Source organism: Dyella sp. (assembly GCF_035685885.1).
GTDB lineage: Bacteria > Pseudomonadota > Gammaproteobacteria > Xanthomonadales > Rhodanobacteraceae > Dyella.
In genome coordinates this window covers 1-47,575 of sequence record NZ_DASRZX010000137.1, presented here as the reverse complement: position 1 = coordinate 47,575, position 47,575 = coordinate 1, and the positions used below count along the sequence as shown (strand labels likewise).

The 47,575-nt window shown below is 63.3% G+C and carries 39 protein-coding genes and 1 tRNA gene; 7 read left to right on the top strand and 33 right to left on the bottom strand.

Annotation, left to right across the window (positions count from 1 at the left end; all coding sequences use genetic code 11):
- The 4 genes from VFG49_RS15355 to VFG49_RS15340 all read right to left on the bottom strand — a co-directional run.
- Positions 1–365: hypothetical protein (locus tag VFG49_RS15355; RefSeq protein ID WP_324862054.1), on the bottom strand; the 365-nt coding region annotated here is incomplete at its 3' end.
- Between the two features lie 71 nt (positions 366–436).
- The gene (locus tag VFG49_RS15350; protein WP_324862051.1) at positions 437–1,660 is read right to left on the bottom strand and encodes a site-specific integrase; all 1,224 of its coding nucleotides are present in this window, start codon (positions 1,658–1,660) and stop codon (positions 437–439) included.
- A 329-nt stretch (positions 1,661–1,989) separates the two neighbouring features.
- A complete protein-coding gene (locus VFG49_RS15345; RefSeq protein WP_324862049.1) occupies positions 1,990–2,913 on the bottom strand; it encodes a bestrophin family protein in 924 nt (307 codons plus the stop codon).
- 129 nt (positions 2,914–3,042) lie between these two features.
- On the bottom strand, positions 3,043–3,972 hold the full coding sequence (locus VFG49_RS15340; protein WP_324862047.1) for a Dyp-type peroxidase: 930 nt from the start codon (positions 3,970–3,972) through the stop codon (positions 3,043–3,045).
- 272 nt (positions 3,973–4,244) lie between these two features.
- On the opposite strand from VFG49_RS15340, the gene selD reads away from it, so the two are divergent.
- Positions 4,245–5,285, top strand: a complete 1,041-nt coding sequence (gene selD / locus VFG49_RS15335; RefSeq protein ID WP_324862045.1) for a selenide, water dikinase SelD — start codon at positions 4,245–4,247, stop codon at positions 5,283–5,285.
- A gap of 14 nt (positions 5,286–5,299) precedes the next feature.
- Here the strand turns inward: selD and VFG49_RS15330 are convergent.
- The 3 genes from VFG49_RS15330 to selA form a co-directional block, all read right to left on the bottom strand.
- A tRNA-Sec gene (locus tag VFG49_RS15330) sits at positions 5,300–5,396 on the bottom strand.
- Positions 5,349–7,343: a selenocysteine-specific translation elongation factor gene (gene selB / locus VFG49_RS15325; RefSeq protein ID WP_324862043.1), complete on the bottom strand. Its 1,995-nt coding sequence runs from the start codon at positions 7,341–7,343 to the stop codon at positions 5,349–5,351. The genes VFG49_RS15330 and selB overlap by 48 nt, the downstream gene beginning before the upstream one ends.
- Positions 7,340–8,764 (bottom strand): L-seryl-tRNA(Sec) selenium transferase, encoded by a 1,425-nt coding sequence (selA, locus tag VFG49_RS15320; protein ID WP_324862041.1) that lies wholly within the window; start codon positions 8,762–8,764, stop codon positions 7,340–7,342. Before selA ends, selB begins: the two co-directional genes overlap by 4 nt.
- Positions 8,765–9,021: 257 nt before the next feature.
- Between selA and VFG49_RS15315 the strand changes: the two genes are divergently transcribed.
- Positions 9,022–10,071 carry a permease gene (locus VFG49_RS15315; RefSeq protein ID WP_324862039.1) on the top strand — a complete coding sequence of 350 codons (1,050 nt, stop codon included), beginning with the start codon at positions 9,022–9,024 and terminating at the stop codon, positions 10,069–10,071.
- A 10-nt stretch (positions 10,072–10,081) separates the two neighbouring features.
- Here the strand turns inward: VFG49_RS15315 and fdhE are convergent, their stop codons facing one another.
- The 12 genes from fdhE to VFG49_RS15255 form a co-directional block, all read right to left on the bottom strand.
- Complete coding sequence (fdhE, locus tag VFG49_RS15310; RefSeq protein WP_324862037.1) at positions 10,082–11,032, bottom strand: formate dehydrogenase accessory protein FdhE; 951 nt, start codon at positions 11,030–11,032, stop codon at positions 10,082–10,084.
- Positions 11,029–11,679: a formate dehydrogenase subunit gamma gene (locus VFG49_RS15305; RefSeq protein WP_324862035.1), complete on the bottom strand. Its 651-nt coding sequence runs from the start codon at positions 11,677–11,679 to the stop codon at positions 11,029–11,031. The genes fdhE and VFG49_RS15305 overlap by 4 nt, the downstream gene beginning before the upstream one ends.
- Positions 11,676–12,587, bottom strand: a complete 912-nt coding sequence (gene fdxH / locus VFG49_RS15300; RefSeq protein WP_324862033.1) for a formate dehydrogenase subunit beta — start codon at positions 12,585–12,587, stop codon at positions 11,676–11,678. The genes VFG49_RS15305 and fdxH overlap by 4 nt, the downstream gene beginning before the upstream one ends.
- 10 nt (positions 12,588–12,597) lie before the next feature.
- Positions 12,598–15,675 (bottom strand): formate dehydrogenase-N subunit alpha, encoded by a 3,078-nt coding sequence (gene fdnG / locus VFG49_RS15295; protein ID WP_324862030.1) that lies wholly within the window; start codon positions 15,673–15,675, stop codon positions 12,598–12,600.
- A 216-nt stretch (positions 15,676–15,891) separates the two neighbouring features.
- Positions 15,892–16,638 carry a VOC family protein gene (locus tag VFG49_RS15290; RefSeq protein WP_324862028.1) on the bottom strand — a complete coding sequence of 249 codons (747 nt, stop codon included), beginning with the start codon at positions 16,636–16,638 and terminating at the stop codon, positions 15,892–15,894.
- A gap of 80 nt (positions 16,639–16,718) precedes the next feature.
- Positions 16,719–17,528, bottom strand: a complete 810-nt coding sequence (locus VFG49_RS15285; RefSeq protein WP_324862026.1) for a ferritin-like domain-containing protein — start codon at positions 17,526–17,528, stop codon at positions 16,719–16,721.
- A gap of 110 nt (positions 17,529–17,638) precedes the next feature.
- Entirely contained in the window at positions 17,639–19,114 is a 1,476-nt protein-coding gene (gene purF, locus VFG49_RS15280) for an amidophosphoribosyltransferase (RefSeq protein ID WP_324862024.1), read from the bottom strand.
- Positions 19,115–19,130: 16 nt separating this feature from the next.
- Entirely contained in the window at positions 19,131–19,736 is a 606-nt protein-coding gene (locus VFG49_RS15275) for a CvpA family protein (RefSeq protein ID WP_324862022.1), read from the bottom strand.
- Between the two features lie 27 nt (positions 19,737–19,763).
- Positions 19,764–20,807 carry an SPOR domain-containing protein gene (locus VFG49_RS15270; RefSeq protein WP_324862021.1) on the bottom strand — a complete coding sequence of 348 codons (1,044 nt, stop codon included), beginning with the start codon at positions 20,805–20,807 and terminating at the stop codon, positions 19,764–19,766.
- A 61-nt stretch (positions 20,808–20,868) separates the two neighbouring features.
- On the bottom strand, positions 20,869–22,164 hold the full coding sequence (gene folC, locus VFG49_RS15265; RefSeq protein WP_324862018.1) for a bifunctional tetrahydrofolate synthase/dihydrofolate synthase: 1,296 nt from the start codon (positions 22,162–22,164) through the stop codon (positions 20,869–20,871).
- Positions 22,165–22,177: 13 nt separating this feature from the next.
- Positions 22,178–22,774, bottom strand: a complete 597-nt coding sequence (locus VFG49_RS15260; RefSeq protein WP_324862016.1) for a GNAT family N-acetyltransferase — start codon at positions 22,772–22,774, stop codon at positions 22,178–22,180.
- Positions 22,775–22,777: 3 nt separating this feature from the next.
- Positions 22,778–23,185 (bottom strand): ketosteroid isomerase-related protein, encoded by a 408-nt coding sequence (locus tag VFG49_RS15255; protein WP_324862014.1) that lies wholly within the window; start codon positions 23,183–23,185, stop codon positions 22,778–22,780.
- A gap of 197 nt (positions 23,186–23,382) precedes the next feature.
- Here VFG49_RS15255 and VFG49_RS15250 point away from each other — a divergent pair, with 197 nt between their 5' ends.
- Positions 23,383–24,291: a hypothetical protein gene (locus VFG49_RS15250; protein ID WP_324862012.1), complete on the top strand. Its 909-nt coding sequence runs from the start codon at positions 23,383–23,385 to the stop codon at positions 24,289–24,291.
- A gap of 9 nt (positions 24,292–24,300) precedes the next feature.
- On the opposite strand, the gene VFG49_RS15245 is transcribed toward VFG49_RS15250, so the two are convergent.
- From VFG49_RS15245 to VFG49_RS15190, 12 genes are all read right to left on the bottom strand, one after another.
- Positions 24,301–24,459, bottom strand: a complete 159-nt coding sequence (locus VFG49_RS15245; RefSeq protein ID WP_324862009.1) for a hypothetical protein — start codon at positions 24,457–24,459, stop codon at positions 24,301–24,303.
- Between the two features lie 98 nt (positions 24,460–24,557).
- Positions 24,558–26,843, bottom strand: coding sequence for a heavy metal translocating P-type ATPase (locus VFG49_RS15240; RefSeq protein ID WP_324862007.1), 2,286 nt, complete (start codon positions 26,841–26,843; stop codon positions 24,558–24,560).
- 182 nt (positions 26,844–27,025) lie between these two features.
- Positions 27,026–27,451 carry a MerR family DNA-binding protein gene (locus tag VFG49_RS15235; protein WP_324862005.1) on the bottom strand — a complete coding sequence of 142 codons (426 nt, stop codon included), beginning with the start codon at positions 27,449–27,451 and terminating at the stop codon, positions 27,026–27,028.
- Between the two features lie 394 nt (positions 27,452–27,845).
- Positions 27,846–28,451 (bottom strand): hypothetical protein, encoded by a 606-nt coding sequence (locus VFG49_RS15230; protein WP_324862003.1) that lies wholly within the window; start codon positions 28,449–28,451, stop codon positions 27,846–27,848.
- Between the two features lie 385 nt (positions 28,452–28,836).
- Positions 28,837–29,322, bottom strand: coding sequence for a DUF3299 domain-containing protein (locus tag VFG49_RS15225; RefSeq protein ID WP_324862001.1), 486 nt, complete (start codon positions 29,320–29,322; stop codon positions 28,837–28,839).
- Positions 29,323–29,564: 242 nt separating this feature from the next.
- The gene (locus VFG49_RS15220; RefSeq protein WP_324861999.1) at positions 29,565–30,821 is read right to left on the bottom strand and encodes an ABC transporter permease; all 1,257 of its coding nucleotides are present in this window, start codon (positions 30,819–30,821) and stop codon (positions 29,565–29,567) included.
- Between the two features lie 3 nt (positions 30,822–30,824).
- Positions 30,825–31,460, bottom strand: a complete 636-nt coding sequence (locus tag VFG49_RS15215) for an ATP-binding cassette domain-containing protein (RefSeq protein WP_324861997.1) — start codon at positions 31,458–31,460, stop codon at positions 30,825–30,827.
- 62 nt (positions 31,461–31,522) lie between these two features.
- Complete coding sequence (locus tag VFG49_RS15210; RefSeq protein WP_324861996.1) at positions 31,523–32,308, bottom strand: DUF2796 domain-containing protein; 786 nt, start codon at positions 32,306–32,308, stop codon at positions 31,523–31,525.
- A 36-nt stretch (positions 32,309–32,344) separates the two neighbouring features.
- Complete coding sequence (locus VFG49_RS15205) at positions 32,345–34,228, bottom strand: cation-translocating P-type ATPase (RefSeq protein ID WP_324861994.1); 1,884 nt, start codon at positions 34,226–34,228, stop codon at positions 32,345–32,347.
- Positions 34,225–35,265 carry an SPFH domain-containing protein gene (locus tag VFG49_RS15200; protein WP_324861992.1) on the bottom strand — a complete coding sequence of 347 codons (1,041 nt, stop codon included), beginning with the start codon at positions 35,263–35,265 and terminating at the stop codon, positions 34,225–34,227. The genes VFG49_RS15205 and VFG49_RS15200 overlap by 4 nt, the downstream gene beginning before the upstream one ends.
- Entirely contained in the window at positions 35,262–36,107 is an 846-nt protein-coding gene (locus VFG49_RS15195; RefSeq protein ID WP_324861990.1) for an SPFH domain-containing protein, read from the bottom strand. The genes VFG49_RS15200 and VFG49_RS15195 overlap by 4 nt, the downstream gene beginning before the upstream one ends.
- A 104-nt stretch (positions 36,108–36,211) precedes the next feature.
- A complete protein-coding gene (locus VFG49_RS15190) occupies positions 36,212–37,930 on the bottom strand; it encodes an SPFH domain-containing protein (RefSeq protein ID WP_324861988.1) in 1,719 nt (572 codons plus the stop codon).
- Positions 37,931–38,489: 559 nt separating this feature from the next.
- Between VFG49_RS15190 and VFG49_RS15185 the strand changes: the two genes are divergently transcribed.
- From VFG49_RS15185 to VFG49_RS15170, 4 genes are all read left to right on the top strand, one after another.
- The gene (locus VFG49_RS15185) at positions 38,490–39,344 is read left to right on the top strand and encodes a CDP-diacylglycerol diphosphatase (RefSeq protein ID WP_324861986.1); all 855 of its coding nucleotides are present in this window, start codon (positions 38,490–38,492) and stop codon (positions 39,342–39,344) included.
- Positions 39,345–39,416: 72 nt separating this feature from the next.
- Complete coding sequence (locus VFG49_RS15180; RefSeq protein WP_324861983.1) at positions 39,417–40,163, top strand: ZIP family metal transporter; 747 nt, start codon at positions 39,417–39,419, stop codon at positions 40,161–40,163.
- 144 nt (positions 40,164–40,307) lie between these two features.
- Complete coding sequence (locus VFG49_RS15175) at positions 40,308–42,380, top strand: S46 family peptidase (protein ID WP_324861981.1); 2,073 nt, start codon at positions 40,308–40,310, stop codon at positions 42,378–42,380.
- An 87-nt stretch (positions 42,381–42,467) separates the two neighbouring features.
- Entirely contained in the window at positions 42,468–43,802 is a 1,335-nt protein-coding gene (locus tag VFG49_RS15170) for a phospholipase D-like domain-containing protein (RefSeq protein ID WP_324861979.1), read from the top strand.
- A 460-nt stretch (positions 43,803–44,262) separates the two neighbouring features.
- On the opposite strand, the gene VFG49_RS15165 is transcribed toward VFG49_RS15170, so the two are convergent.
- The gene (locus tag VFG49_RS15165; RefSeq protein WP_324861977.1) at positions 44,263–45,945 is read right to left on the bottom strand and encodes an arylsulfatase; all 1,683 of its coding nucleotides are present in this window, start codon (positions 45,943–45,945) and stop codon (positions 44,263–44,265) included.
- A gap of 733 nt (positions 45,946–46,678) precedes the next feature.
- Positions 46,679–47,575 (bottom strand): ABC transporter permease (locus VFG49_RS15160; RefSeq protein WP_324861975.1); only part of this gene is annotated, 897 nt, incomplete at its 5' end.

The following is a 47,575-nucleotide window of genomic DNA, read 5'->3' as shown; positions in this document are numbered from 1 at the left end:
ATCTGTACGAGATTGGATGCCAATTCTTCGTAGTACCGCTTATGCTCGCTGGAAGTCCGCTTTACTGTCCACGACCATGTTTTATAGGCCTCGTTGCATGCATGCGCGAATGCCGTCGCATTCGGCCGCTCTTGGTGATATTCGAAATGTTTGTCTAGAGCCACCCAGACAGACCCCATCAACGGCGAATTCGCCAAGCGATCGAAAAGTGTAATGGTTAGGTCGTCGTACCCAAGGTGCCCCAAGTTCGGGTACCTCACGCCCATCGCTTCGAACTCGGATCGCTCCTTTCGTTCCCTCTCAACAATTCCCTTTACCTCATCTAACCTTTGCAGCATCAGGCGCCGCGAATTGGGCATGGACAACGCGCTTCTCCTTTCAATCCTTCAAACTCAAACCGTAGCGGCACGACGGATAGTTCGGCACCTTTGAGCCGTTACGTTCGCTTCTTGCCTTCGCTGGCCACGAGAAGTTGCACGGCCGCTGCCTTATGCTCCGGAGCGAGATGCGCGTAGCGCAGCGTCATTTTGATGTCGCCGTGCCCTAGCAGCTCGCGGGTGGTGTTGAGATCAACGCCGGCCATCACCAGCTTGCTGGCAAACGTATGGCGAAGATCATGGAATCGAAAGTCCTTAATGTTGGCCTTCTCGGTCAGCTTCGCCCACGACTTGGTCACGGACGTCAGATGGAACAAAACACCGTCGGGCTGCTGCTGCTTCCATTGCTTGAGCACCAACAGTGCTTCGCTGTTGAGCGGGACGTGTCTGGCCTTTCCCGACTTCGCGTAGCCTGCACGCACAGTCAGGAGCTTCTTCTTCAGGTCGATGTCGGCCCACGTGAGCTGCGTGATCTCACCACGCCGTAGTCCCGTATTGAGGGCGAGCAGCGTCATCGGCATCAAATGATCAACGTACCCCGCTAACGGTGGCAACGGTTCTTGACCACGCTCGATGCGCCATTGGTTGCTCGAGGCACGCCGGACTTTGAAACGCTGCTCCCGAGCATCGAGCGCCTTGCGAAGGGCCTTCTCTTCTTTCGGCGACAGGTAGCGGACCCGATCTTCGATGTCCCGTTTGATCCGCTTCATGCCAAGCAACGGATTCGCGGGCAGCAAGTTCCACTCCACTGCCTTGGACAATGCCGCTTTCAGGCGGTCGAGATCGCGATTCACGGTGGCCGGATGACGGCCGGCTTGCAGTCGACTGGCCTTGAACTTGTCAAATGTGGCACGCCCGATAGACGCAAGGGGCTCACTGTACAGATAACCGAACTGCGCCTGGAGGCAGTTCACAGTGGCTTTTCCCGCCTTCGCCGTCGCTTCCAGGTGCGGCTTGTACAGCGCCATGAAATCTCCGAAGGACTCCACAGCGGCGTCGGGTTTCATCGCCTTGATCACGGCCAGCGGGGCTCCGTGCTCGGCTACCTCGCCCAGTTCGCGGCGCGCCGCGTCCCGCGCCCCATCTAGGGTCATGACCGGATAATTGCCGATGATGCGCTCCTGGCCGCGGCCCCAGGTCACCGCCCAGGCTCGGGTGCCTGCGGGGCTGACGCGGAGCACCAGGCCGGGGACGGCCGCGTCCCGCAAGCGGTAAAGTTTGCCGGTGGACTTGGCGGCCTGGATGGTTTTGAGAGTCAGTGTTTCACGAGTGATCTTGGGCATTGCCTTCCCTTCGTCCTGCAAACGTCCTGCAAAAGGAAGCATATCGCGAAATGTCGCGAAACATAACCACCATTAATTTCAATAACTTAATAGATAAGTTATTGACTCAAAACGGACAAAAATTACGTTCGGGACGTAGAAGTCGCAGGTTCGAATCCTGTCACCCCGACCAAAGATTCAAGATTGAAAGGCCCTGAAATCCGCTACCCGGCGTGCTTTCAGGGCCTTTTTCTTTGCCTGTCCGTCGAGTGGCGCCCGGCCCTGTCCTGCCCAGATGTCGCACCGCGAGGCCAGCGCGTTCCCGCCGCGCCTCTCCTGCCTTGGAAGTATCAGGAAAGGACGTAATCCTTCGGCTCCAGCGGCGGTGGCAAATCGGATTCGCCAAGGAGATCACGGAGGTTGATTTCGATGTTCCTGCTCAAGGCGTCGAGCGGCAGGTCATTGGGAAGGAGATCGAACGGATCTTCGATCTGCTCGCCGATCGCGTCCAGACCGAAGAACGTATAAGCGAGGATGCCCACGGCCAGCGGCGTCAGCCAGCCGAGCGGCCCGATCAGGCAGAACGGAAGCACGAAGCAATAGGCATGCACCGTACGGTGAAGCAGCAGGATGTAGGTGAAGGGAATCGGCGTGCCCTTGATGCGCTCGCATCCGCCGAGCACATGAGATAGCTGGTTGAGGCCGTGATCCATCTCAGCCAGCAGGATGCTGTCCACGCCGGCCTCACGGGTGGCGTCCATGCAGTACCGGCCAAGCACGCCCAGCAATGCATTGGGGCGATGCGGCGAGGCGAGCACGGCATGGCAGGCATCCTCAGGCAGCCATCGACGCAAGTCCTCTGCAGGATCGGTGCCGCGCAAATGGTGGCGAAGCGCGTGGGTGAAACCGATCAGGCCGTAGACGAGTACGCGCTGTTGCTCACGTGGCAGCGACGACAGGAACGACGTGGTCTGCCTCGCCATATTGCGCGTGGCAATCACCAGGTCACCCCACAGCGTGCGGCCTTCCCACCACCGCTGGTAGGCGACCGTGTTTCGAAAACCCAGGAAGATGGCCAGGGTCAGTCCCAGCAGCGTAAGCGGCGCGGCATTCAGGGCGAAGTGGACAGCCCAGCCCATGCGACCGGCGATCACCACGGCGATGGAGAGCAGCATCGTGTAGAGCACGCGCGGCCAGATGATGGGAACCACCGAACCCTTCACCGCAAACAGCAGCGTGGTCACCGAATGCGTCTGGTGAGGGCGAACGATCATGCGTGGTACCTGCCAGTCATGGGTGCCTCACATCCTGGGCACGTCCAGGGACGTGCAGCCTTCCGGTTCACGCGGGACAAACAGAGCGCCGTCCCATCAACCCACGCCCCACCGCCCCGCCCGGTCGCGCTAACCCCCTGCGTCTGCGAGGAAACTCGCAGACGGGGCGAAAAACAGCGTACCGGTAGTCGCCCTGCTGACGTCGAGCAGGCGGTCGTAATTCCCGGGAGGCTTGCCGACAAACATGTTCTCCAGCATCTGCTCGATGCGGGCGGGCGATCGTGCATAACCAATGAAATACGTTCCGAACGCACCCTTGCCAACATCGCCGAAAGGCATGTTGTCCCGCACGATCTCCAGCTCCACGCCGTTTTCCTCGATGCTGGTCAGCACGTTGTGCGCGTAGCTGGGTTTGGCTTCATCGGCCAGTTCCACGTCGGAAAGCTTGTGCCGGCCAATGATGCGTTCCTGCTGCTCGATGGGTATGGCGTTCCAGGCTTTCATGTCGTGGAGATATTTCTGCACGACGACGTAACTTCCACCGGCAAACGCGAGGTCTTCTTCGCCGACGATGGTGGCGTCAAGCGCATCCTGGTCCACGGGGTTTTCGGTTCCATCCACGAAACCCAGCAGATCGCGCTCGTCGAAATATTTGAAGCCATGCACCTCATCGACCACCGTGGCCGCGTCGCCGATGCGTGACATGATCTGCGCCGCCAATTCGAAGCACAGGTCCATGTGGGTGGCGCGTATGTGGAACAGCAGATCACCCGGCGTGGATACCGCGTGATGCACGCCGCGAATCTCCTTGAACGGATGCAGGCTGGCTGGCCGTGGGCTGCCGAACACCGTGTCCCAGGCCGCCGAGCCAAAGCCCATCACGCATGACAATCGCCGGGTCGGGTGACGAAAGCTGATGGCCCGCAACAGCGCGGCCAGATCGCTGCAAAGCGCTTTGACTTCCCCTGCCGCCTGGGGAACGGGATTCAAGGTCACCACCAGGAAAATGGCGGAATGAGTCAGCCTTTCAGCCACCGGCTGGGAAACAATGGCAGGCACGATCCGTTCCTCTTTGATGTGTTTCGATGCAGGCTGGTGCGCCATCAGGCGCCATGGGATAGCCGTCGTTTACGCCCGGCGGCGCCGCCTCCCGTGTCCCCATAATGCAGCATCCGATGCCGACACGACGAGCGGAAACGTTGTCCGAACCGGCATGATCGAAAGCCCGGCCCGAGGGAGTGCGTCGCAAGGCATGGATACCGCGCTCGCCGGCAACATCGGTATCCTAGATCGGCAGGTTGTTGTTCCCGGAAACTTTCGCAGGAGCCGCCATGACCTCGACCCGCTTGACCGATCTCGCCCACGGCGGTGGTTGCGGCTGCAAGCTTGCGCCGTCCGTGCTCCAGCAACTGCTGGCCGACAAGCCCGGCGCGATACCTTTCGCGCAGCTGCTGGTAGGAACCGAATCCAGCGACGATGCCGCCGTGTGGCAGGTGGACGATCACACCTGCGTCATCGCCACCACCGATTTCTTCATGCCGGTGGTCGATGATCCTTACGACTTCGGGCGTATCGCCGCCGCCAATGCCCTGTCCGACGTGTACGCGATGGGCGGCAAGCCGATCATGGCACTGGCCATCCTGGGCATGCCGCTGGACAAACTGGATGTGGAGACCGTGCGCAGGATTCTCGCCGGTGGCGAGGCGATCTGCGCCGAGGCAGGCATCCCCGTCGCAGGCGGGCACTCGATCGATTCGGCCGAGCCGATCTATGGACTGGCCGCCATCGGCCTGTGCGCGCCAGCAAACGTGCGCCGCAATGCCGGCGCGCAGGTCGGCGACGCGATCATCCTGACCAAGGGCCTTGGGGTCGGCATCTATTCGGCCGCGTTCAAGAAGCAGGTGCTGCCCGCGGACGCGTACGACGAAATGCTGGCTTCAACGACGCTGCTAAATCGCGTCGGCCATGAACTAGCCCAAGACAATGACGTGCATGCCATCACCGACGTCACCGGTTTCGGATTGTTGGGACACGGCCTGGAAATGGCGCGTGCCAGCGGCGTCCGGCTTCGATTCGAACTGGCGCGCCTTCCGTTCTTTGCGCAGGCGCAAGCGCTGGCCGAAGCGGGCCACGTGACCGGTGCCTCGAAACGAAACTGGAACAGCTACGGCGAAAGCGTCACCCTGCCCGCGGGCTTGCCGGAGTGGCACCACGCCCTGCTCACCGACCCGCAAACCTCGGGCGGATTGCTGGTCGCGTGCAAGGCAGGACGGGCCGAGGCCATCTGCGCATCGATCGAAGCGGCGGGATATCCAGCGGCACGCATCATTGGTGCAGCCGAGGCCGGCGTGCCGGGCATCGACGTCGTTTGACCGTACCGCCGAAGTGGCGGAAGAGAGTGGGAGTCGAACCCACCCGAGACAGTCTTATCTGCCTCACCCGGATTTGAAGTCCGGACGTCCCACCGGGGACGATGCTCTTCCCTTGATGGCGCTTGCCGCCGACGCGGGCTCGAACAGATCGAGATAGCGCGCCTGCATCCTGCGCAGGGTGCCGCGGTTGAGCGTAACGCCTTGACGGTCGAAATACTCCAATATCTGGATGGCGACTTTTCGACCGTTGTCGAGGCGATCACGGAACTGGGCGGCCGTGAACCGGCCATCGGACGCTTGCGCGGCAACGTCGGCGGCGATCATCACCATGTCATGCATCGCCGTGCGCAGGAAGAAATGGTCATGCGCCACTTCATCGACCAGGCCCAGCCGCGCCGCAAACTTCATCTGCTCCCGTACGCCCTGCTCGGGGCGCCCGAGCGCTCCGGCAAGGTCGCGCACGCGTGGCGGGCGGAAGCGGACATCACCGCCCAGCAAGGGTTCGATCCTCTTCCACAGCGCCTCGCGTTCCGGACTCCATTGCAGGGAGTGACCGGCCAGGCGCACGAAGGCGCCATCGCGGACGATGCGACCCGCCAGGTCGGGATGCTGCAACGCTTGCGCGAATGCCAGCGCCGGCAATCTCAGCGGCGACGCGAGCCGGAGCTTCTCGCGACCCATGCCCTGCACGTCCGGATGCGCTTCATGGAACGCCTGCAGCCGGTCGATGAGATCGCCGACGAAACGATGCCAATGCTTCTGGCCGATGACGATGCGCGCGTCGTCTGCGTCGAAGACGATCAGCGACGTTGATTCGACGATGCGTTCCAGCGTGGCCTCGGACAAGACGCGATCCCGCCCGAACGCCAGGAGATCCCAGGCAAACGGAGAGGTATCAAGCAATGCGGCAAACGCCTCTTCGGGATCGGTCGTTGCCAATGCGTTGCGGGTTGCCACCCGTTCGGCGGTGCGACGTTGGCGCGACGGCGCGCGCAGGTCGAGGAACAGGCCACCGCCGATCGTGCGTTGCGCGGAGACATCACGCAGCACGAAACGATCCAGCGCAGCGGCAGCGATGGGTCGACTGAGCACCAGCTGCACGTCTGCGGTGTGGCCGGGCGCAAGCTGGTCATTCTCCAGCAATACGACGCGGGCGCCGACGTCGGTGGCCGCATGGTGCAACCGCACCGGAAACCATTGCCCGATGGCCCTGGGCTCGCCAGGCAGTAGATGAAGGCGCGCATCGATGCGATCCGCCGGCGCGTGCAGGATAGGATCCAACACCATGTCGCCGCGATGTATGGCGTCCTTGGTTATGCCTTCACCAGCGAGATTGAGCGCGCAACGGTCACCTGCCCGGCCGATCTCCGTCGGGCGGTTCTGCGCATGCAGCGAACGCACGCGCGCCTGCAGTCCCGAAGGACTGAGCATCACCTGATCCCTCACGCGCACCACGCCCGACAGCACGGTGCCGGTCACCACCACGCCGATGCCTGCGAGGACGAAAACCCGGTCAACGGCGAGGCGAAAACGACCATCGGCAGCGCGCTCGTCCATGGCGCGTGCTTCGCTAGCCAACCCGTCGCGCAGGGCATCGATGCCTGCGCCGGTGGCCGCGGAAACCGTCAGAATCCGGGCGCCTTCCAGCACGGTGCCCACGGTTGCCTCGCGGATCTGTGCGCTGACTTCGGCCAGCCGCTCCGGCGTAGCCAGGTCCGACTTGGTCAACGCGATGACACCGCGACCGATCCGAAGCAGATCGAGGATCGCCAGGTGTTCCCGCGTTTGCGGCATCACCCCGTCGTCTGCCGCTACCACCAGCAGGGCGAGGTCGATGCCGCTGGCGCCTGCCACCATGGTGTGCACGAAACGCTCATGGCCGGGCACGTCAACGAAGCCCACCACGGAACCGTCATCCACGGGCAAGTAGGCAAAACCAAGATCGATGGTGATACCGCGGGCCTTTTCTTCCTTCAGCCGATCGGTGTCGACGCCGGTCAGCGCCTTGACCAGCGAGGTCTTGCCGTGATCGATATGGCCTGCGGTGCCGACGATCATGGCCTGGACGCGGTGAAGTTATTCCTGTCGAGATGGCGCAGCGAGTCGAGGAACAGCGCCTCGTCCGCCTCGGGCAGGCAACGCAGATCCAGCCGCAGGGCGCCATCGGCGATGCGGCCAATGACGGGGCGAGGCAAAGCACGCAGTGAGACGGCCAGACGTTCCAGCGCGTGCTGGCTGCCGCGCGAACGGATCAGGATGGCAACGCTTTCCAAAGTATCCAGCGGCAGTGCGCCCGACCCGACCTGACTGAGGCAGTCGCCCACGCTCACGACAAACGCATCACCCAGGTACTCGACCACTACCGGCTGCAACCGGTACGCCTGCGCTTCGATGTCGGCCTTGTCGCGCGCCAGAAAGCGCAATGTCGGCAACTTCTCGGCCAGGCGATCGGGATCGCGATACAGCTTGAGCGTGGCTTCGATGGCAGCAAGCCTCACCTTGTCCACGCGCAACGCCCGTTTCAGCGGATTGCGGTTGATTTGCTCGATCAACGCGCGGTCGCCGACGATGAAGCCCGCCTGCGGACCGCCCAGCAGCTTGTCGCCGGAGAACGTCACCAGCTGCGCGCCCTCCTCCACGGCGTCGCGGACGGTGGGCTCTTTCGCAAGTCCGTAACGCGAGAGGTCCACCAGGCTGCCGGAACCCAGGTCGTTCAACAACGGCACGCCGGCGGCGCCGGCCATCGCGGCCAGTTCCCTTGCATCGACTTCCGCGGTGAAGCCCTGGATGCGGTAGTTGGAGGTATGCACCTTCAGCACCATGCCGGTGCGCTCATTGAGGGCGTTGCGATAATCGGCCGGGTGCGTGCGGTTGGTAGTGCCTACCTCGACCATGCGTGCGCCCGCGCGCGCCATGATGTCGGGCATGCGGAACGCGCCGCCGATTTCGATCAACTCACCGCGCGACACCACCGCGTCGCGACCAATTGCAAAGGTATTGAGGCAGAGCAGCACGGCAGCCGCGTTGTTATTCACCACGGTGGCGTCCTGCGCTCCGGTCAGCTCGCACAACAGGTCACGCACGTGATCGTCACGTTCGCCGCGCACGCCATCGACGAGATCGAACTCCAGCGCCACCACATGGCGCATCGCATCCACTGCCGCATCGATCGCGGGCTCGGCCAACACGGCGCGACCGAGATTGGTATGCAGCACTGTACCGGTGAGGTTGAACAATGGACGCAACCCCGGGACTCGCGCTTCCAGTAACCCTCGGGCTCTTTGCGCAAGCTCACTGGCAGTGGGCACCGCGACAGGAACAGTTCGCAAGGCTTCACGCGCTTCGTCCGTGACTTGCCGAATGGCATCGGTAGTAGCGATACGCCCGTGACGTTCCACGAGCGAAGCGGCCTCGTCGGTCGCCAGCACCGCCGTGACCGACGGGAGGTGGCGCAGCAGGTTGACCTCGGATTCGGCCATGGTGCTCCATCCAGTGCATCGCCCATGCCACGCGGCGATGAAGACTCGGGTAGCGCCTATGCTGCGTTGCGAACCAAGCAAGGGTCAAGGCAAACGCAGGGATGACTTTGGCCGCCTGCCGTAGCATGCTGGTTCCTGCAACACGGCGCTCGACGCCGTCGAGAATTTGCCCCCTGCAGTGCACCCGACCTGCAGCGCGCGGCAAACAACGTGCCCTGTAGGGCCTTGATATCCCACACTGACTGCTGGGGGGATCAATGTCCGTCGCCACGCAATCCTCGCGCACCATCCGCTGGTCTGTCTTCGCGCTGCTGGCGGTCACCGGCCTCTTCTACGTGAAATGGCATCCGTACTACGGACGCGCCTTCGTCGCTGCAAGCCAGCATTCCATTGGCCATTCCATCCTGATGGGAGACGCCGCCAGCGCGCCGGCGCCTTCGTGGTATGCGGCGCTTGGTTATGCGCTGGCCTATGGCAAGGCGATCTGGCAGGCCATGCTGCTGGGCTTATTGCTGGGTTCGGGCATCCAGGCGCTGCTGCCGGCGAACTGGATACGCCGTGCCCTGGGCAGCAGCGGCTTTGGCAGCGTGCTGGCCGGTGGTGTGCTGGCCATCCCCGGCATGATGTGCACCTGTTGCGCGGCACCGGTGGTCGTTGGCTTGCGCAGGCACCAGGCCGCGCCGGGTGCGGCGGTCGCTTTCTGGCTGGGCAATACCACACTCAATCCCGCGACCCTGGTGTTCACCGGCTTCGTGCTTGGCTGGCACTGGACCCTGCTGCGCCTCGCGCTTGGTGTGCCGATGGTATTCGGGCTGGGCTATGTGGCCGATCGCATGGCCAGGGCGAACCCGTCTGCCGTCGAGCTGCCACCGCCGGAGCCGGAAGCCCGCTCGCTGGCCGAGGTCAGCCAGCGCTGGGTGCGCATCTTCGTGCGGATGGCCACGCGACTGATTCCCGAATATGTGGTGATCGTGCTGCTGCTCGGCGCGATCCGCGCCTGGATGTTTCCCCACATCGGGCCGGACATCGGCAACGAGTGGTTCTGGATCCTGGGACTCGCGCTGGCCGGCATGCTGTTCGTGATACCGACCGCAGGCGAGGTGCCCATCGTGCAGGCGATGCTCGCGCTCGGATTGGGTGGCGGCCCGGCCGCTGCGCTGCTGATGACCCTGCCGCCGGTCAGCCTGCCGTCGCTGGCCATGCTGGGGCGATCCTTCCCGGTGCGGATGCTGGTGACGATTGCCCTGGCGGTGGTGGGATTCGGCGTGCTGGCGGGCTTGCTCGCCACATGGCTTGGCATGCATTGACCCGCCAGGACTATTCCACTGCAGCCTCGCTATCACCCATCAGCAACAGCGGGTTGGGCGCGTGCCGTGCGTAGCCCGCTTCCGCGACCAGGATGTCCAGGCCCAGCGAGGCAAGATCGTCCGCATACGCGTCGACCTGCGTGTCATGCAGCTGGTAGAGCAGCTTGGCGTAGGTGTGGCAGTCGTCGCAGGTCTCGGCCCTGACGAGGCCGATGTCACCCTCGATGCCCTGCAACGAAAGGCGGCGCGTGCCGCCGCAGGTAATGCACACGGCGCGCACGTGGTTCCACGCGGTGGAACATAGCGAGCAGACCAGGTAACGCGTGCCGGGAATCGCGCCAGTGGCAGTAATCAGGCCAGTCACCGACGGCGAGCCGCAGCAAGGGCAAAGCGCGCGTTCCTCGAGCAGGCGCAGATCGCCGGCGGCAAGGCGCGCGGCGGAACCGGTGAAGTAGACCTGCAACGCGGCGGCGACATACACGGCGACAGCCACATCCCCGTGCGCCAGTGCGCCCCTCAGGAACTGGTCGGCCAGTTTCTCGATGGCAGGCGCATCGCTGCGCTGCAGTTGCCCGATGGCGTCCCGTGCCGCCGGCGGCAATTCGCCGTGGTCGATGGCATCGAGCAGCGCGGCAAGCCCCGCGCGCCATGACGCATCACGCGCATGCCCATCCGCTGCCAACGGCGGCAGTCGTGCATCGACGGCCCGGGCCACGCTTGCGGCATCGGGCACGGCCGCCGGTGCCACCGTCGTCGCCACGTCATGCTGCGCGCGAGCCAGCATCGCCATGAAGCGCAACCACGCTTCCATCGGATGACCCGCAGCCAGCTTGTCCAGGCGTTGCGCTGTTGTCGCGAAACGCCTCGCCGGATCGGCCAGCACGATCGGTTCGGGTGACTTGACGCCGGCGTGGGACGGGCCGGTCCACTTACCGGTGGGCGGTGCTTCGGCCTGCCTCACGGACGCTTCCTGATGATGTTCTTGCCGTGCTGGCCGGACGCCAGCTCCCACAACCATTTGCGATGATGGCGCCAGGCCCAGCCCGGCGTCACGTAACCCTGCGTCATGGCGCGCACCGAGTCGCGTACCCAGATGGCCGCGTAGACATGCACGATCCACACGATGATGGCGAGCACCGCCGCGATGCTGTGGATCAGGGCCGCCGCGCGCTGCACCGGAATGGAAGTGGCTTCGCCGAAATACACCTCCCAGATCACCAGGCCGGTGAGGAACAACACCGGGATCAGCAGGGCCATCGACCAGAACACCAGCTTCTGGCCGGCATTGTTGCGGCCCACCGGTGGCGCATCCTCCTCGTCGTTGTCGGCGACCTCACGAATGGACTTCACCCATTGCGTGTCATCGCGATGCCAGAGATTTTCGCGCCAGAACTGCACGATCAACCCCAGGTAGCTGAGCAGCAGCACGCAGCCGATCCAGGGATGCACCGCGCGCGTCCATTGGCCTCCGCCGAACAGGCCGGACAGCCAGAACATCATGGGATGGAACATCGACAGGCCCGACAGCACCATTAGCACGAAGCAGATGGCCGTGATCCAGTGATTCACCCGGTTCATCGTGGTGTAGCGGATGATGACGGTCTTCATGGCGTCTTCTCCGTTTCCTCAAGCGCGCGCTCGCCCTGCGCCTCGTCCTCGTCAGTCACCTCGTTCGGGCCCTTGACCATGTAATGGAAGAAGCCCACGACCGCGGCCAGCGCGATGCCCGCCATCGCCAGCGGCTTCATGACGCCCTTCCAGGCCTCAACCATCGGGCTGATCTGCGGATGGTCGGGCAAGCCCGAATAAAGCGAGGGCTTGTCCGCGTGATGCAGTACGTACATCACATGGGTGCCGCCCACCGCTTGCGGATCGTACAAACCGGCTTTGTCGAAGCCACGCGATTTCAGATCGACGATGCGCTCGGCCGCCTGGTGCTTCATGTCGGTCTTAGTGCCGAACATGATCGCGCCGGTGGGACACGCCTTCACACAGGCCGGCTCCAGTCCGACCGCCACGCGATCGGAGCACAGCGTGCACTTGTACGACTTGTGATCGGTCTTGCTGATGCGCGGGATGTCGAACGGGCAACCCTTCACGCAGTAGCCGCAGCCGATGCACTTGTCGCTGATGAAGTCGACGATGCCGTTGGCGTACTGCACGATCGCGCCCGGCGCGGGGCAGGCCTTGAGGCAACCCGGATCCTCGCAGTGCATGCAGCCGTCCTTGCGGATCAGCCATTCGAGGTTGCCGTTTTCGTTCTCGTACTCGGCAAACTTCATCAGCGTCCACACATTGGGGCTGAGGTCGTTCGGGTTCTGGTACGAACCTTCGAAATGGCCCACTTCCTGGCGCAGGTCGTTCCACTCCATGCACGCGGACTGGCAGGCCTTGCAGCCGATGCATCGACTGACGTCGATGAGCTTGGCCACTTCGTCCTCGTGGTTGCGCGCCGACGGGGGCGTCATCGTCGAGGCGGAACGGCGGATGTAGTCTTGCGATTGCAGGTCTGACATGTCCGTCCCCTCAGGCTGCTACAGGTGCCGTGGTCTTTTCCACATTGACCAGGAACGCCTTGAACTCAGGCGTCTGCGTGTTCGCATCGCCCACCGCCGGCGTCAATGTGTTGGCGCCGTAGCCCTTTCTTGCCTGACCGGTGAAACCCCAGTGGATCGGCACGCCGACCACGTGGGTCGGCTTGCCATCGACGGTGAGCGGCTTGATGCGCTTGGTCACATACGCCTTGCACACCACCTCGCCACGATTGGATGACACCTTCACCCAACCACCCTGCGCGATGCCTTTCTCCTTGGCCAGCGCCTCGCCGATTTCTACGAATTCCTCAGGTTGCAGGATCGCGTTGATCAGCGCGTGCTTGGTCCAGAAGTGGAAGTGTTCGGTGAGGCGATAGGTGGTGGCCACGTACGGGAAGCTCTTTGCATCACCGAATGTCTTGCGGTCGTCGGCAAACACGCGCGCCATCGGGTTGGAGCTGACCTTCGGATGCAGCACGTTCTCCACCGGCGATTCCAGCGGTTCGTAGTGCTCGGGGAACGGCCCGTCCACCATCTGGTCGCGTGCGAACAGGCGACCCATGCCTTCGGCATTCATGATGAAGGGACCGACACCGTCGGAAGGTTTCACGGTGGGGCCGTAGTCGGGCACATCGACGCCCACCCAGCGCGTGCCGTTCCAGGAAATGACCGGTTTGGCCGGATTCCACGGCTTGCCGTCCGGGTCCGCGCTGGCGCGGTTGTAGAGGATGCGCCGGTTGGCCGGCCACGCCCACGCCCAGTTGGGCGCAATGCCCTGCTCGCGTGGATCGGTGGCGTCACGACGCGCCATCTGGTTGCCCTTCTCGGTGAAGCAACCCGAGAAGATCCAGCAGCCCGAGGCGGTGGTGCCGTCATCGCGCAACTGGGCGAAACCATCCAGCAACGTTCCAGCCTTGGTAGCCACGGTATTGGTGGCCGGGTCGGTCAGATCGGCCAGCGCACGACCATTCATTTCCTTGGCCAACTCCTCCGGATCCGGATCGGTCGGGTTGGTGTACTTCCACGTGATGTTGAGCAGCGGATCGGGGAACGCGCCGCCTTCCTTGCGATACAGCTCGCGCAGGCGGTGGTAGATGCCGGTCATGATCCAGATATCGGACTTCGCCTCACCCGGGCCATCTGCCGCCTTCCAATGCCATTGCAGCCAGCGCGCCGAATTCACCAGCGAGCCGTTTTCCTCGGCGAAACAGGTGGTCGGCAGCTGGAATACCTCGGTCTGGATTTCGGCGGACTTGGCCGGATTCTGCGGACCAAAGTCCTGCCAGAAACGCGAGGTTTCCGTGTCGAGTGGATCCATGGTCACCAGGAACTTCAGCTTGCTGAGACCACGACGGCTGCGGCCGCGATCGGGGAACGCCTGCAGCGGGTTGAAGCCCTGGCAGATGTAGCCTGTCATCTGCCCGTTGTTCATCATCTCGAAGGCCTTGATGATGTCGTACAGCGGAATATCCAGCTTGGGCAGCCAGTCGTAGGCCCAGTTGTTTTCCTGCGTGGCGGCGTCGCCGAACATCGCCTTCTGGAAACTCACGAAGAACTTGCGATAGTTCTGCCAGTAGCTGGTCTGGCCCGGCCGCAATGGCTTGAACAGCTTCGTCTTCATGTACTCGTCGAGGCTGGTTTCCGAATCCTTGGGCAGGTTCATGTAGCCCGGCATCAGGTTGGAAAGCAGGCCGACATCGGTGAGGCCCTGGATGTTGGAGTGCCCGCGCAAGGCGTTCATGCCGCCGCCGGCCACGCCGATATTGCCGAGCAGGAGTTGCACCATCGCCATCGTGCGGATGTTCTGCGAGCCCACCGAGTGCTGCGTCCAACCCAGCGCGAACAGGCTGGTCATCGCCTTGTCCGGTGCCGACGTGCTGGCGAACAGCTCGCACACATGCAGGAACTTGTCCTGCGGCGTACCGCAGATGCGCGAAACCATCTCCGGCGTGTAGCGCGATACGTGCTGCTTGAGCAGGTTCATCACGCAGCGCGGGTCTTGCCAGGTGTCATCGGACTTGGCGAAGCCCTGCTCGTCCAGCTCGTAGTCCCAGCTGGACTTGTCGTACGTATGCTTTTCCTCGTCGTAGCCGCTGAACAGGCCATCCTGGAATCCGTAGCCTTCCTTCACGATCAAACCGGCGTTGGTATACGCACGCACGTACTCGTGCTGGATGGCGTCCTTCTCCAGTAGATAACGGATCACGCCGTTCAAGAACGCGATGTCCGTGCCTGGGCGGATAGGCGCGTAGTAATCGGCCACCGAAGCTGTGCGCGTAAAGCGCGGATCGACCACGACCAGCTTGGCGCCGTTCTCGATCTTCGCCTCGATCACCCATTTGAAACCGCACGGATGCGCCTCGGCGGCATTGCCGCCCATCACGACGACGACATTGGCGTTCTTGATGTCCTGCCAGGTGTTGGTCATGGCACCGCGACCGAATGATGGGGCCAGACTGGCCACCGTCGGTCCGTGTCAGACACGCGCCTGGTTATCGAACACCACCATGCCGAGGGAGCGCACCACCTTCCACGTGAGGTAGGCGGTTTCGCTGGACGACGCCGACGCGGCCAGCATGCCCACGCTGGTCCAGCGGTTCACCGTCGTGCCGGCGGCATTCTTCGCGATGAAATTCTTGTCGCGATCGTCCTTCATCAGGCGGGCGATGCGATCGAGCGCGAAGTCCCAGCTGACTTCCTTGAAATCGGTGCCGCCGGGCTCGCGATAGCGCGGCGACTGCAGTCGCGTGGGCGCGTGCACCACATCCAGCAATGCCGCGCCCTTGGGACACAGCGTGCCGCGATTCACCGGATGATCCGGATCGCCCTCGATGTGGATGATGTTGGAGCGCGCGTTCTTGGCGCGATCGCCCATGCTGTAGATCAGCAGACCGCAGGCGACCGAACAATACGTGCAGGTGTTGCGCGTTTCAGTCGCGTGGGTGAGCTTGAATGGTCTCACGGCGGCGGCTTGCGCCTCCCCCGCGGCCCCGAAACCCAGCATGCCAAGGCTCGATGCGGCCAAGCCCAGGCCCGTGAACTTGATGAACTCGCGGCGAGTGAGTGCCATCGCTTGCGCTCCCGGAACATCTGGCTAGACATGCCGTCCGCTGAGGGACGGTGGACGTTGCTCGACAATCTCCGTGAAGACGATGGGGGCGTCACCCCATGTCCTGTTCAAAAAGGTAGCACACCGGCCGGCATGGCCGCCGTTAGCAATGTGTGAGCACCGTGCGCCGAGCGCGACCAGCGTTCCGCAAGAAGCCGCGCTTCATGGTGCGGCGGCTCATCGCCTCGGCAGGAAGACCGCGAAACGAGCACCCTGAGGATCGCGCAGCATGGCGTAGCGGCCGATGCCGGGAATGTTTTCCGGCGGGGTGGTGATTTCCGCGCGCAGGGACTGCGCTTTCGCGACGGTGGCATCGACATCCTGCACGTGGACATAAGGAATCCACAGTGAGGGTCCCATGCCGACCGGGTTGCGCATCAGCCCGCCGCGACGCGCATCGCCGTGGCGAAGGATGTAATAGGTTTCCTCGCCCGCCGGCATGCTGTCATGTTCCAGGCCAAACAGCGTTTCGTAGAAGGCCAGCGCGCGTGCATCGTCAGTGGCGTGCAACTCATGCCAACACCAATGTCCCGGTGGCATTTCGGCGTCCGGTGCATCGTCGGTGGCACTGCGCCAGATCGAGAACATCGCGCCCACCGGATCAAGCAGGGTGGCGCCGCGGCCCACCGGCGCAAAGTCGGTGGGCGGCATGCAGGATGACGCGCCCGATTCGATCGCCTGCATATAGCTGCGGTCGACGTCCTCGACACTGAGGTAGATGCCCCAAAGGTTGGGTTCACCCTCCTGCGCCTTGCGATATCCGCCCAGGCCTTGCCCCGCCTGCATGATCACGTGGTAGGGCTGGCCGTCGACATCCATCGGCATGTCTTCCCATCCGAACAGGCTGCCGTAGAAACGGCTCGCCTGCGCGGAATCCTTGCTCGCGTGCTCGACCCAGACCAGCTTTCCGGGCAGCGATTTCATGGGGTGCTCTCCTGGCGGCACGGCGACGAAAGCCGAAGCCTGACATCACCTGCATGACGGAAGAGTCGTGAAACCTGCGTCTACGACTGCAGCGCCATGTCGGCCAGTCGATCCAGCTCTTCGTGTTCGAAGCCCGCTTCGAGCCGGGCCGGACGATTGAAAGGACCACGCAGGTTGCGGCCCATGTAGTCGCGCAGGAGATCCAGGAAAGTTTCGCGCGGGTCCAGGCCATCGCGCTCGCAACAATGACGGAACCAGCGCGTACCGGCGGCCACGTGCGCGACTTCCTCGCGCAGGATGACTTCGAGGATCGCCACGGTGCGGTCGTCACCCACCGAAAGCAGGCGTTCGATCATGCCGGGCGTGACGTCCAGCCCGCGCGCCTCCAGCACGCGCGGCACCAGTGCCATGCGCGCGGTGTCATGGTGCGCGGTCTTTTCGGCCATTTCCCACAGGCCGTTGTGGGCATCGAAATCGCCATAGGCGTGACCGAGTTCGGCGAGGCGTCCGGAAAGCATGGCGAAATGGCGTGCCTCGTCGTGCGCGCAACTGGCCCAGTCGCGGTAGAACTCGAGTGGCTTGTCGCGAAAGCGGTACACCGCATCCCACGCGAGGTTGATCGCATTGAACTCGATGTGCGCCACCGCATGCACCAGCGCGACGCGTCCTTCCGGCGTGCCCAGTCCGCGATGCGGCACCTGGCGTTGAGGTACCAGTTGTGGCCTTTGCGGACGACCGGGTGCGCTGATCGGTTCGGGCAGCGGCGAATCGGCGAGCGGCGACAGTTGGCCAGCCAGGAACGCCTCCCACGTGGCATGCGTCAGGCGCAACTTCTCCGCCGGATCGGTGGCGTCGAGGCAACGCTTGGCGGCGGCGTGAAGGTCGGTCATGTCAGAGCTGCTTTTCTGAAGGAGCGCACCCAGTGCGCGATAACCTTACGAAGCGGATATACCGCCGCTCGCGATCGCGCACTGGGTGAGCTCCTACAGGGTTCTCACCGTCACGCGCTGCGGCGCGCCGCCTTGGCGTCGTCCGAGCGCAGCATCTCGATCTGCTGCAGGTATTGCTGGTCCAGGCCGGTGACGTATTCACCGGAGAAGCACGAGGCGTCGAATTGCTTCAGCGATTCGTTGCCGTCCTGCACGGCCCACACCAGGTCCTTGAGGTCCTGATAGATCAGCCAGTCGGCACCCAGCACCTGCTCCACTTCCTTTTCCGTGTGGCCGGCGGCCACCAGTTCGGATGCGGCCGGCATGTCGATGCCGTAGACGTTCGGGTAGCGCACCGGCGGCGCGGCCGAGGCGAAGTACACGTTCTTGGCACCGGCGTCGCGCGCCATCTGGATGATCTGGCGCGAGGTGGTGCCGCGCACGATGGAGTCGTCCACCAGCAGCACGTTCTTCTTGCGGAACTCCAGTTCCACCGGGTTGAGCTTGCGGCGCACCGATTTCACGCGCTCACCCTGCCCCGGCATGATGAAGGTACGGCCGATGTAGCGATTCTTGACGAAGCCCTCGCGGAACGGCACGCCCAGTGCTTCAGCCAGTGCGGAAGCGGCGGTACGTGCGGTGTCGGGGATCGGGATCACCGCGTCGATGCCGTGATCGGGGCGCTCGCGCAGGATCTTCTCGGCCAGTTTCTGGCCCATGCGCAGGCGCGCCTTGTACACCGACACGTTCTCGATCATCGAGTCCGGACGGGCCAGGTAGACGTATTCGAAGATGCACGGCGCATGCGTGGCGCTTTCCGCGCAATGGCGCGCATGCAGCTGGCCGTCGTTGGTGATGAACACCGCTTCGCCCGGCGCCACGTCGCGCAGGCGCTTGAAGCCCAGGATGTCCAGCGCCACCGATTCCGAAGCCACCGCGTATTCGCGGCCTTCCGAGGTGACGCGCTCGCCCAGCACCAGGGGACGAATGCCGTTGGGATCGCGGAACGCCAGCAGGCCATAGCCCAGTACCAGCGCAATGCAGGCATAGCCGCCACGCGCACGCTGGTGCACGCCGGCGACGGCCTTGAAGATGTGGTCCGGCGTCAGCGCCATGCGATCCTGGATCTGCAGCTCGTGCGCCAGCACGTTGAGCAGCACTTCGGAATCGGAATCGGTGTTGATGTGGCGGCGGTCGTCTTCGAACATCTCCTTGCGCAACGTCTCGGTGTTCACCAGGTTGCCGTTGTGGGCAAAGGCGATGCCATAGGGCGAGTTCACGTAGAACGGCTGCGCCTCGGACGAGCCGTCGGAACCGGCCGTGGGATAGCGGCAGTGGCCGATGCCGATGCGGCCGTGCAGGCCGCTCATCGCGCTCTGGCTGAATACGTCGCGCACCAGGCCGTTGCCCTTGTGCAGGCGCAGGCGGGCGCCATCCACCGTGGCGATGCCGGCGGCGTCCTGGCCGCGATGCTGCAGCACGGTCAAGCCGTCATAGAGTGACGCGGCGACCTCGCTGGTGCCGACGATGCCGATGATTCCGCACATGGTTGAAAGCCTGTAATCAGTAAGTGTGTGCCGGAGCGGCCGTGGTTGCGGTCGCAGGATGGGTTTCATGCCCGGTCGCTGGTGAAGCGCCCGGGACACCCGCCGGCAAGGCGGGCAAATGGTCCAGCAGTGCCGGGGGATTGAGGTGGTGGCGGACACTGTCCGGCACGCGCTCGCCCAGCCACGCAGCCATTCCCTTGAACTGCGGCAACAATGCCGACTCGTTCCACCACGGGTCGCGTATGAATGCGGTAAACCCGAGCAGGAACACCGCGAGCGTCACCAAGAGCACGCCGCGGACAAACCCGAACACCATGCCCAGCAGGCGATCGGTACCGGATAAACCGGTGCCCTCGACCAGCTTGCTCACCAGGAAGCGCAACAGCGCTCCGGCGATCAGCACGGCGATGAAACAGATGCCGTAACCCACCAGGATCCGCGCCGACGGCAGTTGGATGCTGTGCTCGAAGTAACCGGCCACGCTTGGGCCAAACGTCCAGGCTACCCAGAACGCCGCGATCCAGATCGCCAGCGCCAGTACCTCGGAGATAAGGCCGCGCCACAGTCCGATCAAGACCGAGACGCCGAGCACCACAAGGATGATGTAATCGGCCCAATTCACCGGGTCACCGTGTCGGCGGGTTCAGGTTCAGGGAGCGCTGACGACGTTGCCGTCCACGCCCAGCTTGGTCTTGATCTGGTCACGCACGCGCACGGCGTCCGCACGCTGCGTCTGCGGACCGGCACGCACGCGCCATAGCTGCTTGCCGTTCGCATTCACCGTATCCACGTAGCCGTCGAAACCGTTGGAGCGCAGCTTGTCGCGCAACGCGTTGGCATCGGCCTGGCTGCCCATGGCCGCGACCTGCACGGCCCAGCCGCCGGGCTTGGTCGCCGCGCTGGCCGTTGCCGGGGCGGACGTGGCAGCCGGCTTGGCGGCGGGCGCCTCGTCATCCTGCGCAGGCGTGCTGGCGCTGCTTTCCAGGCGCGCCGGGGCGCCCGGAATGGTCTGCGTGATCTTCAGCCGCGCAGCCTCAGCCGCGGCACGGGACTCGAACGGGCCGGCCGTGACCATCGTGAGTTGCTTGCCGCCCTGGTTGATGCTGCGGCCGTTGGCCGGGTAACCCAGGCCGCGCACGCGCTGAATAAGGCCCTGCGCGCTGGCGCCAGACGCATAGGCGCTGAGATTGAGGGAGTACTGGCCGTGGGCAGCGGTTGCGGGTGCCATGGCGGGCGCTGTGGTCGGCGCAGCCGTGACAGGCGCTGCGGCCTTCGTCGTATCGGCCTTGCCCTGCACCGGGATCACCGGCTGCGCAGCGCTGGAGCCGGGACGGGTCACCGTAGTCGGCTCGGGCTTCTGGCCCGCGGTCGGATCGGTTTCCACATCCTTGGGACGGCTGGAGCCGATGTTCACCGTAGCCAGCTGGTCGGGGGAACCCTGCGGGGCAGCAGCAGGAACCGCCGTCGGCGCCGGCACTGCCGGCCTGGGCGCAGCCGCGGCCGTGGATGCGGGTGCCGCACCCGGCGCGACGCTCATGGTCTTGGTCTGCAGATCGCGATCGGGCGCGGGCGGGATCGCCAGGCTCACCGATTCATCGCCACTCGTGCTCGGAGGATTGCTGGAGAAGAACATCGGCACGACGAGTACAGCCAGTGCGATGAGTACGGCAGCGCCCAGCAGACGTGTTTTCAAGACAGGCTCCAAACGACAAGGGTGCGGGAACGGGCGCGATTATACCTGTCCCGCCTGCCGTTCAGGCCGAAGAAGCGCCCGCCGATTCAGAAAGTACGGCCGAAGCGACGAAGAACGAACCAAACGCGAGCACGCGTTCGCCGGGTTTTGCGGCCTTCCGTGCCGCAGCGAGAGCGGACGATACATCGTCGTGCAGGTCATGGCGCGCGTCGGGAAACGCCAGCAGCAGCTGGTCGAGCAGCACGCTGACCGGCAGCCCGCGCGGCGTATCACGTTCGAGCCCCGCCAGATGCCAGTGATCGATGCGCGCACCCAGCGCTCGGATCACGCCACCCACGTCCTTGTCCGACAACGCACCGTAGACGGCATGCACTTGCCCGCCGGGATGCGCATCCAGCCATTGGGCCAGCGCACGCGCGGCCTGCGGATTGTGGCCCACGTCAACGACCAGCTCCGGATCACCTCCCAGCGACTGCAGCCGCGCCGCAACGTGCACCGCGCGCAAGCCCGCCGAAGCCGCCTTCTCCAGGTTGAGGCCGCCCATGACCGCATCGACTGCCTGCAGGGAACGCAGGGCCGCGATGGCGGCGGCGGCATTGGCGTATTGCACCGGCGCCGCAAGGGCGGGGTTGGGCAGCAGCCAGGATGTGCCGTCGCGGTGGCGCCAGCGCCAGCCACCTCCGGCGACCGGCTCCACGAAGTACGCCTCGCCTACGCGCTCCACGCGGGCGCCAATGCGTTCGAGCGCCCCCAGCAATCCCTGGGGCGGATCGCTCTCGCCAACGATGGCGGGCCGGCCGGCCCGCGCGATGCCGGCCATCTCCCCCCCGATGCTGTCCCGATCGGGGCCCAGCCAATCCATATGGTCGAGATCGACCGTGGTGATGATGACGGCGTCCGCGTCCACGATGTTCACCGCGTCCAGGCGCCCACCCAGGCCCACTTCCAGCACGGCGACGTCGAGCGCTGCACGCGAGAACAGGTCCAGCGCGGCCAGCGTGCCGAACTCGAAATAGGTCAGCGGAATATCGCCACGCGCAGATTCAATGCGCTCGAAGCTTGCGATCAGGGCGTCATCGGAAGCGTCAGCGCCGTCGATGCGCACGCGCTCGCGGTAATGCAGCAGGTGCGGCGAGGTATAGCAACCCACGCGCTGGCCGGCCGCCTTGAGCATGCTTTCCAACAGGGCAACCGTGGAGCCCTTGCCGTTGGTGCCGCCCACGGTGATCACGCGCCGCGCCGGGGCGGCGGCGCCCATGCGTTCCCATACGGCACGCACGCGATCAAGCCCCAGCTCGATGCTGCGCACGTTCACGCGTTCCTGGTAGGCCAGCCATTCGTCGAGGGTGCGGGTCATGCGGTAAGTATCGTCAATCGCCAAGGGGGCGTAACCAGAATCGCAGGCGGTGGGTCGATGGCGCGGTGGCGCCGACTTCGGTCCAGTCCAGCGTACAGAACATCTCGTCCTGGCGGCGATAACCGCGCTTTTGCCAGAACACGTCATTGGCGCGATGGCCAGGTGGGCTGCGCGGATCGTCCGGTGCACGCTCCACGGCACAGAACGCCGTCCAGCGGAAACCGCCCAGGCTGCGCGCATGCGCCTCCCGCAGGTCGAAGAAACGATGGCCGATGCCCTGCCCCCGGTGCGATGGCAGCAGCACCGATTCGCCGAAGTAGAAGACGTCGTCCGTGCGGAAGCCACGCGCCTCGAAGGGCTCACGAATCGCGGGAGTTTCGTCGACCAGTGGTATGCCGGTGGAGCAGCCCACCACATCATCACCATCCAGCGCCAGCACGAACACGCTGCCGGCGGACCGTGCATAGGCCTGGAGGTAACGCTGCTCGTAGGCCATGTCGCCGTCATAAAGGTACGGGTAATCGCGGAACACGCGGATACGCAGCCGCGCCAGCGAATCCAGGTGCGCGCCCACCTGAGCGCCCGTGCAGGTGATGACACGCGCGGCCATGGCTCAGGCGCCCGTCACCTGGGTAATCCAGTCCTGCAGGTTGTAGTAGTTGGTGACGCGCACGATGCGCCCGTCGCGGATGTCGAAAAACGCGCCACCGGGCAGCACATAGCGCTGGCCGCGCGCGGGCGGAAGTCCCGCGTCGTCGGCAAGGTATTCGCCGTGCACCACGTATTCGGCGGCAACGCGGCCACCGTCGGCATGGACCATCAGCACAATGTCGTGCAGCTGCTCGTGGTAGCACCGGTTCATGCGGGCAAGGAAGCCACGAAACGTGTCCCTCCCTATTTCGCGATGACCCTGGTTGATGTCGTGCGCCACGTCGTCGCCAAGGCAGGCCAGCATGGCGTCCCAATCGGCGCGGTTGAAGGCGTCGTAGTAACGCTGGACCAGGGCGATGCTGTCGGACATGGCGGCTTCCTGCGGAAACGGGGAGTCGCAAAGTTTAAGGCAACACGGATTCAAGATATTCCCTCAAGGCATGGACGGCCGAACGAATGCACTTGCGAGCGGTCTGTGCTTGCGGTCCGATACCGTGCCCCGCAGGGAGACATGCCTTGATAGCTCGATGCTTGCTGTGCAGTGCCCTCGTCTTTTCCGCCGCCGTCATGGCGGACACACCCAACGTCGCCACACCCGCGGTCTTCGCGCCCGGCGTCATTTCAGGACCGGCGCACGACAGCGCACCCGCCTTCGCACCAGACGGCAACACGGTTTACTTCTCGCGCAGCGAAGGCAAGCGTTCGACCATCCTCGTAAGCCATCGCCAGGACGGACGCTGGAGCACGCCGGCAACCGCGCCGTTCTCCGGCCAGTGGAGCGACATGGAAGCAAGCATGTCCCCCGACGGCCGCTTCCTCGTGTTCATCTCCAATCGCCCGAAGAGCGGAGGAGGCAAGCCTCTGGATGGCTTTTTCATGGGACGCAGCTTCCCGGGCGGCGGCGGCAACCTGTGGATGGTGCGGTGCGAAGGCGATGGCTGGTCGGCGCCGGTGCGCCTGCCGGATGCCATCAATCGCAGTGACTCCACCTTCGCCCCCAGCGTGGCGGCGGATGGCACGCTCTACTTCATGCGACCCGCGGATGATCCGAAGCATTTCCGGCTGTACCGTGCTGCGTTCGTGCACGGCGCGTACCAGCAGCCGCAGCCCCTGCCCTTCAGCGACGGCACGGTGACCGATGTCGATCCGGCCGTAGCGCCCGACGAGTCCTTCGTCGTGTTCGGTTCCAGCCGGCCGCCCGCCAGGCAGATCGACCTGTTCATCGCCTTCCGCGATGGCGAGCACTGGGGCACGCCGATCCATCTCGGCGATGTCGTCAACAGTGCGGGGTCGGATGCCGAGGCCCGCTTGGGCCCCGACCATCGCACGCTCTACTTCGCCAGCGACCGCCTCAGCGAACTTGCGGTTGGTGTGACGCGCGCCGACTGGGACAACGGCAAGTACAACATCTGGCAGGTGCCGCTGGCGTCATGGCTGGAAGCGCACGCAAAGGCGAAGCCGGCGGCGTCGCCCTAGGCACCACGGTCACCAGTGAATGCCGCTGGCGCGCAGCGCCCAATACATGCCAAACGCCGTCCAGAACATTTTCTTCAGCGCGCGACCGGCGAGCAGCGCGACCAGCAGGCCAAGCAACAGCGGCATGTGCTTTTCCAGCGTGCTGCGGGTGTCGTTGATGATGTTCATGTCGATCCCCTCCCGCACCGGTTCGGTGCGGGAGTCATCATCCGCATCGCCCCGCCCGTGCAGCAGGGCGTGCCGTCAGGTATCGCGGGTGACAATCATCACAAGGGCGTGCAGCGCAGGCGCAGCGCGTTGGTAACCACCGAGACGGACGACAGGCTCATCGCCAGCGCCGCGACCATCGGCGAGAGCATCACGCCAAGCAGCGGATACAAGGCGCCGGCCGCCAGTGGCACGCCCACCGCGTTGTAGATGAAAGCAAAGAACAGGTTCTGCCGGATATTGCGCACCGTGGCACGGGACAGCGCACGCGCACGCACGATGGCCGTCAACTCGCCCTTCACCAGGGTGACTTGCGCGCTTTCCATCGCAATGTCCGTACCACTGCCCATGGCGATGCCGATATCGGCCACCGCCAGCGCCGGCGCGTCGTTGATGCCGTCGCCCGCCATCGCGACGCGGCGGCCTTCCGCGCGAAGCGAGCGGATCAATGCCGCCTTGTCGGCCGGCGACACATCCGCGTGCACCTCATCGATGCCAAGCGTGCCGGCCACGGCATGGGCGGTGACCGCGTTGTCGCCGGTAAGCATGACGATGCGCAGGCCAGCCGCGTGCAGGTCGCCAATGGCCTGGGCCGTGCTGGGTTTGATGCGGTCGGCCACTGCGACCAATCCCGCCAGCACGCCATCCACCACCAGGAACATCACGGTTGCCCCCGCGCGACGCATGGCGTCGGCGCGCTCGACGACAGACGGCAACGCCGTGATGCCGATATTCGCCAGTAGCGACCGATTGCCCAGCGCCACGGCATGCCCTTCCACCAAACCCTCGACACCCGCGCCGGTGAGCGAGCGGAAATCCGCCACGGCAGGAGCATGGATGTTGCGCGCCTCGGCACCTTCGCGAATGGCACGCGCCAAGGGATGTTCGCTGGGCTTTTCCAGCGCGGCGGCCCACGCCAGCAGGCGATCAAACGGATGCTCGCTCACGCTGACAACATCGATCAGGGCCGGGCGGCCCTCGGTGAGCGTGCCGGTCTTGTCGACGACCAGCGTATCGATCTCCCGCAACGCCTCGATCGCCGCCGCGTCGCGAAAAAGCACGCCGTTCTGCGCCGCGCGACCGCTGGCGACCATGATGGAAATCGGCGTGGCGAGACCAAGCGCGCAGGGGCAGGCAATGATCAGCACCGACACCGCGGCAATCAGCGCATAGGCCAGCCGGGTATCGGGCCCAAGCCACGCCCACGCGGCAAACGCCAGCACGGCGACACCCACCACCGCGGGCACGAACCACGCAGCCACGCGGTCGGCTACGCGTTGCAGCGGCGCCTTGCTGCGCTGTGCCTGCGCCACCAGGGCGACGATCTGCGCCAGCATGGTTTGCGCCCCGACTTTCTCCGCGCGCATCAGCAGCGCGCCGTCCTGGTTCACCGTGCCACCGGCAACACGATCGCCGATCGCCTTCGCCACCGGCAACGGTTCGCCAGTGAGCATCGACTCGTCCACGTGGCTCGCGCCCTCGAGCACCACGCCGTCCACCGGCAACTTCTCGCCCGGGCGCACGCGCAGCACGTGGCCAGCGTGCACATCATCAAGTGGAACATCGTGTTCGCTACCGTCGGCATCCACGCGGCGGGCGGTCTTGGGCGTCAATCCCAGCAGGCCTTTCAGCGCAGCGCCGGTGCGGCACCGCGCACGCAACTCAAGGAAATCTCCCAGGGTTACCAGCGTGACGATCACCGCCGCCGATTCGAAATACACGCCCACCCGGCCATGCATGCCGTGGAAACCGGTCGGGAACCATGACGGCCACAGGAACGCCGTTGCGCTATAGAGCCAGGCGACACCGGTACCCAGCGCAATCAGCGTGTACATGTTGGGCGACCATGGCCTGAGCGATTGCCAGCCGCGCGCAAAAAAAGGCGCACCACCCCACAGCACGGCGACGGTGGCGAGCGCCGCCTCGCTCCATGCCGCCACTTCATCCCACGGCGCCGGCCAGTGCCAGGCGAACAGATGCGGCCCCATCGCCAGCACGAACACCGGCAGTATCAGCGCCAGCAACATCCAGAACCGCTTCGCCATCGCACGCAGCTCGTGGCCGTCGTCCTCGTCGAGGCTCGGCATCATCGGTTCCAGCGCCATGCCGCATTTGGGACAGTGGCCAGGGTCCGCCTGCTGGATCTCCGGATGCATCGGGCAGGTGTAGATCGCGCCCGCCAGCGTGGGTGCAGGCTCCGCATGTGGCTGCAGATAGCATTGCGGATCGGCGAGAAACTTCTCCTTGCATTGCTGCGCGCAGAAGTAATAGGTGTGCCCGCCGTATTCGGCCTGGTGTATCGCCGTGTGCGGGTCCACATCCATGCCGCAGACGGGATCTTTCACGACATGCGCGTGATGATGATGTCCCTCATGCGCAGCGTGATGTTCGTGCGATGCGCTCAACGAGCTACCGCAACACGAGGTTGCCTCGAACTCGGGTGCCGCTGGTGCGGGCGCGCAACATGCTTTCACCACCGGCGCAGACGCGCTTTGCCCGTCACCGCAGCAGGCATGCTTTTCCGCGCTCATGCCTCGTACTCCTGCGCAGCCAGCGCCTGCAGGATCGGACACTGGTCAGGCGAACCGTGACCCGGACAGGCATCGACCAACTGCTCCAGCCCGTTTCGCACACGCGTCAGCTCGGCGATGCGCTCGTCGATCGCGGCCAAGCGTTCCTGCGCCCGCTTCTTCACCGCTTTCACGCCGCGCTGGCGATCCGTGGACAGCGTCAGCAATTCGCGGATTTCCTCTAGCGTGAAGCCAAGGTTTTTGGCACGGCGAATGAAAAGCAGCTGCCGCACCACGCCGTCGTCGTAACTGCGATACCCCGAAGCGCGCCGCAGCGGCTCCGGCAACAGGCCTTCACGCTCGTAATAGCGGATGGTGTCGATGGCCACGCCGGCGCGCTTGGCGACGGCACCGATGGTCATGGGGGATGGGGGAGTGTTCATGGCCAAAGTCTAGACCTTTGATCCAGCTCCAGAGTCAAGCCTCCTGCCCTCGTTCGACGGTTGTCGGGATGCCCTGACTTTGGCACTGGCACCCCTAACCTCGTCACTAGCTCTTAACCATGGCATTGGACGGAGGTCTGCGGATACGGGATGGCATCAAGCTGCCGTTTGAGGACGAAATTGGGCACGCCACCGACCTTCGATAACCTGCCCTAATCACCCTGATGCGGCATCCGCGCAGGAGGCCACGTGGTACTGAGACACTCCACGCCGGGCCCCTTGACGATGAAGCATCGAACCTTCGCCCGTTACAGCCAGCCCTGCTCATGAATCCTCGTGACGCCTGGGAAAACGCTGGATCAACGAGGTCAGGCAGTCATGGGGCGCTCTGTGACTATTGGCATGTCAAAGGCATTGCGTCGATGAGACGTTGAATGTGTGATGCCGCTTGTGCGGGCAACGTGCCTTCCGTGTGGCACACGCGGAAGATGGCGACTCGCGCGTTACGGCGAAGAGCCGCACACTGCCACGCATGCACATTGTCCAAGGGCAGCTTCGCGTAAACCACGGCGGTGCAGCTGTCAGCCACGCGTTGCTCCAGGCTTGCGCCTTGCGCCTCCTTGGATGTCTCGACGGACGTTGGGGAAAAGTAACTTTCAGGGAATGCGCGCGCGTAGGCCTCCGGGTCCAGCACGCTGCTGTAGCTGCCGATCCGAAGTGCCAAAGGTTGCGAACATGCGGCGCGCCGTGCGATCTCGTTGACTGTGAACGTGATGTCATGCCGGAGATCCTCGGAATACCGATCCGTTCCGTCGCCTGGCGATAGCACAGGAAGGCGCGCTATGACGGCCATACGCGGCAAATCGTGGGCAAGCGTTGGGTGACAGCGCCTGCGCAGGGTAGCCATGATGAGGAAAATGACGTCATTGCCAATGTCTTGGTTCGCCTGCATGCGCGAGCCTACCCGGATGGCCTCTTCGCCGGCGACGACGATCGGCATGGGAGAACGCCCGCCGGAAGAAGACACCGTAGCCTGCATAGGTGACGGCACCCGGCCACCGATCCGAGCATTCGACTCGATAACGGCTATTACGGCAGGCACTGCCGCAACGGCAAGTCCCAAGGTGAGAAGCCAGCCCCTCATTACGCCACTCGCGACCGGCTCGGGAAAGGATGTAACAAATGTTGTCTAGCCACGGGATCGCGGACCATGGTGTGCTGGGCGTGGACAACGCTTTGCTGCTGGCGATGACCTGCAAGGTGATCCTCGAAAAAAGTGACCTTGCGTAGGCGCTTTACCAGGTTCGGGTTGGGTTTTGCGAGGGCAGCGCCTATCGGCACACCGAACACCGGGCATGCCCATGAAATGGGAGCGCCATGCCCGCTCATTCGAAGGCTTGGCGCAGCCGGTCAGCGTCCGCATCGGCTTCGCGGTAGGTGCCCAGCGAAGCGTCGACCATATCGTAGGCGGACGCAGCCATCGCGTTCTGCGTGACTTCGGTGCGCAATACGCCCTTGAGCGTGAACGGGCTATACAGGCTTGGCGTGTCGATGCCTTTGACAAGCTTCACATGGATGAGCATGTTCGGCGGCGGTGGCGGTACATGGATGCAGGCGCCATAGAACGGCACAAAGAAAAATTCCACCATCTTGCCGTCGTCGTCGGATTCAAGCGGCACAACATAGCCTGAGAGCTTGACCTTCTGGTTGTTGAGCGCCCCCACCGTGTGCAAGGTGCCGATCTGCTTCATGCGCTGGTTACCGACATGCAGCACCGGCGGCGCGTTCTCCAACGTCTTGATGTCTTCGGGCGGAACCATGTGGCTCCAGTCAAGGTTTGCGTATCCGTTTTCGTCGCGCGGGCCGAGCAAGGAGGCGTCTGGCGTGGGTGCAGCCTTGGGCGAGCCGTATGCTGCATCGAATGCCTTTGCGGCTTCGACGCCGTCGGCCTGCGCCCTGGCACGTGCGGCTCGGGTAGCATCGGCCGCCGCTTGCGCGGAAGCGAGCGCCGACGTGGCAGCACGCGCCGGTGTGGACGAGCCCGCTTGATCGGTTCCGCTACAGCCCGAAAGGGCAATGACTGCCAGGGCAACGAAGATACTGTGGGTTTTCATCAGAGGCGCACCTGAAGACCGTCAGCAAGCGAACGGCGATAAGCAATCCAGCCCGGGATGCATCCAGCCAGCGATCCCAGGGCGAGCACGAGCACGAGGAGCGGCCATTCACCCGGCGCCGGGCTCTGGTCGATGACCAAGCCCAAGGTGGCCAGGAGATAGTTATGGGCGATGGCTGTGATGGCATCAAGCAGAAGCACGCCCGCGGCCATGCCGGCGACCGTCAGGAGCGTGCTTTCCATGACGAGCAGTGCGAACACGGCTTTGGTGGAAGCGCCGACGGCGCGCAGCACAGCCATCTCCCGGCGTCGTTCTCCCAGCATCCCCAGTAACGCAGTCAGCATCCCGGACATGCCCACAAGCAACACCATCGCACTGACCACGCGCAACGCGCTTTCAGCGGTGCCTACCAGATGCCACAACTCACCCAACGCGACGCCTGGCAGCACAGCCAGCAAGGGTTCTTCCGGATAGTCGTTGATGGCGCTTTGCACCGCGAATGCGGAGAGACGCGAGTGCAGGCCGACTAGCGTCGCGGTGATGGCCTTGGGCGTCAGATCCATATGGCGGGCCTGATCTGCCGACGCCTCCATGCCCGGCAGCCGGATCCCGGAGTGCCAATCGACATGGATGGCCTCGATGGCCTCCAGGCTGACGGCGATGGATGCATCCACAGGCGTACCCGTCGGCGACAGGACGCCGCTGATGCGAAACGGCTTGTCCGCATGGCTGGCCAGGTTGGCTCCGCCCAAGCCGTGCGACAAGACAATACGGTCGCCCACCTTGTAGTGCAGTTGGCGTGCAACCTCTGAGCCAATGACCGCGTCGTAGAGGTCCGAAAAAGGCCGACCACGGGCGAAGGCCAGGGGGTTGCCACGCCCATAGTGATAGTGGACGAAAAAGTCGGACGTCGTGCCTGTGACGCGAAAACCGCGGTGCGAGTCGCCAAGGGAAAGTGGCACGGTCCAGGCCACCTCTGGCATCGACCGGATATCCTGATAGCTTTTCCAGGTGATGTTGTTGGTGGCCTCACCCACGTGGAAGATCGCATAAAGCAGCAGGGTGACCGGGCCGCTGCGCGCACCCACCAGGAGGTCGGTGCCCGATACTGTGCTGGCAAAACCCTGTCGAGCATCGGTCCGTACGCGTTCGACGCCGAGCAACAGAAACACGCTCAATGCGACGGTAAAGATAGTGAGTGCCACGCCGGCCTTGCGCTGGCGCATGCTTTTTAGCGTCAAGGAAAGCAGCCGCATGATTCACGACTCCTGGGGCACGCTGGCCAGCGCAACGGAGCGGTCAAAATGGCGGGCCAAGGCCATGTCGTGACTGACAAACACCACGCTCGTGCCGTGAAGACCACACTCATCCAACAGCAATTTCAGAAAGGCGTCGCGGCTCGATGCATCAAGCGCAGAGGTTGGCTCGTCGGCCAGCAAAAGCTCAGGTCCACCCATAAGTGCTCGTGCCGCAGCCACGCGCTGCTGTTGCCCCACGCTGAGTTCGCCGGTCTTTGCCCGCGACCAGATGTGTGCACCCAGGCCGAGCGCGGCGAGCAGTCGTTGCGCCTCTTCCACCATTCGCGCATGTGTGCCGCCGGCACGCTTGCTGCGTTCAGCCGACCAGGCGCATCCGAGCAACACATTTTCAACCGGCGTGAGGAACGGCAGAAGGTTGAACTGCTGGAAGATGTAGCCAAGGTGATTCGCACGAAACCGATCGCGCACTGCTGCCGACATGGATCCAAACGACGCGTCTAGAATGTGGACGTCGCCCGAGGATGGCGCAAGCACGCCGGCGAGCAGTCCCAACAGCGTGCTCTTGCCACTGCCGCTAGGCCCATGGAGAAACAGCGTCTGCCCTCGCGCCACCGTCAAATCCTCCAAGGCAAGCACGTGGCCGCCGTGAGGCCAGCAATGTCGAAGCGCACGCGTTCGTAGCAAGGGCTGCGCCGTGCTCATTGCTGGATGTCAACTCGTGTGGTCGTTCCGTGCAGGGTCTGCTGATTGCTTCCGGCTGCCGCGATAAGGTTGACGACGATTTTTTGAACCGCTGGAAACGCCGATGCCAAACGGACGTCCAGATGATCAAGCTGGTCCGGCATGCCGCACGTGTAACGGTAGGTCGCATCGAAATCCGCGTGACCGCCCGGTTCCGCGGCATCGCCAAATCCGTGTGGAGACACCTTTGCCGAAGCGAGCGTGCAGTGCGCCGCCGCAGGCAGGACGAACCAGGTCGGCTGATTGAGCGTGGCGGTGGCCTTATCCACGGCAGCGCGCTCGGCTGGCGAGCCCGGCGGATGCTCGAAGCCAACGGCATCGTGACCTGGCAGGCTGACTGCCACGTCCATTTCGCGGGCATCGATCGACACGTTGACGCTGGCTTGGCCATGCACGTGCGGGCCGAGGTGTCTCTCTTGTGCCGTGCTGACCAGCGGGTTCAGCAACAGGAGGGTAGTGAGAACCGTCGTGCATGCCTTCATGGATCGCGCCCCGAATTGCAATGTTATAACGTACCATACACGACACCTACCCACCCTCGCCAGCCTTCTTCCGCGGTACGTGCCGTCGGGCATGGTCACGTCGCCCACACACTGCAGCGCGAGACTTCGCCGGTCCGCGGCAACCACCATCAGCACGCATGCTGCCGTGACAGATCCAAGCAGTGCGCACATCCCGCGCGTCGCATCGACCTGCATGTACTTGCTCGCCCATTCCAGTCCGTTATAGGCGCCGCGCCACATGACTGCCGTGTTTCGCAAGGGCGCTCGGGCGAAACCTCAGGCTTCCGTGAACTTCATAAGACGCCCCGAGTTGGCGATCACGACGAACGCACCCACGTTCTGAAGGACCGCGGCTGCCAACGCGCCGTTGGCAGCCCATCCGCTGGTAATCGCAAGGATGACCAGGGCCAGGGTCCAGGCCGCGCTCAGTCCCAGGTTTACCCGAAGCGTGCGACGCGTGCGACGCGCAAGCCGGACCGCCGTGGCGACGCGTGAAAAGTCATCGCCTGTAAGCACGATGTCCGCCGACGCGAGCGCGATGTCACTGCCCTGCCCTCCCATCGCCATGCCGACCAGACCCGCCCGCAAGGCCAGTGCGTCGTTGATGCCGTCACCGACCACCAGCGGTTTACCGCCATCAGCCACCACCGTTTGCACAAAGGCCAGCTTGTCGGGAGGCAGCGCACCGGCTACAACTTCTTCCAGCCCCACCAGCGCGGCCACGCGATCAGCTTCGACCTGGCGATCACCCGTCAACAACGCTTGCCGGCCCAGGCCCAACCCATGAAGTGCTGTCAGCGTCTCGGCGACGCGATCACGCACTTCGTCAGCCAGGCACACCCAACCCAACAGGTGCCCCCCTTCGGCCACGGCGGCCACCGGACCGTCGTGGCGTGGTGGCTCGTGCACCAGCACGCCATGTCGCGCCAACAGCGACTCGCGCCCCATTAGCACGACACCCTGGTCGCTGCGGGCACGCATCCCGAAGCCTGCTTCCTCTTGCACGTCATCAAGTGTGGCCGGCGCAGCCCCGAGATGGGCAATCGCGCGCCCAACGGGATGGCTGCTGGCGGTACCCAGCGCAACCGCTACCGCCTCCAGTCGTACGACATCGGCACCATCGGTCGGTTGCAACCGCACCACCCGCAGGCGCCCGGTGGTGACCGTGCCCGTCTTGTCGACGATCAGTGCATCGGCTTCGGCCAGCCGTTCGAACACCACGCTGCTCTTCACAAGCACCCCGTGCCGGGCCGCCACGCTGACAGCGGCAAGCGCGGTCGAAGGAGCGGCCAAGACCATCGCCGAAGGACACGCCGCGACGAGCAAGGCCAATACCGCTCCGGTGTTCTGCGTGGTGAACCACAGCATCAGCGCGATGAGGATCACCAGTACCAGATAGCGTCCGGCATAGCGCTCTAGCAGCCGAGTTATTGGTGGCTTGCTGCGCTCCGCGTCCTGCATGAGCGCCACCACGCGACCCAGCGCCGACTGCGAGCCCACGCGCGACACCTGCAGATGAAGCAAACCGTTGAGACTCAGTGAGCTGCCGAATACGGTATCGCCGCGCGCCACCTCGACCGGTATCGATTCACCCGTCAGCGATGCCGTGTCGACGCTTGCCGTGCCCGACAACACCACGCCATCGGCAGGCACGCGATCGCCCGGGCGGACTTCGATGACGTCGCCAGCGACCAAGGTCTCAACGGGAACCGTGTAAACCTCGTCGCCACGGATGCGTCGCGCGGTGGTCGCAGTGAGTGCCGAAAGCGCCTCCACCGCTTCGCGCGTTCCAAGCAACGAGCGATCTTCGAGCATCTGGCCGACCAGCATGATGACCGGCAGCAGCGTGGCAGTGACAAAGTTTGCTGAAACGAGACATGCAAGGATCGCCAAGGCAACCAGTTGGTCCACCACGCCGTGCAGGTCGGGTTGGTTGAGGCTGCGAACAGCGGCTGCGAACGCAGGCCCCGCCACCAGCAGTGCCGCTATGGCTTGCAGCAACGCCACCTCCACCACCCGTGAAGGCGACAGCGCGGATAGCGCAAACGAAAACATCAGGATGCCCGCGGCGAGAAGGACGGCCACAATGCGCAGGCGCCATCGGTGCCGCTCAGTGCCGGTCAAGAGCAGCGTGTTGGCATCGACAGACATGACGCTCATGGGCTTGTTCCGAAAACGAAGGTATGGGCGTGTGACGTCACCGGCACGGCGTCGATCTTTCCTGCAATGTCGAACAACGATTTGATGCGATCGCGATAGATCTTTTCGACGAGAGTGCGCCGGTCGACCGACGGGTCTCGTCCCAACGACGAAACGAGCGCGGAGCGCGCTTGCGCGGTGCGAACCAACTCTTCAGCGCGCGCCCGCGCTTCGTCGATGAGCTGCTGGCGTCCCTGCTCGGCAATCTGGCGCCGCCCTTCCGCCGTGGTACGCGCATCGGCCAGCGATCGCTCAGCCTGCTGCTCAACGGCCAGCACGTTGTCGAACGATTCTTTGGCCCCGCCAGGAATGGAAGGGACGACATCAATGCGCGCGACCTGGATGCCCGCACCCAAGCCCTGGCCCGCCGCCTCGCCGAGGCGGCGGTTCACTGCCTTCACCAGCTCGGATGCAAACCGCTCACGCTGGGCGACAAGCCCGGGGGCGCCTGCCGCTTCGGGACGAGCGACAAGAATGCCGTCAAGCGAGCGACGGGCGCACAGTTGAACTGCCGACGCAATCAACGCGCGTCGAAGCATGGGCTCGATGTGATCGCCTGCGGTGATGTACGCCACCGGATCATCGATCTGGTAGAACAACATGGTGCGCAGGTGCACCACCGCACCATCGCCCGTCAAGAAAAACCACGTGTTGTCGCGCGCGTTGTCCGAGGCGACAAACCCTTGGCCAGGGGTGCCAGCCACGCGCTCGTCCAGGGGCGACTGGTTTTCCAGCGCCTCAGGCGCGAACTGCACCTGTCGCCCCTGCGAAGGCAGCAGGACAACCGAGTCGATGGGAGATGGCCATGTGAGCAGCAAGCCGGGACCCGCCGTCCGAATGACTTGCCCGAAGCGCATGACGACGGCGCGATTTTCCGGGGGCACACGCTGGATGCCACGCACGAGCCACAATCCCGCCAGTGCAGCGACAAGGGCAAACAGCAGCCGAAAAGACCAGGTCAAGGTCTCGGCCAGGACGGTGGAGCGCGCTACCGTCATGGCTTTTTTGTCCCCGCGCCAGGTGTGGGGCCATCGACCAGCATGCGAAACGGTGCTGCATCGGTGCGCAACACGATGCGCGTACCCGGGCCAACAGCCGCATCCATCGTGTCGAACGAGCGAAGGATCGTGTAGAGCTTGGGATCTGTGGCGTAGGCTTGCTGGTAGATCGCGGTCGATTTGGTTTGCGCGTCGGCTTCGATGGACGCCGCCTCGGCCTTGGCGCTCGCAAGCGTGATGCGCGCATCGCGCTCGGCTTCGGAAACGATCTGTGAGGCTTGGCGCTGGCCTTCCGCCGATCGCTGCGCCGCGACTGTATCGCGCTCTGCCTTCATGCGCTGAATGGTGGCCTGCAAGGCCTCAGCGGATAGCGTCAGTCGTTCGATGCCAACCTGGCGGATCTCCGTACCATAGACGCGACGCGCTTGCTCACCGACCAGACGGCGCAATCGGTCCTCAAGATCGTCGATGCGTACCTTGGCCGGATCCGTATTCACCAACTGCGCCAGATCAAAACTGCTGGTGGTGATTTCCAGCGAGGACGCCATGAGGCTGCGCAGCTGCGAGGCCGCTACATCGGGATCGTTTTGCACGGAACGCAAGAACAGCTCTGCCGCATCCGCGCGTGCGGGCACTGACCAGACCACATACGCCTGCACGAGCACACGTAGGCCATCGCGCGTACCCACGTCCTGCAGGCCACTGGACGTGGTTCGCAAGCGCAAGTCCACGGGCGTGGTCGACTCGATCGGAATGGGCCATCTGAACGAAGCCCCCGGCGTCAAAAGCACGCGAACGGGCCGCCCGAGCCGGGTAACCACGACGCCCTCCCCGGGGCTCACGATGACGACGCACCCGGAAATCACGGCAAGGATCAAGACGATGATGGCAACCGCCCAACGGACGATACGGGAGCGAGTTGAGGCGAAGGATGGTTCGATGATGCTCAAAGGGCTCCCCCGGTTCCGGCCGCGACAGGGCGAAGGTCCAGTGTGGCCTTTTCGTCGTCCAGGCGGTGATCGATGATGGTCAGATGCGCGCGATTGAGTGCGGTACCCACGTGGGTCAGCCACGACTCGAACAGGAAGACATCGGGTCCTGCACGTGCGCTCTTTGTGCTGGCCTGGAATGTCGTCAGCGTCGCCTGCGCCGCGGCAAGTTGCTCGCTCGCATCAGCGCGGGCGAGATTGACAGCGTGCGTTGCGTCCTCCGCAGCCGTGCCTCGCAGCGCATACGCGTGCGCCAGGCTTTTGAAGCGCGTGGCATCGCTGATCACGCCAGCCGCCTGCACATTGTGATAGGCGGCAGCAGCACCGCTGGGTGGATGAATGGCTTCAACCACGACATTGATGACCGAGATGCCTGCGTGCAGTGCCGCCATGCGCGCCTGCAAGTCCTGCCGGAAGCGCTCAACGAACTGCGCGCGATTCTCGCCAAGCAGTTCATCCAAGGTGGACGACGAAAAGTGGGAGACAAGCAATCGCCCTGCCGTGGCACGGATGAGCGATGTCGGCTCGATGGCGCCATATACCGACGCCATCGCTCCATCCGCGTCGTCGGAGACGCGAAACACCACGCGCAAATCCACATTGACGATCTGGAAACCTTCCCTGTCCCCTGAGCGGCTGGCGATGAGGTAACTCGCCTCCCCGGGGTGGGAACCATCCCACAGGCGATCCGCCGTCGGCCCTGGAATGGCTTCGGCGCCCATGGCGCTTTCGGCATCCGATGCGCCCGCGCTGGCCAGTTCTGCCAGCAGGCGGCCGCCCGGCTTGGCCGAAAACACGATGGGCAATTGATGGGTGACGCCCAGTTCGACCGGCCGTGCGCGGCCAACAGGCCACGGCCAATGAACATGCATGCCCGGACCTTCCACCGCGACAGGCACGCCCAGTCGCTCGATCACAGCGCGCTCGGTCACGCCCAGCACTGTCACTGCCGTCGACAGCCATGCCAGGAGCATCACCAATAGCGTAACGGGCGGTATGGCACGCACCATGAAGGCCAGCACCCAGCTCCGGGCGAGGTCAATGCCATAGGTATTTCTTAGCCATTGCGCTGCCCTTCCCGCTTGCGGCCAACCCCATTTCAGGAGCGAAGGCGACCAAGGCAACGCGGGATTCTGGCGTGCTGCAAACGGACCCAGGGGCAGAAACACCTGGGCGATGGCACGCAAGAGCGCTTCGATGGTCGCCACCACAAGAATGGCCGCGACGGCATACAAGAGCGTATTGGCCCACGCATATCCTTGGGCCGCGAACAGCGTGGCACCACCGCCCAGCAACGCCGCGACCAGCGGCACTCGGACGGCCACCTCAATGCCTGGTCCCGGGGAAACGGCGTTTGCGATGGCGACGCGCTGGAGAAACACCAGCGGAATGGTGGCCGCCAAAAGCACGATGGCGCCCCATAGAGGAGGCTGGCTGGCCGTCCAGCCAGGGGCGCGCAGAAAACTCACGGTCGCGTCGAGCACCAACGCATTACCGAGCACAGCGACAGCGCCAGGCGCCCAGTCACCAATCCAGTCGATGGCGTCGAGTCGCGCGCGAGCCCGACGCTCCAGCAATACCACCTGAGCCAGTAGCGGTTGCCTTGGAAGCTTGGGATAGACCATCGCCCGCATCGGTCCGATCCAGGGCTCGGCGCGCCGACGCACTCGGCTCACCAAGGCTTCGACAAACAAACCGGTCGCCGAAAAGAGCAGCGCCAATCCCATCAACCGCAAGGCAAGCGGAGCCAACGCAAGGGCAGTCATCGAAAGAACAAAAGCCCCGATCGCGGCGACGGCGTAGACCCACGGCGCTACGACGCGCTGGACTCGGATGCCTTGGCTCATCGTGTGACGACGCCCGCTGGGTGCGGCGGCGAAGACGATTCGCTGGCGAACAAGGGTAAGGCTCTGCGGGCTGATGACATGGCGTTGAGTGGCGTGGTCTGGCGTGAAAGCAATGTTATAACGTATCAATCAGATAGGACGCCATGACTTACGCCATGGGTCCATCCCCACCAGCGAACAGTGCACTGTCGCCGTCCGCCGTATGAGCCAGATACCCCGCTCCCAGTGATCGATGACGGTGCTGGCCACCAGCGGATCCAACCTGCCTGTATAGCCCATAACGCTGACCATCCCCACGCAAGAACGTCAGCGCCGGCGCTATTGGTGGCTTGTATAGTTATGTTATAACGTTTCATTCTTGTTTGATCATTGGTCAATGTCACCCTGCATGAAAGCCTCAGCGCCTAAAGGATTCCGGTACTGGCCACATCGGAGTGCATCGCAGGCCAGGCGACGCAAGCGCACGCTGAACTTCTCCTGGTTAGCGGCAGGCTGGACCCCGATTGCATGGTGCCTGTCGCCGGCTCACGCGCTTGAGGTCCCTCGCGATCACTTATGGACGCTGATTCATGACTCCTGTGCCATCGCGGCCAAACATCAGGTCTATCCGCCATCACCTTGCACCGAGGTAGTGGCCGGCCCTGACGGCTCAGGTTCTTATGCCGTCTTCAAGGATCACACCGGACGCTTCCAATATCTGGTGTTGCCACTAGCCCGCATCTCCGGCATCGAAAGCCCCGTGTTAGAGGCGGCCGATACACCCAACTATGTCGCCGCCGCCTGGAATGCTCGTCTCTACGTGGAAGCAGCACTGCACCAACCCATCCCACGTGACGCCATGAGTCTGGCGATCAACTCCGCCTATGGCCGCACACAGGATCAGCTGCATATCCATATCGACTGTGTACGTCCGGATGTGCACGAAGTACTGCAACGCCTAGTGCCCACTCTCTCCGAGCAATGGCGACCGCTGGCCGAACCGTTGCCGCCAGCCAAGCATCGCTATCAGGCGAGATGGGTGAGCGGAAGCACCCTGCCCCTCGATCCGTTCAAATCGTTGGCCGCGTCGCTGCCCCGCGGCGACCGCATGGCTGCACATAGCCTCGCGGTGGTTGGCGCTTACTCCCCCAAGGGAGAAGAGGGCTTCATTTTACTCAGCGGACGCGTTGACGAAGCCGCCGGTGACCGAGGTCATGCGGAAGAGCTTCAAGACATCGAATGCACCATCGCCTTTGCTCATTAACCATGAAACACGCATCGTTGCCTCTATTCATGTTGAGCCCGACGGCGTCCCACTGGCTGGAAGGGGCACGCGATGTCACATGAGTCCGACCTCACAAGTGCCTTGTTTGCCAGCATCACCGTCGCTGCGGCATCGCTCGCAGCAAGGCTTGTGGTGTGGCTGCCGGCACGGCGCCTACGCGCATGGCTGCCCTGGCTGCAGGCATCCGCGGCCGGTTTACTGCTCGGCGATGCGCTAATGCACATGCTTCCCGAAGCCTTGGCGCACGGTATGCCGACAAGCTGGATAGGCGGAGGTATCGCACTGGGTTTACTTGGCTTCTTGTGCATTGAGTGCGTGGTGCGCGCGCTAAGCACGCCAACAACGACAGCCATATTCGCTCGCATGGATATCGTCGGCGACACCCTCCATCACTTGGTCGATGGCATCGTCATAGGAGCCAGCTTCGCTATCGACCATACCCTGGGCTTTGTTATCGCGCTGGCCATCATGGCGCATGAATTGCCCAGGGAAATGAGCAATGCCGGTGTGCTGGTGGCCGGAGGCTATAGCCCGCGGCGCGCCTTCCTTCTGACCGTCTTCACCACGGCCGCCATACCACTAGGCGCACTATGCATGGCATTGGCCGGCCACTCTGCAGCCTTTCTAGATACAAGCCTGGCGCTAGCCGCCGGCACGACGATCTACCTTGCCTGCGGCGATGTGTTACCGGGTTTGTGGCAGAACATCGGCCGAGGTCAACGCTTTGTTCCGGCGCTGGGAGTCGCCGCAGGCATGGCGTTTATGTGGTGGGCCACCCTGTGGGGACATCAACACTGAGCCGGGTCAATCACTCAGCATGACCCGGCCCACCATGGCCGCCGCCACTCGCACTAAGGCTGCACCGTAACAACGGATCACGTCATCCGGAGCGCCGGATCGAACTCAGCAGACCTGCATCGCAGGTCATCAATCGATGGGGAGATGGGCATGAAGCGAATCATCTGTGCCGCGCTAGGCGGCGTACTCATAACCGGCACGGGCGCCGCCATCGCCGACGAAGGCATGTGGACGCTCGATCACTTGCCTGTGCAGCAGATGCAATCAGCCTACGGGTTCACGCCGAGCCCGCAATGGATCGACCTGGTGCAGCACGCAGCCGTGCGCCTGGCCGAGGGGTGCTCGGGCTCGTTCGTGTCGGCCGATGGCCTGGTGATGACCAACCATCACTGTGCTAACAGCTGCCTGTCGCAACTATCCAGCACGGCCAACTACATGCAGGACGGCTATGCCGCCAAACAAGAAGAACCCAAGTGCCCGGAAGTGGAGCTCAATCAACTCGAGAAGATCACCGATGTGACCGATCGGGTGAACGCCGCCACGCAGGGCAAGGACGGCGCCGAGCGTATCAAGGCCGAACGTGCCATCCATAGTGCGCTGGAAAAGGAATGTGTGGGCGGCGATGCCACCACCTGGCGCTGCGATGTCGTTACGCTGTATCACGGCGGACGCTATGCGCTCTACAAGTATCGTCGCTATCAGGACGTGCGCCTGGTGTTTGCGCCCGAACAAGGCATTGCCTTCTTCGGCGGCGACCCAGATAACTTCAACTTCCCCCGCTACGACCTCGACGTCACTTTCTTCCGCGCCTATATCGACGGCAAGCCGGCAAAGACGCCGCAATACCTGAAGTTCAACGTTCACGGCCCCAAGGAAGGCGAACTTACCTTCGTAGTCGGCAACCCCGGTGCTACCCAGCGCGAAACGCCGTGGACGTCGCTGGCCTATCTGCGCGACCACATCCTCACGCCGTACTACGGCTATCTTTCCGAGTCGCGTGGACAGCTATGGCAGTACAGTCGTCTCGGCGAGCAGCAGATCAAAGAAGCACAGGACGCTCTGTTCGGTGCCGACAATTCACTGAAGGTGTTCAAGGGATGGCTTGAAACGCTTAGCGACGAGAACTTTATCGCCAAGAAGCAACAGGAAGATGCCGCGCTGCGCCAATGGATCGCCGCCGACGGCAAGCGCCGGGCTGCCTACGGCGATCCCTGGGCCATGTTGGAGAAAGCGCAACAACGCGGTGCAGAACTGCGCGATCGCTACAGCATGATCGAAAGTGGGCGTGGCTTCGGTAGCCAACTTTTCGCTGACGCACGCCTGCTGGTACGTGGCGCCGATGAACGCAACAAGCCCGACGCTGTCCGGCTACCCAATTTCCGCGACGCCAATCTGCCGGCCTTGCAGCAAGCGCTGGCATCGACTGCGCCAATCTATCCGCAGTACGAGGAAACTCGCCTTGCCTGGACCTTGGAAAAAATGCGCCAGAGTCTAGGTGCCGACGATAGCTTTGTGCATGAAGTGCTCGGCACGAAGTCTCCCGACCAACTTGCCCATGCCTTAGTGAGTGGCAGCAAATTGGCGGACCCAACCTTACGCATGCAAATGTGGAATGGCGGCGCCCAAGCCGTTGCGGCATCGAACGATCCGATGATCCTGCTGGCACGCCAGATCGATCCGGAAGCGAGGCGCCTGCGCAAGCAGTACGAGGACGAAGTAGAAGCACCCTCCAAGAAAGCCGCCGAAATGATTGCGCGTGCACGCTTCGAGCGCGACGGCACATCACGTTATCCGGATGCCACGTTCACCCTGCGACTGTCCTACGGCAAGGTGGTCGGCTGGAACGAGAAAGGCACGCCTGTGCCGCCATTCACCGACGTCGCCGGACTCTACCGTCGCGCCACCGATGCCGATCCGTTCAAGTTGCCTGATAGCTGGCTCCGTGCCAAATCATCGCTCGATCTCTCTACGCCAATGAACTTCGTCACCGATAACGACATCATCGGTGGCAACTCCGGCAGCCCGGTGATCGACCGTGAAGGCCATGCCGTAGGCCTGATCTTCGACGGCAACATTCACTCCCTCGGCGGCGACTTCACCTTCGATGGCAGTACGAATCGAGCGGTGGCCGTAGACACCGCAGCCATCGTCGAGGCTGTACGCAAGGTCTACAAACTGCCCCGTCTGGCCGCTGAACTCACCAACGGCCATCAGTAACGCCCGGGATGGGGTGGGCGCCGCAAAGCGCACACCCCATCCAGCTAACCGTCGCTTGAGACACTAGACCGGCAGCCCCCGAATCCCATGGTATCTCCCCATATCGCCTATAACTGCATGGCACGCGCGCGCAAAGACAAGCACGTGCGCCTCGTTCTCGCGGCAGGTAAGCAGCTATTTGGCGCGTGCATTTTCTGCGTTTGCCTGCTTATCTCCACGCCGGCCGCCCATGCCGCTTCGATGCGACACGCGACGGATTTTCAGATTGTCGAGAGCGTGCCCGAGGCCACCAGCTACGGCGAACCCGGTGTACCGCGTACCCAAAGCGTTTGGCTCGACATGATCGGGCGCGCCCAGCACAACATCGACATTGAAGCCTTTTATATCGCCGACAAAGCCAACAGCCCGTTGTCACCGGTGCTTGATGCCCTCGTGGACCGCGCAAGCCACGGCGTGAAGGTTCGCGTACTTGTCGACCAGGCCTTTCTCAAGGACAACCACGATAGCGTGACACGACTAAGCGCCCACGCCGGTATCGAAGTGCGCGTACTACCGATGGATACGCTGACTGGCGGTGTGCTGCACGCCAAGTACATGGTGGTCGATGGCAACGCCGTCTTCGTCGGCAGCCAGAACTGGGACTGGCGTGCCATGGATCAGATTCACGAGATCGGCGTGCGAATCGTCGATCCGCGCCTTGCCCAGACCTTCGATGCCGCGTTCGATTTCCACTGGGAGCTGGCCAGCCACCCCAACCTGGCCAAAGCAGCCGAGCGTGCAATGACGCCCCCATCCTTCGCTCCAGTTACATCGAGCGACCCAATTATCCTGGACGGCACCAGCAAGGACCCGCTCACCGTCTTTCCCGCCTTCAGCCCGCCAGCGCTGTCGCCGTCGTGGGTCACTGCGGAACAGCCCGCCTTGGTAGAGATGATCCATGCGAGCCAGCACACGCTATGCATCCAGGTAATGACGCTTTCAGCAATTCGTCAATATGGCCCCAAGGGCTGGTGGCCGGAGGTCGATACCGCATTACGCGATGCGGCTGCACGCGGTGTGCAAATACGCATCATCGTGGCGGACTGGGCACTGCGCGAACCGATGCAGTCCTACCTGAAAAGTCTGGCGGCAACACCCAATATCAGCATCAAGTTCAGCCAACTGCCCCCGTCGCCACAGGGTTTTATCGCCTACGCACGCGTCGAGCATGCGAAATATGCCACCGCCGATGATCGCAGTAGCTACATCGGCACGGGTAACTGGGAATGGAGCTATTTCAACAACACCGTGGACGCGTCGGTATTTGTGCACGGCGCTGGTCCAGCCAAAACGCTGACGCAGATCTTCGAACGCGACTGGAATGGCCCATATGTCACCACGCTGGAGCTAGGAAACACCTACGCACCACCTCAAACGCATTGAGCGAAAGAACGGGCCGGAGTTCGAAAAGTTGATTTGAACTTTGCCTGGCGGCCCGCAGCCCTGATTAGGCTTCGCTTGGCCATCGACTTGTATTCGCGCGCGGTCATCGCTGGTCTGAAATCGAGCCTGGCGCGTGAATTGCCGCGCATCCTCGAGCGCTTGCGTCGCGAGAAGGCCGTGGATCGCCCATCTTTCTCGCCATGCTCGAGAAGCACCTGAAGCGTCCTGTTTCACAGCGGTCACCGGGGCGGCCTGTGCGAGAGGAATGCCAGCAACACCGCGCCCCTTAACTACCTCCGCGCCATTTTGCTAGAGAGCGGACCTATTCCCAGCACCAAGCCGCATGTCTCAGCCTTGCCACAAAAAACGCGGGCCTGGGGCCCGCGCTCTATCCAAACCCCGTTAGATCGCGCCCGAAGGTGCAACCGTCGTGACTCCAGATCCTCAAGGCTGCGTATTGCTACTTGCCTTTGCCACCGCCACTGTCCAGACCGGCCGCCAATTGACGCTTTAAGCTGTCTTCGATTTGGTCAATGGTGAAGCTCGCAGCCAATTGACTCGGCGGGTATTGCCTGAAGGTTTCGAGGAATTTGATGGCCCGTCGATTCCCTTCGATCAACAAATAGACGTTTTCTGTCTGCCAAGTGTTCCAGCCGTTAGTCGGGCCGATGCTCGCACGTTCGTACATGTCGGTCTTCAGGTCGTACAGATCGGGCGCCCGCATGCAGGTAAATGGGTCCTTCCATATCGCAAGCGACCCAGGCGTTCGCTGCTCGCAGAAGACCACCTTGTAAGCATCGGGTATCGACGCTCCGGGCAAGCGAACGTCGTAACGCATCGCCACCAACAATCCGTCGTCATCGAAATAATAGAACTCATTTCGCGGACCAACATTTGTCTTTCCGGTCAGATAGGGGAGGAAGTTATAGCCGTCCAAATGCACCTTGAAGTTTTTTCCTCCGATGCTCGAACCTTTGAGAAGCTGCGCAGCCACGTCGTCATTTCCCGCCGCAGCCAGCAGCGTCGGGAACCAATCCAAAGCCGCGATGAGCGTATTGGAGACCGTTGCTGGCTTGATATGCCCAGGCCAGCGAATCATGGCCGGCACTCTAAAAGCCCCCTCCCAATTGGAGTCCTTTTCACTGCGATAAGGCGTCATCGCCGCATCGGGCCACGTGAAGAAATTAGGCCCGTTATCTGTGGTGAAGATAACAATGGTGTTGTTCGTGACGCCGGCATCATCCAGCGTTTTAAGTAGCTTGCCGACGTTCTGATCCATTTCCCACATACCGTCGGCGTATTCATGCCCCGGCCCCATGCCAGCCTTTCCGGTGTACTCGGGTCGCACGTGGGTAAACACATGCATGCGCGTGAAGTTCATCCAAACAAAGAAAGGCTGGTTTGCCTTGGCTTGTTTTTGTATGTATGAGATCGCCGCCCCGGTGGTCTCATCATCAATGGTTTCCATGCGCTTTTTGGTCAAAGGCCCCGTATCTTCGATCTTGCCGTCCGCATAGGTATGGAGCACACCGCGTGGGTTGTAAAATTTGAGGAAGTCCGGGTTGTTCTTATCCCAGTACGGCCTCTCGGGCTCCTCTTCGGCATTGAGGTGATACAAATTGCCGAAAAATTCGTCGAAGCCGTGCTTTGTCGGCAGGAACCGGTCCTGGTCACCGAGATGATTCTTTCCAAATTGCGCGGTGGCGTAGCCCAGTGGTTTCAGCGCCTGAGCAATCGTGATGTCACGATCCTGGATGCCAACGGAGGCACCAGGCAAGCCAACCTTAGAAAGTCCCGTGCGAAATACCGATTGCCCCGTAATAAAGGCAGATCGCCCCGCCGTGCAGCTGTTCTCGCCGTAATAGTCGGTGAAAATCATGCCTTCGCGGGCGATACGATCAATATTTGGGGTTCGGTACCCGGCCGCCCCCATCGTGTAGGCGCTGAGGTTGGCGATGCCTACGTCGTCGCCGAAAATCACCAGGATGTTGGGCTTCGCGCCTTGCGATTGAGTGTTTGGATTGGTCGACTGCGCCCCTGCTTTCAAGGGCAAAAGGGCCGTCGCCGGGACGGCGAGCAGCGCAGCTATTGCTAGTACGCGTAAGGAATAAAGAAACCGGCGAAAGTTCCACTGTTGCCACATGGCTCCAGCTCCTTTTCATGGTCCGATGCACGAATGCGCTGGGTGGCGCTCCATAAGCCTGCATTGACCCATGTGCATTGGCAACCGAAAGAGTACTGATCAGATATTGGTAAATTTACGGAGGAGCGCAGGCTTGTTATCACATGCTGCACGAGGCACGAATTTCGATTTGCATCGCGCCTTCGCTTGATCATGTCGACGGCCGCAGGCCGGGAGTGGGGTTGGGCCTTGAGCCTGTGACTCTGAGAGGTCGCAACCGTCGGCACCCGTATTGTTCGCAGGACCGCACGTGGACCGAGCCACTGAAGGGTGGGCCACCAGCCCGAGACTCTGTGCGACGCACGGCGCGCATACCCCGGGAGCGAACCAAAACAGGGGGTCAGAGTGCACGTTCTGCACACACCCCTGCTGCCAGCCCCACGGCCAGCCCGATCCATCTCGTCATAGTGAAATCCCTTGCAATGGCCGATGCGCCATCCGATACGGAATATAGCGCGCCTGAATATTCCATAGAGCCTCGGCACACGACGAATTGATAACCGCCTCATGGCGATCAAACCACTGAGCTACAGCCATCGTCGATCAGAGCTTTACGGCACATGCGAGGCGAACGAATCACGCCTATGCATCCGCCCTTCTTCCGGCATGTCTTCCTCAGTTGCGAACCCTTTCTGGATATGGGTGGGCTATCGGTGATGTGGTGGACTGGAAAGGGCGCGGGCCCTTCCCGCCCTCAGCATGCGCGAACCGCCTTCGCAGGATCGACGCGCGACGCCCGTGTGGAAGGAAAGGAAGCGGATGCCTGCCCAATGACGAGTATCGCCAACCCGCTGCCAACGATCATCCACACCGGCAAGGGAGGCACGCCATACCGTGCACCAAGCCACAGGTTCAGTCCCCAAGCCGCAGCGGCACCGATAACCACGCCCACACCGCACAGCAAGGCGTTCTCGAGGAGGAAATAACGCACTACCGCCACGCGCGTGGCACCCAACGCGCGTCGGATGCCGATCTGGCGCTTGCGCCGTTCCACCCAGAAACCCGTGAGGCCCACGATGCCGAGCGCCGTGACGAAAACAAGGATGGCGCAGATCACCGCAAGTGTTATCGCCATGGCACGGTCGCGCTCGTAGGCCGCCGCGCGGACATCAGCCAGCGGTCGCAGCTTGCCGAAGGTTCGCTGGGCGTTTGCCTGGCGCAGCGCCAAGCCGGCCGCAGGCATGGCCTGTGCCAGCTGGCCCGGGCGTGCACGGACGAGGTAAAGACCGCGTGGACCATGGTCGATCATCGGCAGCACCAGCGAATCTTCCGCGGCGGAATGATCGACGGTCGCAGCGGCACCGTTTGTCTGCAGGTGATCCAGCACGCCGATGACACGCAGCGGACGGTCAGGCTCGGGCGTCAGGAAAACGGTCTGGCCCAGTGCCGAACGTCCGGGAAACAGGCGCTCGGCAAGCGAACGCGTGATGAGGACTACCGGCGGCAACGGTGCGCGGTTGAAGCTGCCGTCGGTGACGTCGTCCGCCCGGAAATCGCGGCCTTCGATCAGTCGAAGGCCCAGTGTCGAAACACCACGTTCGTCGAACGCATACACGTCGACGTTGCCCTGCTGCGCCTGGATATCGCGGGC

Excerpts from the sequence above, each read along its gene's own strand:
- VFG49_RS15350 (WP_324862051.1), bottom strand. The coding sequence starts at position 1,660 with ATGCCCAAGATCACTCGTGAAACACTGACTCTCAAAACCATCCAGGCC.
- VFG49_RS15345 (WP_324862049.1), bottom strand. The coding sequence starts at position 2,913 with ATGATCGTTCGCCCTCACCAGACGCATTCGGTGACCACGCTGCTGTTT.
- selD (WP_324862045.1), top strand. The coding sequence starts at position 4,245 with ATGACCTCGACCCGCTTGACCGATCTCGCCCACGGCGGTGGTTGCGGC.
- selB (WP_324862043.1), bottom strand. The coding sequence starts at position 7,343 with ATGATCGTCGGCACCGCAGGCCATATCGATCACGGCAAGACCTCGCTG.
- selA (WP_324862041.1), bottom strand. The coding sequence starts at position 8,764 with ATGGCCGAATCCGAGGTCAACCTGCTGCGCCACCTCCCGTCGGTCACG.
- VFG49_RS15315 (WP_324862039.1), top strand. The coding sequence starts at position 9,022 with ATGTCCGTCGCCACGCAATCCTCGCGCACCATCCGCTGGTCTGTCTTC.
- VFG49_RS15305 (WP_324862035.1), bottom strand. The coding sequence starts at position 11,679 with ATGAAGACCGTCATCATCCGCTACACCACGATGAACCGGGTGAATCAC.
- fdxH (WP_324862033.1), bottom strand. The coding sequence starts at position 12,587 with ATGTCAGACCTGCAATCGCAAGACTACATCCGCCGTTCCGCCTCGACG.
- VFG49_RS15290 (WP_324862028.1), bottom strand. The coding sequence starts at position 16,638 with ATGAAATCGCTGCCCGGAAAGCTGGTCTGGGTCGAGCACGCGAGCAAG.
- VFG49_RS15285 (WP_324862026.1), bottom strand. The coding sequence starts at position 17,528 with ATGACCGACCTTCACGCCGCCGCCAAGCGTTGCCTCGACGCCACCGAT.
- purF (WP_324862024.1), bottom strand. The coding sequence starts at position 19,114 with ATGTGCGGAATCATCGGCATCGTCGGCACCAGCGAGGTCGCCGCGTCA.
- folC (WP_324862018.1), bottom strand. The coding sequence starts at position 22,164 with ATGACCCGCACCCTCGACGAATGGCTGGCCTACCAGGAACGCGTGAAC.
- VFG49_RS15260 (WP_324862016.1), bottom strand. The coding sequence starts at position 22,774 with ATGGCCGCGCGTGTCATCACCTGCACGGGCGCTCAGGTGGGCGCGCAC.
- VFG49_RS15255 (WP_324862014.1), bottom strand. The coding sequence starts at position 23,185 with ATGTCCGACAGCATCGCCCTGGTCCAGCGTTACTACGACGCCTTCAAC.
- VFG49_RS15250 (WP_324862012.1), top strand. The coding sequence starts at position 23,383 with ATGGCGGACACACCCAACGTCGCCACACCCGCGGTCTTCGCGCCCGGC.
- VFG49_RS15245 (WP_324862009.1), bottom strand. The coding sequence starts at position 24,459 with ATGAACATCATCAACGACACCCGCAGCACGCTGGAAAAGCACATGCCG.
- VFG49_RS15235 (WP_324862005.1), bottom strand. The coding sequence starts at position 27,451 with ATGAACACTCCCCCATCCCCCATGACCATCGGTGCCGTCGCCAAGCGC.
- VFG49_RS15230 (WP_324862003.1), bottom strand. The coding sequence starts at position 28,451 with ATGCCGATCGTCGTCGCCGGCGAAGAGGCCATCCGGGTAGGCTCGCGC.
- VFG49_RS15220 (WP_324861999.1), bottom strand. The coding sequence starts at position 30,821 with ATGCGGCTGCTTTCCTTGACGCTAAAAAGCATGCGCCAGCGCAAGGCC.
- VFG49_RS15210 (WP_324861996.1), bottom strand. The coding sequence starts at position 32,308 with ATGTGGCGCGGCGCCTATAACGGACTGGAATGGGCGAGCAAGTACATG.
- VFG49_RS15205 (WP_324861994.1), bottom strand. The coding sequence starts at position 34,228 with ATGAGCGTCATGTCTGTCGATGCCAACACGCTGCTCTTGACCGGCACT.
- VFG49_RS15200 (WP_324861992.1), bottom strand. The coding sequence starts at position 35,265 with ATGACGGTAGCGCGCTCCACCGTCCTGGCCGAGACCTTGACCTGGTCT.
- VFG49_RS15185 (WP_324861986.1), top strand. The coding sequence starts at position 38,490 with ATGAAAGCCTCAGCGCCTAAAGGATTCCGGTACTGGCCACATCGGAGT.
- VFG49_RS15180 (WP_324861983.1), top strand. The coding sequence starts at position 39,417 with ATGTCACATGAGTCCGACCTCACAAGTGCCTTGTTTGCCAGCATCACC.
- VFG49_RS15175 (WP_324861981.1), top strand. The coding sequence starts at position 40,308 with ATGGGCATGAAGCGAATCATCTGTGCCGCGCTAGGCGGCGTACTCATA.
- VFG49_RS15170 (WP_324861979.1), top strand. The coding sequence starts at position 42,468 with ATGGTATCTCCCCATATCGCCTATAACTGCATGGCACGCGCGCGCAAA.
- VFG49_RS15165 (WP_324861977.1), bottom strand. The coding sequence starts at position 45,945 with ATGTGGCAACAGTGGAACTTTCGCCGGTTTCTTTATTCCTTACGCGTA.